Annotated in this window: 52 protein-coding genes (2 of these 52 running past the window's edge); 36 read left to right on the top strand and 16 right to left on the bottom strand. The window is 67.1% G+C overall.

Annotated elements, in window-relative coordinates:
* Positions 1-195, bottom strand: partial view of a LysR family transcriptional regulator gene (locus tag ACXAGF_RS16460; RefSeq protein WP_475018455.1) — the start only. It extends 690 nt beyond the left edge of the window; 195 of the gene's 885 nt are visible here — the first part of the coding sequence; its start codon is at positions 193-195; the stop codon falls past the left edge of the window.
* Between the two features lie 134 nt (positions 196-329).
* Here ACXAGF_RS16460 and ACXAGF_RS16455 point away from each other — a divergent pair, with 134 nt between their 5' ends.
* The 5 genes from ACXAGF_RS16455 to arsK all read left to right on the top strand — a co-directional run bounded on the left by ACXAGF_RS16455 (position 330) and on the right by arsK (position 5,036).
* Positions 330-947: a nitroreductase family protein gene (locus ACXAGF_RS16455; protein WP_475018454.1), complete on the top strand. Its 618-nt coding sequence runs from the start codon at positions 330-332 to the stop codon at positions 945-947.
* 125 nt (positions 948-1,072) lie between these two features.
* Positions 1,073-1,981 (top strand): DMT family transporter, encoded by a 909-nt coding sequence (locus ACXAGF_RS16450; protein ID WP_475018453.1) that lies wholly within the window; start codon positions 1,073-1,075, stop codon positions 1,979-1,981.
* Between the two features lie 51 nt (positions 1,982-2,032).
* The gene (locus tag ACXAGF_RS16445) at positions 2,033-2,359 is read left to right on the top strand and encodes an ArsR/SmtB family transcription factor (protein WP_475018452.1); all 327 of its coding nucleotides are present in this window, start codon (positions 2,033-2,035) and stop codon (positions 2,357-2,359) included.
* A 53-nt stretch (positions 2,360-2,412) separates the two neighbouring features.
* Positions 2,413-3,807 carry an NAD(P)-binding domain-containing protein gene (locus tag ACXAGF_RS16440; RefSeq protein WP_475018451.1) on the top strand — a complete coding sequence of 465 codons (1,395 nt, stop codon included), beginning with the start codon at positions 2,413-2,415 and terminating at the stop codon, positions 3,805-3,807.
* The gene (gene arsK / locus ACXAGF_RS16435) at positions 3,804-5,036 is read left to right on the top strand and encodes an arsenite efflux MFS transporter ArsK (RefSeq protein WP_475018450.1); all 1,233 of its coding nucleotides are present in this window, start codon (positions 3,804-3,806) and stop codon (positions 5,034-5,036) included. Before ACXAGF_RS16440 ends, arsK begins: the two co-directional genes overlap by 4 nt.
* A 20-nt stretch (positions 5,037-5,056) precedes the next feature.
* On the opposite strand, the gene ACXAGF_RS16430 is transcribed toward arsK, so the two are convergent.
* From ACXAGF_RS16430 to ACXAGF_RS16385, 10 genes are all read right to left on the bottom strand, one after another.
* Positions 5,057-6,244, bottom strand: coding sequence for an FAD-dependent oxidoreductase (locus tag ACXAGF_RS16430; RefSeq protein ID WP_475018449.1), 1,188 nt, complete (start codon positions 6,242-6,244; stop codon positions 5,057-5,059).
* Complete coding sequence (locus ACXAGF_RS16425) at positions 6,241-6,912, bottom strand: ATP-binding cassette domain-containing protein (protein WP_475018448.1); 672 nt, start codon at positions 6,910-6,912, stop codon at positions 6,241-6,243. Before ACXAGF_RS16425 ends, ACXAGF_RS16430 begins: the two co-directional genes overlap by 4 nt.
* Before the next feature lie 3 nt (positions 6,913-6,915).
* Entirely contained in the window at positions 6,916-8,553 is a 1,638-nt protein-coding gene (locus ACXAGF_RS16420; protein ID WP_475019327.1) for an ABC transporter permease, read from the bottom strand.
* Positions 8,554-8,642: 89 nt separating this feature from the next.
* Positions 8,643-9,869 carry an ABC transporter substrate-binding protein gene (locus ACXAGF_RS16415; protein WP_475018447.1) on the bottom strand — a complete coding sequence of 409 codons (1,227 nt, stop codon included), beginning with the start codon at positions 9,867-9,869 and terminating at the stop codon, positions 8,643-8,645.
* A 41-nt stretch (positions 9,870-9,910) separates the two neighbouring features.
* Positions 9,911-10,678 carry a TVP38/TMEM64 family protein gene (locus tag ACXAGF_RS16410; protein ID WP_475018446.1) on the bottom strand — a complete coding sequence of 256 codons (768 nt, stop codon included), beginning with the start codon at positions 10,676-10,678 and terminating at the stop codon, positions 9,911-9,913.
* On the bottom strand, positions 10,671-11,495 hold the full coding sequence (locus ACXAGF_RS16405) for a DUF547 domain-containing protein (protein ID WP_475018445.1): 825 nt from the start codon (positions 11,493-11,495) through the stop codon (positions 10,671-10,673). Before ACXAGF_RS16405 ends, ACXAGF_RS16410 begins: the two co-directional genes overlap by 8 nt.
* A gap of 73 nt (positions 11,496-11,568) precedes the next feature.
* Entirely contained in the window at positions 11,569-12,189 is a 621-nt protein-coding gene (locus tag ACXAGF_RS16400; protein WP_475018444.1) for a CDP-alcohol phosphatidyltransferase family protein, read from the bottom strand.
* Positions 12,186-13,697, bottom strand: coding sequence for a dihydrolipoyl dehydrogenase family protein (locus tag ACXAGF_RS16395; protein WP_475018443.1), 1,512 nt, complete (start codon positions 13,695-13,697; stop codon positions 12,186-12,188). Before ACXAGF_RS16395 ends, ACXAGF_RS16400 begins: the two co-directional genes overlap by 4 nt.
* 360 nt (positions 13,698-14,057) lie before the next feature.
* Positions 14,058-14,411: a Rieske (2Fe-2S) protein gene (locus ACXAGF_RS16390; RefSeq protein WP_475018442.1), complete on the bottom strand. Its 354-nt coding sequence runs from the start codon at positions 14,409-14,411 to the stop codon at positions 14,058-14,060.
* An 11-nt stretch (positions 14,412-14,422) separates the two neighbouring features.
* Entirely contained in the window at positions 14,423-15,505 is a 1,083-nt protein-coding gene (locus ACXAGF_RS16385; RefSeq protein ID WP_475018441.1) for an amidohydrolase family protein, read from the bottom strand.
* A 118-nt stretch (positions 15,506-15,623) separates the two neighbouring features.
* Between ACXAGF_RS16385 and ACXAGF_RS16380 the strand changes: the two genes are divergently transcribed.
* The 3 genes from ACXAGF_RS16380 to ACXAGF_RS16370 all read left to right on the top strand — a co-directional run bounded on the left by ACXAGF_RS16380 (position 15,624) and on the right by ACXAGF_RS16370 (position 18,868).
* Entirely contained in the window at positions 15,624-16,478 is an 855-nt protein-coding gene (locus ACXAGF_RS16380; protein ID WP_475018440.1) for a LysR family transcriptional regulator, read from the top strand.
* Positions 16,479-16,566: 88 nt separating this feature from the next.
* A complete protein-coding gene (locus ACXAGF_RS16375) occupies positions 16,567-17,631 on the top strand; it encodes an FAD-binding oxidoreductase (RefSeq protein ID WP_475018439.1) in 1,065 nt (354 codons plus the stop codon).
* Between the two features lie 238 nt (positions 17,632-17,869).
* Positions 17,870-18,868, top strand: a complete 999-nt coding sequence (locus ACXAGF_RS16370; RefSeq protein ID WP_475018438.1) for a glycine betaine ABC transporter substrate-binding protein — start codon at positions 17,870-17,872, stop codon at positions 18,866-18,868.
* A 265-nt stretch (positions 18,869-19,133) separates the two neighbouring features.
* Here ACXAGF_RS16370 and ACXAGF_RS16365 read toward each other — a convergent pair whose 3' ends face one another.
* Positions 19,134-19,385, bottom strand: coding sequence for a hypothetical protein (locus tag ACXAGF_RS16365; protein WP_475018437.1), 252 nt, complete (start codon positions 19,383-19,385; stop codon positions 19,134-19,136).
* Positions 19,382-20,923: a S8 family peptidase gene (locus ACXAGF_RS16360; protein ID WP_475018436.1), complete on the bottom strand. Its 1,542-nt coding sequence runs from the start codon at positions 20,921-20,923 to the stop codon at positions 19,382-19,384. The genes ACXAGF_RS16365 and ACXAGF_RS16360 overlap by 4 nt, the downstream gene beginning before the upstream one ends.
* 373 nt (positions 20,924-21,296) lie before the next feature.
* Between ACXAGF_RS16360 and ACXAGF_RS16355 the strand changes: the two genes are divergently transcribed.
* Complete coding sequence (locus ACXAGF_RS16355) at positions 21,297-22,913, top strand: GMC family oxidoreductase (RefSeq protein ID WP_475018435.1); 1,617 nt, start codon at positions 21,297-21,299, stop codon at positions 22,911-22,913.
* Positions 22,914-22,918: 5 nt separating this feature from the next.
* On the opposite strand, the gene pdxR is transcribed toward ACXAGF_RS16355, so the two are convergent.
* A complete protein-coding gene (pdxR, locus tag ACXAGF_RS16350) occupies positions 22,919-24,448 on the bottom strand; it encodes a MocR-like pyridoxine biosynthesis transcription factor PdxR (protein ID WP_475018434.1) in 1,530 nt (509 codons plus the stop codon).
* A gap of 157 nt (positions 24,449-24,605) precedes the next feature.
* Between pdxR and ACXAGF_RS16345 the strand changes: the two genes are divergently transcribed.
* The 25 genes from ACXAGF_RS16345 (at position 24,606) to ACXAGF_RS16225 (ending at position 52,271) form a co-directional block, all read left to right on the top strand.
* Complete coding sequence (locus ACXAGF_RS16345) at positions 24,606-25,712, top strand: mandelate racemase/muconate lactonizing enzyme family protein (protein ID WP_475018433.1); 1,107 nt, start codon at positions 24,606-24,608, stop codon at positions 25,710-25,712.
* 2 nt (positions 25,713-25,714) lie between these two features.
* Positions 25,715-27,205: an aldehyde dehydrogenase family protein gene (locus ACXAGF_RS16340; protein WP_475018432.1), complete on the top strand. Its 1,491-nt coding sequence runs from the start codon at positions 25,715-25,717 to the stop codon at positions 27,203-27,205.
* 184 nt (positions 27,206-27,389) lie between these two features.
* Complete coding sequence (locus tag ACXAGF_RS16335; RefSeq protein ID WP_475018431.1) at positions 27,390-28,463, top strand: extracellular solute-binding protein; 1,074 nt, start codon at positions 27,390-27,392, stop codon at positions 28,461-28,463.
* Between the two features lie 185 nt (positions 28,464-28,648).
* The gene (locus ACXAGF_RS16330) at positions 28,649-29,731 is read left to right on the top strand and encodes an extracellular solute-binding protein (RefSeq protein WP_475018430.1); all 1,083 of its coding nucleotides are present in this window, start codon (positions 28,649-28,651) and stop codon (positions 29,729-29,731) included.
* Positions 29,732-29,809: 78 nt separating this feature from the next.
* Entirely contained in the window at positions 29,810-30,889 is a 1,080-nt protein-coding gene (locus ACXAGF_RS16325) for an ABC transporter ATP-binding protein (protein WP_475018429.1), read from the top strand.
* A gap of 2 nt (positions 30,890-30,891) precedes the next feature.
* Positions 30,892-31,761 (top strand): ABC transporter permease, encoded by an 870-nt coding sequence (locus ACXAGF_RS16320; protein ID WP_475018428.1) that lies wholly within the window; start codon positions 30,892-30,894, stop codon positions 31,759-31,761.
* 2 nt (positions 31,762-31,763) lie between these two features.
* Positions 31,764-32,627: an ABC transporter permease gene (locus tag ACXAGF_RS16315; protein WP_475018427.1), complete on the top strand. Its 864-nt coding sequence runs from the start codon at positions 31,764-31,766 to the stop codon at positions 32,625-32,627.
* 112 nt (positions 32,628-32,739) lie between these two features.
* A complete protein-coding gene (locus tag ACXAGF_RS16310) occupies positions 32,740-34,125 on the top strand; it encodes an NAD(P)/FAD-dependent oxidoreductase (protein WP_475018426.1) in 1,386 nt (461 codons plus the stop codon).
* 335 nt (positions 34,126-34,460) lie between these two features.
* Entirely contained in the window at positions 34,461-35,729 is a 1,269-nt protein-coding gene (gene otnK, locus ACXAGF_RS16305; RefSeq protein ID WP_475018425.1) for a 3-oxo-tetronate kinase, read from the top strand.
* Complete coding sequence (otnC, locus tag ACXAGF_RS16300) at positions 35,726-36,373, top strand: 3-oxo-tetronate 4-phosphate decarboxylase (protein WP_475018424.1); 648 nt, start codon at positions 35,726-35,728, stop codon at positions 36,371-36,373. Before otnK ends, otnC begins: the two co-directional genes overlap by 4 nt.
* A 165-nt stretch (positions 36,374-36,538) precedes the next feature.
* The gene (ltnD, locus tag ACXAGF_RS16295) at positions 36,539-37,453 is read left to right on the top strand and encodes an L-threonate dehydrogenase (RefSeq protein WP_475018423.1); all 915 of its coding nucleotides are present in this window, start codon (positions 36,539-36,541) and stop codon (positions 37,451-37,453) included.
* A gap of 1 nt (position 37,454) precedes the next feature.
* Complete coding sequence (otnI, locus tag ACXAGF_RS16290) at positions 37,455-38,258, top strand: 2-oxo-tetronate isomerase (RefSeq protein ID WP_475018422.1); 804 nt, start codon at positions 37,455-37,457, stop codon at positions 38,256-38,258.
* A gap of 100 nt (positions 38,259-38,358) precedes the next feature.
* A complete protein-coding gene (locus tag ACXAGF_RS16285; RefSeq protein WP_475018421.1) occupies positions 38,359-39,114 on the top strand; it encodes a FadR/GntR family transcriptional regulator in 756 nt (251 codons plus the stop codon).
* A gap of 57 nt (positions 39,115-39,171) precedes the next feature.
* Positions 39,172-40,155 carry a D-erythronate dehydrogenase gene (gene denD, locus ACXAGF_RS16280; protein ID WP_475018420.1) on the top strand — a complete coding sequence of 328 codons (984 nt, stop codon included), beginning with the start codon at positions 39,172-39,174 and terminating at the stop codon, positions 40,153-40,155.
* Positions 40,155-40,931 (top strand): SDR family oxidoreductase, encoded by a 777-nt coding sequence (locus tag ACXAGF_RS16275; RefSeq protein WP_475018419.1) that lies wholly within the window; start codon positions 40,155-40,157, stop codon positions 40,929-40,931. Before denD ends, ACXAGF_RS16275 begins: the two co-directional genes overlap by 1 nt.
* 91 nt (positions 40,932-41,022) lie before the next feature.
* On the top strand, positions 41,023-42,090 hold the full coding sequence (locus tag ACXAGF_RS16270) for an ABC transporter ATP-binding protein (RefSeq protein ID WP_475018418.1): 1,068 nt from the start codon (positions 41,023-41,025) through the stop codon (positions 42,088-42,090).
* Between the two features lie 162 nt (positions 42,091-42,252).
* Positions 42,253-43,560, top strand: coding sequence for an ABC transporter substrate-binding protein (locus tag ACXAGF_RS16265; RefSeq protein ID WP_475018417.1), 1,308 nt, complete (start codon positions 42,253-42,255; stop codon positions 43,558-43,560).
* Positions 43,561-43,657: 97 nt separating this feature from the next.
* Positions 43,658-44,593, top strand: a complete 936-nt coding sequence (locus ACXAGF_RS16260) for a carbohydrate ABC transporter permease (protein WP_475018416.1) — start codon at positions 43,658-43,660, stop codon at positions 44,591-44,593.
* Positions 44,594-44,606: 13 nt separating this feature from the next.
* Positions 44,607-45,509, top strand: coding sequence for a carbohydrate ABC transporter permease (locus ACXAGF_RS16255; protein WP_475018415.1), 903 nt, complete (start codon positions 44,607-44,609; stop codon positions 45,507-45,509).
* 34 nt (positions 45,510-45,543) lie between these two features.
* Positions 45,544-46,290 carry an SDR family NAD(P)-dependent oxidoreductase gene (locus ACXAGF_RS16250; RefSeq protein WP_475018414.1) on the top strand — a complete coding sequence of 249 codons (747 nt, stop codon included), beginning with the start codon at positions 45,544-45,546 and terminating at the stop codon, positions 46,288-46,290.
* Positions 46,291-46,581: 291 nt separating this feature from the next.
* Positions 46,582-47,265: a CerR family C-terminal domain-containing protein gene (locus tag ACXAGF_RS16245; RefSeq protein ID WP_475018413.1), complete on the top strand. Its 684-nt coding sequence runs from the start codon at positions 46,582-46,584 to the stop codon at positions 47,263-47,265.
* Entirely contained in the window at positions 47,265-48,278 is a 1,014-nt protein-coding gene (gene hlyD / locus ACXAGF_RS16240; RefSeq protein ID WP_475018412.1) for a secretion protein HlyD, read from the top strand. The genes ACXAGF_RS16245 and hlyD overlap by 1 nt, the downstream gene beginning before the upstream one ends.
* Complete coding sequence (locus ACXAGF_RS16235) at positions 48,275-50,032, top strand: ATP-binding cassette domain-containing protein (RefSeq protein ID WP_475018411.1); 1,758 nt, start codon at positions 48,275-48,277, stop codon at positions 50,030-50,032. The genes hlyD and ACXAGF_RS16235 overlap by 4 nt, the downstream gene beginning before the upstream one ends.
* Positions 50,029-51,165 carry an ABC transporter permease gene (locus tag ACXAGF_RS16230; protein ID WP_475018410.1) on the top strand — a complete coding sequence of 379 codons (1,137 nt, stop codon included), beginning with the start codon at positions 50,029-50,031 and terminating at the stop codon, positions 51,163-51,165. Before ACXAGF_RS16235 ends, ACXAGF_RS16230 begins: the two co-directional genes overlap by 4 nt.
* A complete protein-coding gene (locus tag ACXAGF_RS16225) occupies positions 51,165-52,271 on the top strand; it encodes an ABC transporter permease (protein WP_475018409.1) in 1,107 nt (368 codons plus the stop codon). The genes ACXAGF_RS16230 and ACXAGF_RS16225 overlap by 1 nt, the downstream gene beginning before the upstream one ends.
* A 27-nt stretch (positions 52,272-52,298) precedes the next feature.
* On the opposite strand, the gene ACXAGF_RS16220 is transcribed toward ACXAGF_RS16225, so the two are convergent.
* A complete protein-coding gene (locus ACXAGF_RS16220; RefSeq protein ID WP_475018408.1) occupies positions 52,299-52,556 on the bottom strand; it encodes a hypothetical protein in 258 nt (85 codons plus the stop codon).
* 464 nt (positions 52,557-53,020) lie between these two features.
* On the opposite strand from ACXAGF_RS16220, the gene ACXAGF_RS16215 reads away from it, so the two are divergent.
* Positions 53,021-53,422 (top strand): MarR family winged helix-turn-helix transcriptional regulator, encoded by a 402-nt coding sequence (locus ACXAGF_RS16215; protein ID WP_475019326.1) that lies wholly within the window; start codon positions 53,021-53,023, stop codon positions 53,420-53,422.
* Positions 53,423-53,492: 70 nt separating this feature from the next.
* A complete protein-coding gene (locus tag ACXAGF_RS16210; protein WP_475018407.1) occupies positions 53,493-54,788 on the top strand; it encodes an MFS transporter in 1,296 nt (431 codons plus the stop codon).
* A 52-nt stretch (positions 54,789-54,840) separates the two neighbouring features.
* Here ACXAGF_RS16210 and ACXAGF_RS16205 read toward each other — a convergent pair whose 3' ends face one another.
* Positions 54,841-56,195: the 3' portion of an FAD-containing oxidoreductase gene (locus tag ACXAGF_RS16205; protein ID WP_475018406.1), read on the bottom strand. It continues 1 nt past the right edge of the window; 1,355 of the gene's 1,356 nt are visible here — the last part of the coding sequence; only part of the start codon is in view: it crosses the right edge, with 2 bases visible at positions 56,194-56,195; it ends in the stop codon at positions 54,841-54,843.

Here is a 56,195-nt window from a genome sequence, read left to right as displayed (position 1 = left end):
GTAGCGCTCTCCGGCCTCGGTCAGGCTCAGACGCCGCGTCGTGCGGTTGAGCAGCCGAACCCGCAGGTGCGCCTCCAGTTCCCGGATGTTCTTGCTGACGGCCGCAGGCGAGAGATCCAGCCGGCGGGCGGCCTCGGCGAAAGATCCTCCCTCCACGATCTGACGAAAGACCCGGATGGCCTGCAACTGGTCCATGATTGTTCACCAGCAGTTACGAGTGTTGTCACCAGATAGGCGATTATCGCATCGCATGGAAGGAATAATCTCTGCCTCATCAGCGGCACGCCCGCTGAGCGTCGTTTTACACGAACCGTCAGAGGTCGAGGCAAATGCACAACTCCATCATCACCGCCATCGAAGGTCGAGTCTCCGTGAGCCGGTTCGACGCCGGAAAGACGCTCGGCGATGAACAGATCGCCGAGCTTGCGCGGCTCGCAACGCGCGCACCCACGGCTTACAATCTGCAGAACTGGCGGTTCATCGCCGTCAGGACGCCGGAGGCGAAGGCGCGGCTCCAGGCCGCAGCCTACGGGCAGGCCAAGGTCGCCGAGGCCGCGGTCACCTATATCGTCTGCGGGCAACTGCCCTCGCACACGGTTGTCGAAGAGAGGCTTCAGCCGTCGGTCGAGGCAGGCTTCATGCCGAGCGCGACGGTAGGCGATTGGGCGCGGGCGGTGCTGGCCACCTATGGCGACAACCCGCAGATGCAGCGCGACGAGGCGGTCCGGACGGCAACCCTCGGCGCGGCCTTTCTGATGTTCGCGGCGGAGGCCTACGGCCTTTCCACCGGCGCCATGGTCGGCTTCGATCCGGCGGTGGTCGCGGCGGAGTTCGGCCTTGCCGCCAACGAGATTCCGGTGGTGCTGGTTGCCGTCGGCTACGCGCGCACCGGCAACTGGCCGCAGAAGCCGAGGCTGCCGCTGTCCCGCGTGCTGGAAACCGTCTGAGCGAACCGAAGCCCTTGCGTGCGTGGCGCGACCGGCCGGCCAAGGAGCCGCGGCGATGCCAAAGGCGCGCCCGCGCAACGCCCCTGAAAGGATCACAAGTGAACAGTTCGGTGAGAAATGCCCACATGGGAATGGTGCTCTGGGCCGTGATCGTCGGCACCTCGTTTCCGGCGGTCGGCCTCCTGGGCGAGGGGATGCCGCCGCTGCTGCTGACGGCCGTCCGCTTCGCGATCGCGGCCGCAGCGATGGCGCCGCTGGCATGGCGGGCGGGCGTGACGCTGCCCGGCGCGCGCGCAGCGGCGCTCTACGCGGTCCTTGGGATCTGCCTCGCCGCGTTCTTCGCCACCATGTTCTGGGCGGCGCATCGCGTGACGGCCCTTACCATGTCGGCGCTTTCGGTCTGCGTTCCACTGCTCGCCTACGGGCTTGGCAGGGCTCTGGGCGTGGAAACGCGAAGCCGGCGCCTGCCGGTCATACTCGCGACCGGAACCGCCGGGGCGCTCGCCCTGACCTTGGCGGAGGGCGGGGGCGCCGCCGGACGGTTGCGGTTCGGCTGGAGCGAGAGCATGTTTTTCTCCGGCTGCGTTGCCCTGTCATTGTATCCGGTCCTTTCCAAATGGGGCCTGGTTCGCGGCATCCTCGCGGCCGATGCGGCGGTGCGCACGTTCTGGAGCCTGGCCATGGGCGCGGTGGTGATCGCGATTGCCGGGGGTGTTACCGAGCCGATGGCGGCAATGTCCCGATTGGGGGTCGGCGACGTGCTACTGGTCGCCTATCTCGGTGTGTTCTCGAGCGGTGTCACGTTCTGGCTGATGCAGCGCGGCACGGGGGCGCTGACGCCGGGTGCGGTCACCGCGTACAACTATCTGGTCCCGTTCGTTTCGATGCTGGTGCTGTTCGGCTTGCGGCCGGAGGTGATCGGCTGGCACTGGCTGCCGGGCAGCCTGCTCGTTCTCTTGGCGGTCACGCTGCTGACGCGCAGCACGGCGCGCCAGGCTTCCTCGCCAACCGGCCCGGTCGGGTTATTTCGATGATAATCGAATTATCTGCTTGACGCCCCGACGCTGTTCCGCCATCGTATTTCCATGAAACTCGAAACAGCGGCCGCCCAGTTGGAATCCCTCGGCAACTCGACGCGCCTGCGCCTCTACCGGGCGCTGGTGCGCGCCGGAATCGACGGCCTTGCGGTCGGTGCCCTGCAGCAGAGGCTCGACATTCCGGCGTCGACCCTGTCGCACCACTGCCGTAAGCTGGTGGAGGCCGGACTGGTGACGCAGGAACGGCAGGGTACGACGCTGATCTGCCGCGCAAACTACAAGGGCATGAATGCGCTGATCGGCTATCTGGCGGATGAATGCTGCGCCGACGGGCGCTGCGAGGACACCCCGGTCCGGTCCGAAGCCGGGGTCTAGATTTTTTTTGCCCTATTAATTCGAAAAAACTAGAAATATAGAAGGAGTGATCAATGCCCGCACAGCAGAAGCACCCGGTCCTTGTCATCGGCGGCGGCCCGGTCGGCCTTGCCGCCGCCGCAAACTGCGTCGCGCTCGGACTGCCGACGATCGTCCTCGAGCGGGGGCCGTCCGTGGGCACGTCGCTGCGCGGATGGGGCCATGTCCGCGTGTTCTCGCCCTGGCGGTACACGATCGATGCCGCGTCACGGCGGCTGCTGCTGGACGCCGGCTGGGAAGAACCCGATCCCGATGTGCTTCCGACCGGCGGCGAGATCGTCGCGCGCTATCTCGAGCCTCTGGCCCGCGTTGCCGGGCTCGCCGGACAGATCCGCTTCAAGGCGACCGTCACCGGCATCAGCCGGCTCGGGCTCGACAAGCTTTCCAACGCCGATCGCGCCGGCACACCGTTCGTCGTGCGCTACCGCGACGGGGACGGTGCGGACCGCGAGGTTGTCGCCGGCGCCGTGCTCGACGCCTCCGGCACCTGGGGCAGCCCCAATCCGATCGGCATCGACGGCCTGCCGGTGCCGGGCGAACGGGCGCTGTCGGACCGGATCGCCTACGGCATTCCCGATGTGACGGGCCGGGATCTGGCGCACTATCGCGGTCGCCATGTTCTGGTCATCGGCAGCGGACACTCGGCGATCAACACCGTTCTGGCCCTGCTCGAGCTGCAGAAGATCGCCCCGGATACGACGGTGTCCTGGGGGCTGCGGCGCAACCGGATCGAAAAGCTCCTCGGCGGCGGCCTGAACGACCAGCTTCCGGCCCGCGGCGCGCTCGGGCTGGCGGCAAGGGCGGCGATCAACGAGCGCCGCCTGCGGCTGCTGGCGCCGTTCTCGGTGCTGTCGATTGCGGGCTTGGACGGGACGCTGGAGCTGAAGGTCCGTCACGACGGGCGGGAGGAGGCGATGCAGGCGGACCGGATCGTCGTTGCGACCGGATTCCGTCCCTCGCTCGGCATGTTGGGCGAGCTGAGGCTCGATCTCGATCCGGCGGTGGACGCCCCGCGGCAGCTTGCACCGATGATCGACCCGAATTTTCACTCCTGCGGCACCGTACCGCCGCACGGCGTGGAGGAATTGAGCCAGCCGGAGCCGGGCTTCTACATCATCGGCTCCAAGTCCTATGGCCGGGCCCCCACCTTCCTGATGGCGACGGGCTATGAACAGGCCCGTTCGGTCGTGGCCGAGATCGCCGGCGACCCAGTGGCCGCGCGCGAGGTCCATCTGGTCCTGCCCGAGACGGGCGTATGCAGTTCCGACCACATCGATGGCGGCTGCTGCGGCGGTCCGGCGCCGGCCGCGGCCGATGCCTGCTGCGTCGCCGACGCGGCGGCCAAGGCCGAGGGCCAGCCGGGCTGCGGCTGTGCAGCGCCGCAACATGTGCCGGTCCCCGCGCAGTGACCGGGCGGCAAGCATCGGCCGGCCTTGTCTGGGCTCTCGGGGCCACGCAGATCATCGGCTACGGCACCCTCTACTATTCCTTTGCCATTCTCGCGCCGGACATGGCGCGGGACTTGTCGCTGCCACTCGATTGGCTGTTCGGCCTTCTGTCGGTCGCGCTAGTCTGCGGCGGGCTGATCGCGCCCACGGCCGGGCGTTGGGCGGACCGGTTTGGCGCTGGACGGCTGATGGCGGCGGGTTCGGGCGCCGCCGGGCTTGCGCTGCTTGCCGCCGCCTTCGCGCCCACTGCGCCCGCGCTTGCGGCGGCCCTGGTGGCGATGGAGGTCGCGTCCGCCTTCGTGCTCTACGGCACGGCGTTTGCCGCAATCGTACAGGCCGGCAGCGGGGATGCGCAGCGGCGCATCACGCATCTCACCCTCGTCGGCGGATTTGCCTCGACCTTGTTCTGGCCGCTGGCCGCGACCTTGCTCGAGCACATGTCGTGGCGCCTGGTGTATGCCATTTTTGCGCTGCTCCACATCGCCGTCTGCCTGCCGATCCACGCCTGGATCGCGCGTCTTGGCAGAGAGCCGGAGGCGAATGGCGCGAGCGACCTGGCGATGTCGCCGCCGGCGCCGGCGGCCGCCCCCGCCGCGCGCCGGACCAGTGGGCTCTTCCTGCTGATGCTGGCCGCCTTTGCGGCGGAAGGACTCGTGCTTGCCGCCATCCTCGTGCACATGGTGCCGATGATGAACGCGATGGGGCTGGCGGCGGCGGGGCTGGCGGTGTCGATGCTGTTCGGACCGTCGCAGGTCGCCAGCCGCTTGGTCAACATGGTGGCCGGCGGCAGGCTCGCGCAGACGACCCTCGCCGTCATTGCCGCCGTCCTGCTTCCGATCGCGTTGCTGGTGCTCTTCGGGACCAGTCCCTGGCTCCCGGGTGTGGTCGTCTTTGCCGTGCTGTTCGGCTTCGGCTCCGGCCTTGCCAGCATCGTCGGCGGTACCCTGCCGCTCGAGCTCTTCGGCCGCGCCGGCTATGGCGCGCGGCTCGGCTGGGTGACCGCGGCGCGCCAGTTCTCCTCCGCCTTCGCTCCCTTCGCCTTCGCCTTCGCGCTGGAGCGCTGGGGCGTGCAGGCGGCGCTTTCGACCGGCATCGCGCTCGGTGCGATCGGCGCGGGGCTGTTCATCGTGATCGCGGTGCTTCGCTCCGGGCGGCTCGCACGCCAGACGGGTCATGCGATCGGCGCGTAGACGGTAACCGGCTGCGCATGTCAGTCGCGCGAATAACGCCGGACGAAGCGGCTGTCGGTCCAGTGCTTCCACGAGGCGACCCACCGGCCCCCGACCGCAAGCCCCCACTTGTCGGCAACCGCCCGGCCGTCGGCGAGCGCGATCAGCGCCAACCATTCGCGCTGCGGGCGGAACGGTTGCAGCGCCTCGCCGGCAAGGCTGCGGCGCAGGTTTTCGGCCAGAACCGGACCCGCCCGCACGGCGAACACGCCGGCCTTGGGGCGGGGGCAGGCGAGGGCGGCGACGTCGCCGGCGGCAAAGACATCCGGGTGGGAGAGCGAGCGCAAGCCGGCATCGACCCTGACGAAACCGGCGGGATCCAGCGCCAGCCCGGTCTGCCGCAGCCAGGAGGGCGCGCCGCTCGACGTCGTCCAGACGACCTCGTCCGTTGCCAGTCTTCTGCCGTCGCGGGCGACCAGCGCCCCTGATTCCACCGCGCAGACGTCGAACTGCGCAAGATATTCGATTCCCTTTTGCGTCAGCGTCTTCGCCACCAGGGTGCGGGCGAGCCCGCCACGCTCCGGGAGCAACACGTCGCCACGTCCGACGAGCGTTATCTGGACGCCGCGGACGGCTCCCGCCGTCCGTGACTGGATGTCATCCAGCCGCCGCTGCAATGCAAGGGCGACTTCGACGCCGGCAACTCCCTCGCCGACGACGGCAAGGCGCAGTTGCCCGCGACTGTTGCGGGCTGCCTGGTCGAGATGGTGGAGGCGCTCAGTAAAGCTGGCGATCGGTTTCACCGAGACGCCGCCCGATACGCCGGGCGGAAGGCTTGGTGTCGAGCCGATGTCCAGCGACAGCAGGTCGTAGTCGAGCAAGGACCCGTCCGCGAGCCGCACCCGCCGCGCTTGCGGGTCGATGCCGACGGCCATGCCCGCATGAAAATTGACGCCGAAGCGCCCGCACAGAGCCGAGAGATCGATGTGAAAGTCTTCAAAGGCATAGTGGCCGGCGATATGGCCGGGCAGCATGCCGGAATAGGGCGTATGGCGCGACGGCGAGACGAGGGTGATCCGCGCCGGCAGCGCGAGGCTTCCCAGCCGCCGGACGACCTCGACATGGGCGTGGCCGCCGCCAAGAAGGACGACGCGCGGGCATGCATCGGTCGCGTCACCTGGTGATCCGTCCCGGGCTCCGAGGCGAGAGACGCCATGCCCGGCCGTCATGGGGCTGGTCCCCCAGTCGCACCGATCCGATGGATCTCGCCGCCGGCCGCCTCGGCATCGGCCTCGTCATGGGTCACCAGGATGACCGGCAGCCCGGCGCTGCAGGCCCTTGCGAAAACGAGCTGGCGCATCTGCTGGCGCAGCGCCATGTCGAGCTTGGAGAAGGGTTCGTCCAACAGGAGAAGCCGCGGCCGCGAGACGAGCACCCGGGCCAGCGCCACGCGGGCCTTCTGACCGCCCGACAGCGTCGCCGGATCGCGCTCGGCAAATCCGCCCAGTTCGACTTCGGCGAGCGCGGCGGCCGCAATGCGCCGCCGCTCGCTCTGGCCGGTGATCGAGGCCGGAACGCCGAAGGCGACATTGGCACCGACCGACATGTGGGGAAACAGCAGCGGGTCCTGGAAAAGGATGCCGGCATGCCGCGTTTCCGGTGGCAGCGCGATCAGGCTCTCGCTTCCCACAACAACCTGTCCGCTTGCCGTGAACGCCGGATCGAGGAAGCCGCCGACATAGGCGAGCAGGCTCGATTTTCCCGACCCTGACGGGCCCATGACCGTCAGCACATGGCCGGCCGGCACGTGCGCGGAGAGGTCGATCAACCGATGGCCGTCGAGTCGGATGTCGATGCCGGCAAGGGTCAACCCGGGCAGGGTGTCGGTGTTCATCATCGGTCAGATCTGCATGGCGCGGCGGTTTCGGTAGAGCACGGCCGGCACGAGGGCGGCGATCGCAAAGGCCAGGAACGGCAGCAGCGTCTGCAACAGCGCATACACGCCGACAACCCTCCGGTTGCCGCCCGAAGCCAGCGCCACGGCTTCGGTGGTAATCGTTCGCAGCCGCCCCTCGCCGATGAGAACGGTCGGCAGGTACTGGCCGACGGAAACGGCGAACCCCACGGCAAGCGCGGTCAGGATCGCCCGCGTCAGCATCGGCAGCCGGATGGTCACAAGCGCCGACAGGCGCGAGCGGCCAAGCGCCGCGGCCAGCACGTCGTAGCGATGATCGAAGTGGCGCCAGGCATCGGAGAGCGACAGGAACACATAGGGCAGCACGAAGACGAGATGGACCAGCACCAGCGCGGCCAGTCGATGGGCCGCGCCGCTGCCGATGAACAGCAATTGCAGGCCGAAGACGAAGGTAATCTGCGGCACGATTAGCGGCAGGTAGAGCAGCAGCAGGGCCCTTTGCCCGCCGCTGCGTCCGGTCTGCGTCTCCCGCTCAAGGCAACCGATCGTCAGGACGATGGCGATCAGCGTCGACAGGGCGCCGACGATCAGGGTGGTGGCAAGCGGCTCGGCCATTCGCGGCAAGGCGTTCTGCCAGGTGCGGAAGGTCAGCTGTTGCGGCATCAGGTCGGGAAACTGCCAAAGGCCGGCCACCGACCACAGCGCGAGGAGCGCCATGCCGCCGAACACCGTCGCGCCGATCACGACGATCGAGCCGGCGGCGGCGATCCTGACGCCGCGATCCTGCGCAAGGCGGCGGCCGCGATCGCGCAGGCCCGAAAGCGTGGCGCTGCCGATCCGTTCCAGCAAATGCCAGATGAGCAGGGCCGCCGCCGTCACCCCGAGTTGCACGATCGCGCCGGCGGAGGCGAGAAAGCGGGCGGTCAGATCAGGGTCGTTCATCCATTGTAACAGGCGGACTGCGAGCGTGCCCGGCAGGTTCGGCCCAAGGATCAGGGCGACGTCGACCACCGAGGTCGAATAGGCGACGACGGCATAGACGGCGAGGCGGATCTGCCGGTAGATGCCCGGCCACAGCAGGAAGAGAAAGCCGGCGACCCGTCCGTAGCCGAGCGCGGCGGCGAGCCGGCGCGCCGCCAGGAGTTCGACCTGCGGAAGGGCGGCGAGCGAGACCAGGAAGAGAAACGGGATCTCCTTCAGCACAAGGCCCGCGACCATCGAAAGGCCGAGCGGGTCATGCGGCAGCAGCATGTCGGGCGGGCGATCGATGCCGGCCAGCGGGGCCGCGAGCCGGATCAGGTAGCCGGAAGGCGCTATCAGGAAGGCGAGGCCGAAGGCCGCCGCCGCATGGGGAACGGCCAGCAATGGCGACAGCAGGTGTTGCAGGCGCTCGAGCACGCGCGTGCCGGCAAAGCCCGCGAGGAAAACCGCCGTCACGGCGACCGAGATGGCGGTGACGGCGAGGCCGCACGCCAAGCTGAGCAGCACCGACCGCCCGAGTCCCGGCACCGCCAGGAGCGCGCTGAGCGGCGCGACGCTGAACTCCTGACCGCCCAACGCCGGCAGGTAGCCAAAGGCAGGCAGGATCGTTCCCAGCAGCCCGCAGGACAGCGGCAGGATCATCAGTGCCAACGTCGACAACGTCGCCGCCCTTGCAAAGAATGCGACGGCCCGGCTGCTGGCCCGCGGTGTCGGTGGAGGGCGTTTCACGATCAGTTGCCGCTCGCATAGCGCCGTCGCCATTCGGTCTCGATGCGTTCCATCCAGCTCGCATGCGGTTCGGGAATGACGGGGCCGAGTTCGTCGGGCCCAAGAGTGGCGACGCCGAGATCCAGCGCCTCGAAGGCCGCCCGATCCGCCTCCGGAAGTTTCCCAATGGCCAGCACCGTCGGGTCTCCCCAGAATTGCGGGTCCTGCTTGCGTAGTTGCGCCTCCGGCGAGATCAGGAAATTGGCAAGGACAAGGGCGCCGGCCTTGGCGCTGGCGTTGTACGGCACGGCAACGAAATGGGTGTTGCCGAGCGTGCCGCCGGAGAAGGCGAAGGAGCGGACGGTGTCCGGCAGTTCGCCCGCGGCGACGGCGACGGAGGCCTCGGCGGGATTGAAGGCGAAGATGATGTCCAGCTCCCGATCGGCCAGCTTCTGCTTCATGTCCGGATAGTTCCGCGGGAAGGACTGGCCCGCGCGCCAGGCGACCGCGTGCAGCGCGTCGAGATAGGCAAACAGCGGCTCGACGTCGCGTTCGAAGCGCTCTTCGTCGACGGGCTTCAGGAGCCTGGCCGGGTCGTCGATCACCTCGCTCAGGACCTGCTTGAGAAAGGACGAGCCCATGAAATCGGGCGGGGCGGGATAGGAAAATCGTCCCGGGTTCTGCCTTGCCCATTCCAGCAGCTGTGCGGCGTTGTCCGGCAAGGCGCCGGCGTCGGTGCGTGCGCCGTCATAGAAGAACACCAGCTTGGCGCCGCCCCAGGGGCTCTCGAGACCGTCGGTCGGCTCGGTGAAGTCGGTCAGGATGGTCGGCTGCTCTTCGAGGGCGACATATTGCCAGTTCGGCAGCTGGGTCGCCCAGCCCGGCGTCATCAGCAGGCCCTGCTTCTTCATCGAGACGAAGTTCTCGCCGTTGATCCAGATGAGGTCGACGGAGCCGCCCTCGTTCCGGCCCGCCGCCTTCTCCGCCACGACCTTGCTGACGGCGCTGGCGGTATCGTCGAGCTTCACCTGCACGACCCTGAGGCCGTAGCGTGTCAGCATCGCCTCGCCGACCCATTCCAGATAGGCGTTGATGTTTTCCGATCCGCCCCAGGCGTTGAAGTAGACCGTCTGCCCGGCCGCGGCCTGCTCGACCCTGGGCCAGTCGGAGGGGTCGGGACCGGACGCCTGCGCCGTGGTCGTCAAGCCGGCGATGAGGGTTGCCGCGAAGAGCCGGGTGATCGATTGCATGGGCTGTCCTTCTCCTGTTCTTTCTGGCGACGGGCCTAAGGTCACGTCCGGTGCTTGCGCCGCCACAATTGCTTGACGACCGTCGGCAGGGCGGCCACCGCCGCCAGTGCCAGGAAGGCATAGGTGATGTCCGGCGTCACCAGATCGGCGAGGCTCGCCTCCCGGCCGGCGACCTGCGCGGCGACGAGGACACTGTCGACGCCCTGGCCGAGATAGGCGTAGGCAAACGTTCCCGGCAAAATTCCGAGAAAGGTCGCGGCGACGAAGCGGCCGAGACTGATGTCGAACAAGGCGGCGGCGATGTTGACGACGAAGAACGGGAACACCGGCGCCAGCCTGATTACGAACAGGTAGCCGAAGGCGTTCTCCCGGAAGCCGTCCGCGAGCTTCCTGGTCACGCCGTCGACGCGGTGGCGGAGGAAGCCGCCGAAGGCCGAGCGGGTCGCCAGAAAGAGGAGGGAGGCGCCCACCGTGGCGGCAACCGCGACCAGCGCGCCGCCGATCAGCCAACCAAACAGGAAGCCGCCGAAGATGGTCAGGATCGAGGCGGCGGGAAAGGAGAAGGCTACCGCCAGAATGTAGACGGTCAGGAAGATCGCCGCCGAGAGGACGTAGCGGGCCTCGACAAACGCCTTCAATGCCTCACGCTGCTCGGCGAGGTAGCCAAGGGTGAGATAGTGCTGAAGTCCGAGTGCGTAGCCGACAAGAAGCCCGAGCACGACGAGCGCGACCGGGCCGAAGCGCCAGAGCGGGTTGCGGGAACGTTGGCCGGGTCGTTCGCCCTGGATGTGACGGCGGGAGTCAGACATCGTTCAACGACCAGTCATAGGCATAGGACCGGATCGACGCGCCCTGCAGGCGCCGCGCGAGGTCCGGGGTAGCGAACGCCCTCCAGTGCGCCTTCAGTTGTCCTTCGCCGCCGAAATCGTCGGCGTACCAGGAATAGATATTGGAGGCGGTTATGGCGTCTTCCGCCACGTCGACGCCGCGGCGGTGGTTGACGTAGTCGTGGGCGCCCTGCGCCAGCACCGCCTCGATGTTCGCCCCGGTGTAGGCCTCGGTCGCCAGGTTGGGGCAGGAATATGAGGCGCAGTTGAGGCCGTAGTGGCTCATCGGGTCGCCGAACAGCGGCCTGACGATCCCGTGCTCGATGTCGTCCAGCGACAGCGCGGTGCCACCGACCGTCAGAACCCTGGCGGACCACGGACCCGACTTGAACAGTCCGCCACCGCCCAGATCGATCTTCCTGATCGAGGCGACCGGATAGCGCTCGACGACGATCTCGATCGTCTTGGCGTTGTAGAGATTGATCCAGAAGGCATGGGCTTCGGCCGGCGAAAGCCGGGTCGGGTCGACGGCCGACAGCGCCGTCACGTACTGCCGCAAGGAATCGGCGCCGCCGCTCTTCAGGGCGCGGTAATCCACGCGGTTGTAGCGGCTCGCATCCGGCTTCACATGGCGCTTCAGCAGCCGGTCGAAAGCCGTGTGGTCGAACCGGGCCCCTCCGGTCGGCCGGAACTGCGTCAGGGCTGCTGCGTGCGCCGCTGGGGCAAGGCTTGACGCTGCCAGCGCGCAGGACGCGACCAGCAGGGTCCGGCGCGAGAGCCCCGTTCCGTTCATCGCCATGCGGCCCTCCCTTCGGCCACGCCCCGGTGCCGGCGTGAAACGCCATCGAACGTCATCTGCACGGCAATTGCGGTCATGGCGTCGAATCCTGTGAAAAAGCAATCCAGCCCTGGCGCCAGCGGACCAGGGTGGTGATCGCGCACAGCGCTGCAAAGCCGTAGGCGATGGCGGCGAAGTGGCCGGGGAACAGGCACATGGCAACGAACACGGCGATGGTCTCGAAACCTTCGGCCAGGCCGCCGACATAGTAGATGCCCTTTGTCGGAAACGCCTTCGCCTGCCTTCCCTGCCTGGCGGCGATGAGCGAATAGGCGAGGAACGACGAACCGGTGCCGACGAAGGAGACGATCAGGACCGCGGCCGGCAGCGCATGGGCCTCCGGGGCCTGTACCGCAAAGCCGAGCGGCACCAGCGCGTAGAAGACGAAGTCCAGCGTGATGTCGAGATAGGCGCCGCGGTCCGTCGCGCCGTTGATGCGGGCGACCGCCCCGTCCAGCCCATCGAAGAGCCGGTTGGCCAGAACCAGCGCCAGCGCCGCAGTCCAGTGGCCGGTGGCAAGCGCGGCGAACGCCGAAAGCCCGACCAGAAAGCCGGCGAGCGTGATGGCGTCGGCCGATACGCCCCGCCGCGCGAGGAAAAGCGCCGGCGGCTGGAGTGCGGCCCTTTGCCAGGGAAGAATGCGGGCGTCGATCATCCGCGCCTCCAGGCATGGAACCGCTCAAGCAGCCGCAGCACGCGCGCATCGAGGTGGTTGCGCCGCCACAGGCCCGCCGCCTGCTTGTTGGCCTCGGACAGGGTCGGGTAGATGTGGATGGTGCCGAGGATCTTGTTCAGCCCGAGCCCATGCTTCATGGCGAGCACGAACTCGGCGATCAGATCGCCGGCGTGCTCGCCGACGATGGTCACGCCGAGGATCTTGTCCTTGCCTGGAACCGTCAGCACCTTGACGAAGCCATGGGCGGATCCGTCGGCGATCGCACGGTCGAGATCATCGATACCGAAGCGCGTCACCTCGTGCGCGATGCCCTTCTCCGTCGCTTCGGCCTCGGACAGACCGACGCGCGCCACTTCGGGGTCGGTGAACGTCGCCCAGGGGATGACCGAATAATCCGCCTTGAAGCGCTTGATGTCGCCAAACAGCGCGTTCACCGCCGCGAACCAGGCCTGATGGCCGGCGACATGGGTGAACTGGTAGGGGCCGGCGACGTCGCCAGCGGCCAAAATGTTCGGGTGTAGCGTCTGGAGATAGGCGTTCGTCTCGACCACACGGTCGACCTTTATGCCCAGTTCCTCGAGCCCGAAACCGGTCAGCCGCGGCATGCGTCCGACGGCCACAATGAGTTCGTCGAACTCGATGCGCCGCCGCCCGCCGGCATGCTCCACCTCGATCCACCTGGCACCGTCGGACACGCCACAGGACAGGGCCTTGTGGTTCGTCAGGACGTTGATGCCGTCGGCTTCGAGCGAGACCTGCACCAGTTCCGAAACCTCTTCATCCTCGCGCAGCATGATGCGCGGCGCCATCTCGATCAGGCTGACGTCGGATCCCAGCCGCGCGAAGCTTTGCGCCAGCTCGCACCCGATCGGCCCGCCACCGAGCACGGCGAGCCGCCGCGGCGCCTGCGGGCGGTTCTTCAGGCGGTCCCACATCGTGTCCGAAGTGAGGTAGCCGACGTCCTCGATGCCGGGCAGGGGCGGGACGAAGGGCCCTGCGCCGGTGGCAAGGATGACGGCGCGCGTCGTCAGCCTCCGGAACGTGCCGTCATTGAACGCGATCTCCACGGTCCACGGGTCGACCAGCCGGGCGTGGCCCTCAAGGACCTCGACGCCAAGCGCGGTGTAGCGCGCGACGCTGTCATGCGGCTCGACCTCGGCGATGACCCGATGCACCCTGTCGATCACGTCCTTGAACGGCACCTGCGGCGCATGTGCCGCCAGTCCGTAATGATCGGCATGGCGCATCTGGTGGGCGAGCTTGGAGCTCCGGATCAGCGCCTTCGACGGAACGCAGCCGTAATTGAGGCAGTCCCCGCCCATCTTGTGCGCCTCGACCAGCGTGACGCTGGCCTTGGTGGCGGCGGCGATGTAGGCCGAAACGAGGCCGGCCGAACCGGCCCCGATCACCACCAGATTGCGGTCGAATTTGCGCGGGCGTTTCCAGCGGGGTCTGAAAGAGGGCGGCTTTTCGGCATTCCAAAGCATAAGACAATTCCGTATGGACCGGCCGCAAGTCAGGCTTGAGCGAGGAAACCGGCGAATTCCTTATCCGTTACGCTCGATGGGGACCATATGTTACACCCCTTGACTTCAATCCTGCGTTACCGGCCGACGTAGCCAGGCCGGACTCGGTCGCCTCTGATGGTCGGACTTTCCACCTGTTGCTTGTCGGGCAGGATTTCGGAGCGATAGGAGAGATGCCGTCGATGGCCGCGCGTGCCGCCGCGCGGCTGGAAGAACCCTGCGCTAAAATGCAAAGCCTGACGCGGGCGATCTGAGGGATCGCCCGCGTCAGGCCGAGATCGATGGGACCTGTCGGTCAGCTGGCCGGGGCGCCTGCCCCGCCTATACCGTCACATAGATGTCATCGCCTTCCACGGTCACCGGGAAGCTCTTGGTGCGGATGCTGCTGTCGACGAGGAACTCGCCGGTGCGGATGTCGAACTCCCAGCCGTGCCAGGCGCAGCGAACGAGCTCGCCGGCGCGGTCGTAGACGAACGCGCGCTCGTCGGTCTGCTTGGTGGTTCCGCACACCGGGCCCTCGCACAGCGCCGCGCCCTTGTGGGGACAGACGTTCAGAAGGGCGTGGAAGCCGTCGCTCAGCTTGAACAGGCCGACCGACAGCCGGCCGATGGTGACGATCTTGGCGGCGTCCGCCGGCACGTCCGATGCCTTGCAGGCAAATTGCTTGGTTGCCATTGCGCGCTCCCTCACTCTGCCGCCACGGCCATCGGACGCGGAATGCGCTTGTAGACATCAAGCGCGTTCAGGCCGAGAACCTTTTCCCGCCACGCCGGCGGAATGTGCAGCTTGGTGACGTCGTCATAGTCCCAGTGCGGATAGTCGGAGGCGAACAACAGGGTGTTCTCGCCGTCCATCGCCTCCAGCGTCGCCCACAGGTGCTGGATGTTGGCGGGCTGCTCCAGCGGCTGGGTGGACATGCGGATGTTGCTCTTGAAGTACTCCGACGGCAGCCGCTTGAGCCACGGCGTCTCCTTGCGCAGGGCGCGATAGTTGGCGTCCATGCGCCAGAGAACCGAAGGCACCCAGGCGACGCCGCATTCGATGATCACGACCTTCAGGTCCGGCCACTTCTCGAACACGCCCTGGGCGATCAGCGAGGCCATGTGGGTCATGGCCGACTGCGGCAGGATCGCGTGCGTCTCCCAGAAGAAGGTCGAGGGGCCGGCGCCGATCGGAGTCGAGTTGATGCCGCCCTGGCCGCCGAGATGCATGGCGAACGGCAGGCCCATCTCGGCGCAGGCCTCGAAGATCGGATGGTAGAAGGGGTCGCCATAGGGGCGCTGGGCGCCGTGGCTGACCAAGACCTGGACGATGCGCGGGTGCGAACCGAGACGGCGGATCTCCTCCGCCGCCAGCTTCGGATCCTGCGGCGCGACCACGAGCGAGCCCCAGAAGCGCTCGTCCTTCGGCAGCCAGTAGTCGATCATGTAGTCGTTGTAGGCCTTGCAGAGCGCGTTGGCGTAGTAGGGATTGGCGAGCGTGGAGGCCTCGATCGGCTCGTCGCCCGTCAGGATCGCCACGTCGATGTTGTACTTGTCGAGGTGCTTCTCCTTCATGATCAGGTAGTTGTCGTCTTCCTCGACGGGGTTGATGTCGTGGCGCGCGAAACCCTCCGGATGGAACCAGGGGCGGTGGCCGTGCGGAAAGGCGCCGCGCGGCCCGGTCTTCTCGCCGCGGACGAACATGTCCCTGAACAGGCCCTCCATGTAGGGCTCGAGAACGGTGGCGCTGCACCAGTAATTGTGACAGTCGGTGTCGAGAATGAACATCGAGGGGCTCCGTGGTTCGGCGGACCGTCGGGCGGTCGCGACTGTCTTCACCGTATTGACTCGCTTTCGATCGGAAAATATCACTCGATGCGAGTTATTGATCGGTATTTTTGATCGAATGAACGTACCGCTGATCGTCACCTTTCTCGACGTGCTCGAGACCGGGAACTTCAAGCGCACCGCCGAGCGCATGAACATCATGCAGTCGACGGTGAGCGCCCGCATTCGACAGCTGGAGGAACTGGTTGGCGCACGCCTGTTCGAGCGCGGGCGCGGCGGCGCCGAGCCGACCCCGGCCGGGCGGCGCTTCGAGGGGCATTGCCGCGCCTTTCTCGCGCTCTGGGGGCACGCGCGGCGGGATGTCATCAGCGGCGGCACGGCCAGCAACCTGAGGCTCCACGTCTCCTGCCAGTACAGCCTCGTGCGGGCCTACCTGCTCGACTGGATCGACCGGCTGCGCAGCCGCGACGGGCTGAACCTGCACGTCGAGATCAATTTCTCCTCGCAGATCCAGCGCGACGTGCTGTCCGGAGAGACAGATATCGGCGTCATGTTCGCGCCGCAGCTGACGCCGGATATCCGGATCAGCGAACTGGGGGCGGCGGAGTTCGTGATGGTGTCGACCGACCACAGCGCGCTCGAGGACGTCGACATCAAGCGCTACATCAGGGTCGTCTATACCAGCGCGTTCGAGCGCGCGCACGACGACGCTCTTCCGAAGTTCGCCTTTCCCAGTCTGGTGATCGGCAGCGACGATCTCGCCATCGAGCTTTTGGCGCGGCACGGCGGCACGCTGTACCTGCCCTGGTTCGCCTTCCAGAGCGCCCTTGCCAAGGTGCCCAGCCTGCAGCTCGTGCAGGACGCTCCCGTCATCCCGCAGCCGGTGTTCTCCGCCGTCCACATGCGCCGGCGCTCCGATCCCCTCGTCGTGTCGGCGCTCAAGCTGCTGAAGGAAGTCATCGAGCAGCAATGATCGGAATTTCCGATCGATGATGGTGTTTCTTGCCGGGTCAAACAGATCGAAGGCTTTGCTATAAGCGTCGCACCGAAGGGAGATCGCGATGCTTATGGAGTCACCTTTCCGCTACTCGCTGCCGACAGCCAATGGGCAGCCCTGTTACCGCGGCGGTCCGGCGACGCTCATCTGCAAGGCCGTGATCGAGGAGACCCACGACGCGAAGACCTTCGTGTTCGAGGACAGCGAGAACCGCAGCTTCGACTTCAAGCCCGGCCAGTATGTCACGTTCAAGCTCCGCATCGGCGACAGGCTTTGCCCGCGCGCCTATTCGATCTGTTCCACCCCGACAAGGCCGCACAACCTCCAGGTGACCGTCAAGCGCGTCCCCGGCGGCCTGGCCTCGAACTGGCTGAACGACACCCTGCGGCCCGGGATGAAGCTGGAGATCGCCGACATCGGCGGCCGGTTCAACTACCTCGACATTCCGGCGCACAAGCCACTCTTTCTCAGCGGCGGGTCGGGCGTCACGCCGGTGATCTCGATGCTGCAATACATCAACGACGTCGTCGACCCGACGGACGTGGTGTTCGTCCACTTCGCCCGCACGCCGAAGGACATCATTTTTCGCGACCAGCTGGAGTTCATCGGCAAGCGCTTCAAGAACGTCACGATCCACCTGGTCGTCGACAGCGCCGACGGTGAGCCCGGCTTTGGCGGTACCGTCGGCCGCATCAGCGCGGACCTGATGCGGACGCTCGTGCCGGACCATGCCGAGCGGGAGATCTTCATGTGCGGTCCGGAGGGCTTCATGAAGGCGGCGCGTGTGGTGGCGGACGAGGTGGCGGTCGCCGCCGTGCACGAGGAGAGCTTCGGCGAGAAGATCGTGGTCGACGATGACGCCTGGCCGGGCGGCGACGTCTATTTCTCGCTGTCGGGCAAGCGGGGGACCTGCGCGCCCGGCGAGACATTGCTCGAGGCAGCGCTGAACGCGGGCATCTGGATCGAGAGCTCGTGCCAGCAGGGCGTCTGCGGCAGCTGCAAGGTCAAGCTGACGCAGGGCACCGTCGAGATGGACGACCTCGGCGGCCTTGCCGATGACGAGAAAAGCGAGGGCTACGTGCTGGCCTGCTGCAGCCGGCCCAGGGGCGCCACCTCCGTGGACGCCTGATCGCGTCCGCCGCCGCCAGTCCGGCGCCGACCCGGCTGCAAGGCACGATGACATCCGGCCAACCGTTCACACCGCAGCCCCACGGCAGCTTCGCTGTCGCCCGGCTGCCGCTGTCCGGCAGGTCATCAGCAATGGGCCGGTGCCAGGGGAAGGGCCTGGTTTCCGTCCACGGCCTCAGCGGACGCGGTCGCGCCGGGGTCGGGTCGATGTGCGGCCGCGTCGAAGGGGAACCGAAACGATGAGAAAACTGCTTGCAACCACCTGTCTTGCCGCTGGCCTTGCCAGTCTCGCACCGGCCGCGTCAGCGGCAGAATGCGGGGACGTCGTCATCGCCAACATGAACTGGCAGTCGATCGACGTCCTCGCCAACGTCGACAAGATCATCCTCGAGATCGCCTACGAATGCTCGGTCGACATCACCATCGGCGACACCGTCTCGATCATGACGTCGATGGTGGAGAAGGGCCAGCCCGACATCGCGCCCGAGGCATGGCTCAATGCCCTGCCCGAGGTGGTGTCGCGCGGCGTCGCCGAAGGGCAGCTGGTGTCGGCCGGCAATGCCCTGAGCGATGGCGGCATCCAGGGCTGGTACATGCCGAAGTTCATTGCCGACGCCCATCCGGAGATCAAGACGGTTGCCGACGCGCTGAAGCGTCCGGACCTGTTCCCGGCGCCGGAGGACAGCTCCAAGGGCGCGGTCGTCAACGGTCCGCCCGGTTGGGGCGCGTCGGTGGCCACCAGCCAGATGTACAGGGCCTATGACGCCGAGGCGAAGGGCTTCGTGCTGGTCGACCCGGGTTCGGCCGCCGGCCTGGACGGTTCGATCGCCAAGAACTACGAACGCGGGATCGGCTGGCTCGGCTACTATTGGTCCCCCACCTCGCTGCTCGGCAAATACGCGATGGTCAAGCTCGACTTCGACGCACCGCACGATGCCGCCGAATGGCAACGCTGCAACACGGTGGTCGATTGCGACGACCCGAAGGTCAACGACTGGCCGGTCGACAAGGTCGAGACGCTCGTCACCGACGAGTTTGCCGCCCGCGCCGGCCCGGCGATGGATTATCTGAAGACGCGACGCTGGGACAATGCCACGCTGAACCGGCTGCTGGCCTGGATGACCGACAACCAGGCGACCGGCGAAGACGCGGCAAAGTATTTCCTGAAGAACAATCCCGACCTATGGATGAAGTGGCTTTCGGCCGAGGCGGTGGAAAAGGTGAAAGCGTCCCTCTGACCGGACGGGCCCGGCGCGGCCGCCCGCTCGCGCCGGTCGTGCCATTCGCCTGCCCGGACCATCGTCTCGACCGCGGGTCTGCCCCGGTCTCCCTGCGGGGAGACCGGGTCCAGGTCTGGCTTCCCGACGCCATCGGCCCGGGGTCGCTGTCGCCGTCATTGCTTGCCGCGGCGGCAGGGCGTTGCCCACCTGCCGCCGCGGGCGAGATACCGGCGTTCGGCGCCGATGGGCAATCGCGTTCCGTGCGCGGCGTGTGATGGGAGGGTCACATTCCCCGTCGGGCGGGGAGGCTGGCATTCTCCACTTCGGGCAGGTCCCGGATCGCGGAGAGGCAGCCGGCCACCTCCGAGTGCTCCCTCAGGCGTGCAAAGTGAATTCGCTGCAGGGGCTCGCTGCTGCAGTCGGCCTTGACCGGGGCCGCCCGCTCGACCTCCGGCATGGCCTCGATCTTTTGCAGGACGCGTGACCGCTGCTCCAGGCTCACGCCGGCCCTGATGGTGAACATGATGTCCGTCATTGTCTCGCCGTCGCGATCAGCTGTTCCAGGTTCAGGCGACCATACCCGAAATCCGGCGTGAAGTCTTGGCCGCCCATCGCCGGCACCTTGTCGGCACTGGACGCCAGAGCGTTGCGGACTGCGACCGGGTCCCGCTCGCCGCCGTTGGCAAGGTAGAGGGCGGCAGCGGCCGCCACGTGCGGGCTCGCCATCGAAGTGCCGGGCCAGGCGTCGTAGTCCGTCTCGCGCCGGTCGGGCTTGCCCTGCCGCCATTGCCCGTCCGCTCCGCGCTCGGCGCGCCAGCCAAACTGGCCCGGATAGGTCGGCAGCGTCGACCAGATCGCCTCGCCTGGCGCGGCAATGGTGATGTGATTGCCGCGGTTGGAGAATATGGTGTAGCGATCCTGCAGATTGGTGGCGCCGACGGCGATCACCCCTGGGATCGCGGCAGGATAGGACGTCGGGCTGCCTTCGGTCCGATCATTGCCCATGGCGGCGACGATCGTGATTCCGCGCGCCAGCAATTCCTCGAACGCGGCGCTTTCGGTCGGGTCCGGCGGGGCATTCCCTCCGATGGAAAGATTGACAATGTCGATGCCCGCATCCGCGCAATCGAGCAGCGCGCGCAGGTACATCAGCGGATCGACGAAGTAGGCGAATTCTGCCGTGCCATTCCAGTAAGTCAGCAGGTCGGGGCGGTCGTCGAAGATCTTCCAGGCGTGAATCCGGGCGCGCGATATGCCATTGATGCCGAGATTGTTGCCGATGGTGGCCGCGATGGTGCCCGCGACGTGGGTGCCGTGTCCGACCAGATCCTGGGAGGAACTTGCACCGGGCAGGTCGGGGTGCTCGAACGTGTACCGGGCGATCTGGTCCTTCAGGTCGGGATGCTCTGGATCGATCCCCGTGTCGAGCACGGCCACGTTGATCCTGCTGGCATCGTTGTAGCCGCTCAGGGCGCGCGCCTCGTCCCACCTGATCTTGCGCAAGTTCCACATGGTGTGTGCGGGCGGCGGCGCTGCCGCAACTTGTCCGCCGCTGGCCGCCGGCTTGGCCCTGGCGGAGGCCCGCGGCCTTGTCGGTGAAGCCGACGCCAGATACCGCTGCGGAACTCTCGCGACCGAGGCGACGGAGGGATCGCCGGCGAGCGCCAGTTGCAGCTGCCTGACGTCTGTTTCTCCGGCGAGTTCCACCAGGCTGGTCGCTCCGCCTGGCGTCCGGTCGTCCATGGCGGCGTTCATGGCCAGCACCGGCGCGGACCACCCAACCGAATCGTCGGCGGCCAGTGGGAGCAACTCCGGCTTGGCGTGTGGATCGCGCGCCGGCCTTACCAGCATGCGGCTGGAATATTGCGGCGACAAGCGCGACACCGGCGTGACGCGCTTGACCAGCCCGGCCCTCTCAAAAAAGGCCAGCGCCTGGAGCCCACTGGTGAGCGGTGTACGGGCGGCAGCAAGTGCTGCCTCGAAAGTCGGGTGTTGTTGCCGGGGCTTCATGCGCACGAACAGCATCGCGTCATGATAGGCCGGAAGGCCCGCACTTCTGAACAGCCGTCCCATCTTCAAACCCTCCCGCAGATCAGCAACTGGTGCAGCATAGGCTGCGCAGGGCGCCAGACCCTGGACAGGCAACCAGGCTTCGTGGCGGCATCCGCACGTCGAAACAGAGTTAAACATAAAACCAAAACGAGAACAAACAAAATTTACACGGTAAAGTAGATGATGCCCATGATCCGCCACGCTGCCCACCTCCCGTTGCGTCCAGCAGCGGGATTGCGGCGGAAGTGCGCGCGGCAGATAAAACACAACGGCGACCTTTGCAGACTGGTATGCTGCTCAGATCTAAATGGACGCTGACGCCAGGACCACTCGGCGCTACCACTGCATGTCGGCGCAGGCATGAACTGACGGTCTTGGGGAGTATCATACCGGAATGGACGAATTTGATTATGTGGTCGTTGGCGCCGGTTCGGCCGGCTGCGTGCTTGCCAACCGGCTGACGGCGGACGGCAAGTATCGGGTGGCCCTGCTCGAAGCCGGCGGCAGCGACCTGAACTTCTGGGTGCGGATGCCGATCGGCTACGGCAAGGCCTTCTATCACGACGACCTCAACTGGAAGTACCTGACCGAACCCGATCCGGGCACCGGCAACCGGCCGAGCTACTGGCCGCGCGGCAAGGTCATCGGCGGTTCCAGTTCGATCAACGCCATGGTGTTCATCCGCGGCCAGGCCGAGGACTTCGACGGCTGGCGCGACCTCGGCAATCCCGGTTGGGGCTACGACGACGTCCTGCCGGCGTTCAAGCGCATGGAAGACAACCTCGCCGGCGCCGATGCCTGGCGTGGCCGTGGTGGACCGTTGACGGTCAGCAGCATCGATGACGTCGTCCATCCGCTCTGCGCCAACTACCTCGCCGCCGGCGTCGAGGCGGGCCTGGCGCGCAATGCCGACTTCAACGGGGCCACCCAGGAGGGCATCGGCATCTACCAGATCACCACGCGCAACGGATTCCGCTGCTCCACCGCGACCGCCTATCTCAATCCGGTCCGCAGGCGACACAACCTTTCGATCATCAAACGCGCCCATGTGACCCGCATCCTGTTCGAGGGGCGGCGTGCGGTCGGCGTCGAATATCGCCGGGGCAGCGAGACGTATCGCCTCAAGGCGCGCCGCGAGGTCATCCTGTCGGCTGGTGCGGTCAACTCGCCGCAGATCCTGCAACTGTCCGGGGTGGGCGATCCGAAGCAGCTGCGCCGTCTCGGCATCGAGGTCGTGCACGCGGCGCCCGAGGTCGGGCGCAACCTGCAGGACCATATCGGCTTCGACCATCTCTATGAATCGACGCGCCCCACGCTCAACAACGTCCTGCGCCCGTGGTGGGGGCGGATGGCCGTGGGCCTGCGCTACGTGCTGACGCGCAGCGGCCCGCTGTCGCTGAGCGTCAATCAGGGCGGCGGCTTCTTCCGCACCTCACCCGAGCGCGACCGGCCCAACATGCAGCTCTATTTTTCGCCGGTCAGCTACACGCGCGCGGTGCCGGGCAGACGGGCGCTGATGAGCCCGGACACGTTCCCCGGCTTCCTGGTCGGCGTATCGAACTGCCACCCGACCAGCCGCGGCCACCTCGGCATTCGCTCCGCCGATCCGTTCGCAGCGCCGGAGATCCATCCGAACTATCTCTCGACCGAGACGGATGTCGCCGAACTCGTGCAGGCCGCGCGCTTTCTGCGGCGGTTGGCGACAACCGCGCCGATGCAGGAAATCATCAAACGCGAGATCCGGCCGGGCGTGGAGATCGAAAGCGACGAGGCGATGATCGCCGACATCCGGGCGCGCAGCGGCTCGGTGTTTCATCCCTGCGGCACCTGCGCGATGGGGCCGGATGCGCAGACATCGGTGGTCGACGCCCGGCTCCGGGTCCACGGCCTCGACGGCTTGCGCGTCATCGACGCCTCGATCTTCCCGCGGATCACCTCCGGTAATCTCAACGCGCCGACGATCATGGTCGGCGAGAAGGGGGCGGAACTGGTACTCGCCGACGCGGCCTGACGCCGTCAGCGGCCGGCCATCCTGTTCCCTGGGCCGGCCCTTTCCGCGCGCATGTCGCGCAGAAGGCTGCCCAGTGCCTGGGCGCCGTTGGCAAGCACGCGCGGCGCAACCGAGCTGAAGCCGAGGATCAGACCCTTCTGCGTCACCGGCGTGATGGCGAAGCGGTTGATCGGCGCGACGATGATGCTGCGCTCCGCCGCGCGGCGCGCGACCTCGACCTCATCGAAACCCTCGGCCAGCCGCCCGACGGTGTGGAAGCCGGTCTCGGTCGGCGCCACCTCCAGCAGGCCGGCGGCGTGTTCCGCCGCAGCGTCGATCAGCGCCTGCTGCCGCTCGGCGTAGATCTTGCGCATGCGGCGGATGTGGCTGGCGAAATGCCCGTGCTCGACGAAGCTCGCCACGACCGCCTGCAGGCTGGTCGGCGCCCCCTGCAACGTCGCCCCGGCGATTCGGTGGAACACGTCGACCAGCTCGGGAGGCGCGACGACATAACCGAGCCGCAGGGCCGCAAACAGGGTCTTCGAGAAGCTGCCGACATAGATGACGCGCCCGGAGGTGTCGACGCTCTTCAGCGTCGGCGGCGGGTGGCCGGCATAGTGGAACTCGCCGACATAGTCGTCCTCGATGATCCAGGCGCCCGCCCGTTCGGCTGCGCGCAGGAGCTCGAACCGGCGCTTCAGGCTCATCGTCACGCCAAGCGGATGCTGGTGGGCGGGGGTGACGAAGGCGAGCCGGAAATCGGGCGCCACGCTCAGCCCTTCGGCCACGTCCATGCCTTCCTCGTCGATGCTCAAGGGGACAAGCCTGGCGCCCGAGGAAATCAGGCTGTTGCGGGCGCCGATCGCGCCCGGGTTCTCGATCCAGACGGTGTCGCCCGGGTCCAGCAGCGTGTTGCCGATGCGGTTGAAGGCGTCCTGCGCGCCGTTGAAGATGAAGACCTGGTCGGGTTCGCACACCACGCCGCGGTTGGAGCGCAGGTGGGTGGCGACGGCCCTGCGCAGTTCCGGCAGGCCGCTGGCATCCGGATAGCCGAGGACCAGGTTGCGCGGCTGCCGCCAGTAGCGCGCCGCAAGACTGGACCACAATGCCATCGGGAATTCGTCGAAGGCCGGGATGCCGGTGATGAAGGGGCGCGGGTTTTCCGGGTGGTTGAGGCGCGGAAAGAAATGTTCGGACGCCTCCGAGGCGAGCTGGGCGAGGCGTGTCGGCCGGCGGGGTTCATCGTTCACGCTGTCGCCCGGGATCGGCGCGGGCTGTCCCTCCTGCAGGGTATCGGCGACATAGGCGCCGGCGCCGACGTTCGAGCGGATCAGACCCTCCGCCGTAAGCTGCTCGTAGATGCTGATGGCGGTGGTGCGGGAAATGGCCTGGTCTCGGGCCAGCGTGCGGCTGGAGGGAAGGCGCTGGCCGGGACGGAGTTCGCCCGAGAGGATCATGTCGCGCAGGGCGCAGCTGAGCTGGACGCTGATCGGCGTCTTCGAATTGCGATCGAAAGTCAGCGTCGGCAACAGCGCACCGCCTGCATACTTGACCATGCTTTGCTCCCGGCAACTGGTTCTCGCTGAAAGTGGTCGCCTACTTTATCCAAAGTGGACCTGTTGCAAAGGCGATATTGCGAAGATGGTCGTACCAATTCACGACATCAAGCGCGACGAGCAAGAGCGTTGCGTGCATCAACCTGATTGGACTGCCATGAAGATCAAGCGCCTCGAAACCTTCTGCAACGAGTATGTCGGGTTCGTCCGGGTTACCGACGAAGCGGGGGCAACAGGCTGGGGGCAGGTGTCGACCTATCATGCCGACATCACCGCACAGGTCCTGCATCGACAGGTGGCGCCGTGGACCCTCGGTGTCGACATCGACGATCTCGACGACCACCTCGACCGCATCGCCGAACGCGAGCACAAGTTTCCGGGCTCCTATATCTGCCGGGCCATGTGCGGCCTCGATACGGCGATCTGGGACCTGCGCGGCAAGCTTGCCGGCAAGCCGGTCGCCGCGCTGCTCGGGGGCTCGGCGGGGTCGCTGCGCGCCTATGCCTCGTCGATGAAGCGCGACATCACACCGGAACAGGAGGCCGAGCGCTTCAAGCGGCTGCGCGACACCTTTGGCTTCGATGCCTTCAAGTTTCGCGTCGGCGCCGAGTGCGGCCGCGACCAGGACGAGTGGCCGGGCCGCACCGAGGAGATCATTCCGACGATCGCCAGGGCGGTCGGCGGACCGGGCGTGGACCTGCTCGCCGATGCCAATTCCTGCTACTCGCCGGCCCGCGCCATCGAGGTCGGCCGCCTGATGGAGGACAACGGGCTCGTACATTTCGAGGAGCCGTGCCCCTACTGGGAGCTCGAGCAGACGAAGCAGGTGGCGGACGCGCTCGCCATCGACGTCACCGGCGGCGAACAGGATTGCGACCTGCAGACCTGGCGGCGCATGATCGACATGCGCGCCGTCGATATCGTGCAGCCGGACATCTGCTATCTCGGCGGCATCAACCGCACGATGCGGGTGGTGCGCATGGCCGAGGGCGCCGGCCTCCCGGTCACGCCGCACGCCGCCAACTGGTCGATGGTGACGCTGTTCACCATGCACCTGCTCCGGGCCATCCCCAACGGCGGCAAGTACCTCGAGTTCTCGATCGAGGAGGCGGACTACTATCCGTGGCAGTACGGGCTGTTCCGCAAGTCGCCCTATGATATCGTCGACGGCAAGGCGATGGTGACCGACGAACCCGGTTGGGGCGTCGAGATCGATCCGGAGTGGCTTGCCAAGTCCAGCTATCGCGTGAGCGAGGTGAACTGAACATGACGACCGAAACTCTTGTCGCCGAGTACTTTTCGTCCGGGACCCTTTCCGGTCTTCCGAGCCGGCATTTCATCGACGGCGCGTTCGTGGCGGCGTCGGGCGGACGCGCAATGGACACCTTCGATCCCGGTTCGGCGCGCGCCTATCACGGCTTTGCCGCGGGCGATGCCAGCGACATCGATCGCGCCGTCGAGGCGGCCAAGCGCGCCCAGCGCGACTGGGGCCGGATGAAGGCGAGCGCGCGCGGCGCCATTCTTTCCAGGGCGGCGGAAATGATCCGCTCCGAGGCGGCGCGGCTTGCCGTGGTCGAAAGCCTCGACAGCGGCAAGGCGCTGCAGGAGGCCGAAGGCGACGTCGCCGGTGCCGCGCGCTGCTTCGACTACTACGCCGGGGCGGCCGACAAGATGCAGGGCGACACGTTCCCGCTCGGGGCCGACTACATCGGCTACTCGCTCCAGGAGCCGGTTGGCGTGACCGCCCACGTCATTCCCTGGAACTACCCGCTGTCGACGGCGGCGCGAAGCTTCGCGCCGGCGCTGGCCGCCGGCTGCACCGTGGTGGCCAAGCCGGCCGAGCAGACACCGCTGACCGCGCTGATGCTCGCCGACATCCTGCACCGGGCCGGCGTGTCCGCCGGGGTCTGCAACGTCGTCACCGGCACCGGCGCGGAAGCCGGCGCGCCGCTGGTGTCGCATCCCGACGTCCGTCACGTGACCTTCACCGGCTCGACCGCGACCGGCATCCGCATCATGCAGGCGGCGGCGCCGAACGTGGCGAGCGTGGTGCTCGAGCTCGGCGGCAAGTCGCCGGTGGTGGTAATGGCGGATGCCGACCTGGATGCTGCGGCCGAGGGCGTCCTCGGCGCGATCTACGAGAATGCCGGGCAGATCTGCTCGGCCGGATCGCGGCTCGTGGTCGAGCGCAAGGTCCATGCCGAGCTGGTCGAGCGGCTGGCAGCCAAGGCAAGGACGCTGAAGCTCGGCCACGGCCTCCGGCGCCCGCAGGTCGGCGCGCTCAATTCCGCCGCCCACCTCGAAAAGGTGGCCGGCTATGTCGAGGGTGCGAAAAGCCGCGGCATCGCCGTCGCCGCCGGCGGCAATCGCGCGACCGATCCGCAGACCGGCAAGGGCTGGTTCTTCGAGCCGACGATCCTCGACAAGGTGGCGGCGACCGACACGGTGATCCAGGAGGAAATCTTCGGCCCGGTCCTTTCGGTCCAGCTGGTCGAGGGCGAAGACGAGGCGGTGGCAATCGCCAACGCCACGCCGTTCGGCCTGGTCGCGGGCATCTACACGCGCGACTTCGCCCGCGCTCACCGCATGGCGCGCGACATCGATGCGGGGCAGGTCTACATCAACGAGTATTTCGCCGGCGGGATCGAGGTGCCCTTCGGCGGCAACAAGATGTCCGGCTTCGGCCGCGAGAAGGGTCTCGAGGCCCTGCGCAGCTACACGCGGATCAAGAGCCTTGCGGCGAAGATCGCGAACTAGAAGGGGATAATGGACTGCCCATCGACGGAGAATGGACCTTTGAGGCGGTCCAATTCGCTTCTTAGATGCTAGCGGCTACCGGAGGGACCGGAGGAGCCGCAAGGGGAATGCGGCTCCGGGTCATGCGTGGCACGGAACTGAACGAAAGGCTGGATGAACCGGCCCGCAAACTGAGGAGAACATCATGAATTTCAGGATCGCTCTCGCTGCCGGCACCGCGCTGGCGCTGGCTTTCGGAGGCTCGGCGCAGGCCGAGACGCTGCGCCTTCTGACCTGGGGCGGCTACGCCCCGGACAACGTCATCCAGCTGTTCGAAAAGGAATACCCGGACATCGACGTCGAGGTGACGCTGTCGAACAACGAGGAAATGATCGCCAAGCTCCGCGCCACCGGCGGGGCGGGATATGACCTCGCCCAGCCGAGCCATGACCGCATCTTCGCCGCCCAGCAGGAGTACGACATCTACAAGCCGCTCGACATCTCCAAGATCGAGACCGCGTCGATGGCACCGGGCCTGCTCGAAGGCGTCAAGGCCAATGCGACCATCGACGGCGAGCTCTACGCCGTTCCGCACCAGTGGGGCACCTCGGGCGTGGTCGCCGACATCTCCAAGGCGCCGGACGTGAAGGGCTGGGCGGACCTGTGCGACCCGCAGTACAAGGGCCGCACCTCGATGCGGCTGAAGCGCACCATCCTGCTCGGCACGGCATTCTCGCTCGGCAAGGATCCGTTTGCGCTGTACAACGACAAGGATGGCTACCAGCAGATGCTGGACGAGGTCACCGAGAAGCTGATCGGCTGCAAGGACATCGTCAAGACCTACTGGCAGGGCGGCGACGATCTCGCCACGCTGCTGCTGTCCGGCGAAGTCGTCGTGTCGGAGGCCTGGGATTCCACCGCCTTCAAGCTCTACGGCGAGAACAAGAACTTCGTCTACGTCCCGCCGGAGACCGGCGCGCTGGCCTGGATCGACACCTTCGTGATCCCGCGCAAGGGCGAAGCCGACGACGCGGCCTACAAATGGATCAACTTCGTCATGCGCCCGGACATCGTCACGCTGATGTCCGACTCGACCGGCGCGATCGCCGCCGTCAAAAACGGCATCGACCTGCTGCCGGAGGACAAGAAGGCGGCAGTCCAGGCGGCCTTCGACGACGACGACCTCGCCAACCTGAAGTACTTCGCCAACATCCCCGCCGGGATCGAAGACATGGAAGGCAAGGCGCTCGAACGCATCAAGGCCGCCACTTCCAACTGACAATCCGAATGCCCGGCGGAGGGAGCGGCCACGGCTGCTCCCTCCGGCAGACCGGGGAATGCTGAAGACGCGCCCTGGCGCGCCAGACACCACGCGCCGGATCCGGCCGATGGCAGCGCCCCTGCGCGCGCCGATGGGATCATTTTCAACGCGCCGGCAGGGGGCCGGCCGCAAACGGAGGAAGCATGTCGAAATTTCCAATGTCCCTTCTCACGGCAACGGCGCTGGTCCTGGCGCTCGGTGCCACAACGGTAAAGGCCGAGACGCTGCGGATCCTGACATGGGGCGGTTACGCGCCGGACAACGTGATCAAGCTGTTCGAGGCGGAAAACCCCGACATCGACGTCGAGGTGACCCTGTCCAACAACGAGGAGATGATCGCCAAGCTGCGGGCGACCGGCGGCGCCGGCTACGACCTCGTCCAGCCGGGCTTCAACCGCGTCGCCGCCGCCCAGCAGGAATTCAACATCTACAAGCCGATCGACCTGTCCAAGATCAATACGGACACGCTCCGCCCCGACTTCCTCGAAAAGGTCAAGGCGGTCGCTGCCGTCGACGGTACCGCCTACTCGATTCCCCATACCTGGGGCACCTCCGGCCTGATCGTCGACAAGACCAAGGCACCCGAGGTCAAGGACTGGCTCGACATCTGCGACGCGAAATACACCGGCCAGACATCGATGCGGCTGAAGCGCACGATCCTCGTCGGCACCGCCTTCGCCCTCGGCCACGATCCTTATGCGGCCTATGCCGACCTCGACGCCTACAAGGCGATCCTGGATGACGTCGCCGAGAAACTGATCGCCTGCAAGAGCGTCGTGAAGACCTACTGGCAGGGCGGGGACGACCTGTCGGCGCTGATGCTGTCCGGCGAGGTCGTCGCGTCCGAAACCTGGGACTCGACCGCGTTCAAGCTGCACGGCCAGAACCCCAACCTCGTCTACGTCCCGCCGGTATCCGGTACCGTCGGCTGGATCGACACCTTCACCCTGCCGCGCAAGGGGCAGGCGGACGAGGCGGCCTACAAGTGGATCAATTTCGTGCTGCGTCCCGACATCGTCCCCTTGATCTCCGAGAGCACCGGCTCCATCGTCGCTGTCAAGGAGGGCATCAACCTGCTTCCGGCCGCAATGCGGACGGTCATCGAGAACGCCTTCACGGAGGAGGACCTGGGCAAGATCCGGTTCGCAGCCCGCATCATGCCGGGCGTCGAGGACCTGGAGGGCAAGGCCCTCGAACGGATTAAAGCGGCATCCGTAGCAAACTGATCGCCGCCGTCGCGGGGCAGGGGCTTCGCCTCCCTCCCCTGCGGCGGTGAACGCACCACAGCCAACAAAGAGCATGCCATGTACGATCTTCAATGCGAAAGCCTGACCAAGCGGTTCGGCGCTTATACTGCCGTCCACGGCGTCTCCTTCGAGGTTCCGCGCGGATCCTTCTTCTCCATTCTTGGTCCGTCGGGCTGTGGCAAGACGACGCTGATGCGCATGATTGCCGGCTTCGAGAACCCGACCAGCGGCGACATCCGCCTCAAGGGGCAGTCGGTGGTTTCGACCCCGCCGAACAAGCGCAACGTCAAGATGGTCTTCCAGCATCTCGCATTGTTCCCGATGATGAACGTCGGCGAGAACATCGCCTACGGGCTGCGCTGCCGCGGCGAGAACAAGGCCGACATCGGCCGAAAGGTCGCCGCCGTGCTGGAGCGCGTCGGGCTCCCCGGCTCGGCGGAGAAGCAGGTCTCGCAGCTGTCGGGCGGACAGAAGCAGCGCATCGCGATTGCGCGTTGCATGGTGCTCGAGCCGGACGTCCTGCTGCTCGACGAGCCGCTTGGCGCGCTCGACCTGAAGCTGCGCGAGCGCATGAAGATCGAGCTGAAACAGCTCCAGCACCAGTTCGAGACGACATTCCTCTACATCACCCACGACCAGTCCGAGGCGCTGCTGATGTCGGACAACGTGGCGGTGATGAGCGCCGGCCGGTTCGAGCAGATCGGTGCGCCGCAGGAGCTCTACAACAACCCGAAGACCGGTTTCGTCGCGGGCTTTGTCGGCGACAGCAACCGGTGGATGGGGCGGGTCCTGTCCGTGGCGGACGGCAAGGCCCGCGTCGAGATCGACGGTGCGGGTGAAGCCGTCGTGCCGGCAGGCGAAGACAGCGTCAAGGCAGGGTCGAAGGTCGAGCTGTTCGTGCGGCCGGAAGTGATCTCGCTCGGTGCCGGCAACGGCCAGAACACGCTCAAGGGGACCGTCGACAGTCTGCTGTTCAACGGCGCCAACAGCCGCGTTCTCGTTCGCATCCAGGGCGGCGAACTGGTGGAAGTCAGCCACGCCGTGATGGACGGCTCGACGCGGATCGCCCCTGGCGAGGCGGTCGAGATCGGCTGGAACCAGGGCCACGGCGTCTGCTTCAGCGTGGCGAGGCAATAGCGATGGCGCGCACCGACGTTGGCAAACTGTCGCTGATCCTGCTTTTCGCGCCGTTCGCGCTGTGGATCGCGCTTCTGATCGTGCTGCCGCAAGTCGGCATCGGCTACATCTCCCTGCGGGAAAAGATCGGGCCCCGCGAGTACACCTTCGGCCTCGCAAACTACATCGAGTTCATTCGCGAACCGATCTACTGGAACACGTTGCTGCGCACAGCGTGGATGTCGGTGCTGGTCACCGTCATGGCCCTGTGCGTCGGCTTCCCGGTCGCCTACTACATTGCCAAGATCGCACGAAAGCGGTCCCGCGCCGCGCTGTTCCTGATGTGCCTGATCCCGCTCTGGGTCAGCGACCTCGTGCGCGCTTTCGGCTGGATCGTGCTGCTGCGCGAGACGGGGCTCATCTCTGGTTTCCTGCAGAGTGCCGGCATCATCAGCGGGCCGATCGAGCTGCTCTACAACGACATCACGGTGGTGATCGGCCTCGTCTATACCGTCGTGCTGTTCATGATCGTGCCGCTGGTGTCGACGCTCGACGGCATGGACAACTCGCTTCTGGAGGCCGGGTACAATCTCGGCGGCAGCCGTTTCACGGTGTTCCGGCGCATCGTCGTGCCCTATGCCATGCCCGGCATCGTCGCCGGCTGCATCATCGTCTTCATGCTGACCGCCGGCAGCTACCTCACGCCGATCCTGCTCGGCGGCAAGAACAGCATGTGGTTCACCGAGCAGATCTACGAGCAGTTCGTGACCCGCTACAACTGGGAATCCGGTGCGACCTTCGGCGTGCTGCTGCTCGGCTTCACCTCGCTGGTCGTCTGGTTGGGCCTGCGCCTGACCGGTCAGAATCTCGCCTCTACCGTTGCAAAGGACTGACGATGAACGTCGCGGCCCCTCAATCTCCCCTCCTGCGCTGGATCTATGGCGGCTACATGCTGTCATTCTTCCTCTATCTTGCGGCGCCGCTGGCCGCCGCGGCGGTCTTCGCGTTCAACGACTCGCTGTTCCCGGCGCTGCCCTGGAACGGCTTCACGCTCGACTGGTTCTTCGGCAGCACCGAGCCCAAGCTTGGCATGTTCCATGACCGGCGGCTGATGCAGGGCCTGGGGAACTCGCTGTTCATCGGCGTGATCGTGTCGGCGATGGCGGTGGTTGCCGGGACCTGCAACGCCTTCCTGTTCGAGCGCAAGGAGTTTCCCGGAAAGAGCTTCTTTTACATCCTGATGATCGTGCCGCTCGTCATTCCGGGCGTCATCCTCGGCATCTCGATCCTGGTGTTCGCCAGCATGATCGCCAACGGTCTGGAGGAAACGCTCGGCATTGAATGGGACTTCCTGCGGCCCGGGACCTTCCTGGTGATCCTCGGCCAGTTCTCGTTCCTGACGACGATCACCTCGCTGGTCATCGCCGCGCGCCTGCGCAAGTTCGACATCGCCCTGGAGGAGGCGGCGCTGAACCTCGGCGCAACGCGGGTCAGGGTGCTCGCCACGGTCACGCTGCCCTTTCTCGGCCCGGCGCTGTTTTCCGCCTTCGTCGTGGCGTTCCTGGTGTCGTTCGAGAACTTCAACACCACCTTGATGCTGGTCGGGTCCGATGCGCCGCTGACGATCACCATGTACGACCGCATGGTGAAGGTGGGATCGACCCCGGTGCTGAACGCCGTGTCGTTCTTCCTGATGGTGGGTTCCGGCCTGCTGGCAGTGCTGAGCGTCGTCGTCCAGCGCAACAAGGAAGCGGCGTGACCCCCGGGCCGGGAAGGCTCGGATGAAGTTCGCCGCCGCGGCACCGACACCGCGGCGGCCCTGTCCCGCAGCGACCGGACGCACGGTTCCGTGAAAAAGGGCGGCGAACGCCATGCATGCGAAGGTGAATGGAGAAATTTCGTTCTGGTATGCGGACATCGGCGGGGTGCCGGACTGCCGCCCGCCCCTGGCGGGCGATGCCGACGCCGACGTGTGCATCGTCGGTGGCGGATTTACCGGGTTGTGGACGGCCTACTATCTGCTGGCGGCAAACCCGGCTCTCAGGGTGGTGATCCTGGAGAAGGAATTCGCCGGATTCGGTGCGTCGGGGCGCAACGGCGGCTGGCTCAGCGGCGGCTTCAGCTGGTCCCGTGACAAGTACCTGAAAGACGCGACGCGGGGCAGGGTCATCGATATGGCCCGCGCGATGCGGGGAACCGTCGACGAGGTCATAGCGGTTGCCGAGCGCGAGGGCATCGACGCGGATGTCCGCCGTACGGACTGCGTCATCGCGGCCTGCACCAAGGGCCAGTTCGACCGCCTGCGGGACGCCCATGACGATCAGATCCGCTGGGAGACGCCGACGGAGCGTATCAGCCTCGTCGGGGCAGCGGAGACCCGGTCCCGCATCCGCGTGGACAAGGCGGTCGGTGCCCTCATTACCCATGGCGTCGCGCGCATCCAGCCGGCAAAGCTCGTTCGCGGGCTGGCGACGGCGGTGGAGCGGGCAGGCTGCAGCCTGTACGAGAAGACCAATGTGCTGCGGATCGACAAGGGGCGTGTGACGACCGATCGCGGCACCGTGCGGGCTCCGGTCATCGTGCGCGCGACCGAGGGCTTTACCGCCGGACTGCCCGGGTTCGAGCGGCTGTGGCTGCCGCTGAACAGCGCCGTGATGGTGACCGAACCGCTGCCCGACGCGCTGTGGAAGACGATCGGCTGGGACGGTCATGAACTGCTCGGAGACGCGTCCCACGGGTATAGCTACGCCCAGCGCACGCGCGAGGGGCGCATCGCCATCGGCGGTCGTGGCGTGCCCTACCGGTTCGGCTCCAGGACCGACACGCGCGGCCGGACGCAGGGCGAAACCATGCGGCAACTCCGTGAAATCCTGACGCGGCTGCTGCCGCAGACGACCGGCGTCAGGTTCGACCACGCCTGGTGCGGCGTGCTCGGCGTACCGCGCGACTGGTGCGCCACGGTCGGCTTCGACCGGGCCTCCGGGATCGCCTGGGGCGGCGGCTATGTCGGACAGGGCCTGTCCTCCTCCAATCTGTCCGGCCAGACCATTGCCGACCTGATCCTTGACCGCGACACCGAACTGGTGCGCCTGCCCTGGGTCAACAGAACGGTCAGGCGCTGGGAGCCGGAACCGCTGCGGTGGCTGGGCGTCCACGGCATGTACCAACTCTACCGGATGGCCGACCGGTCGGAACGAAAGCATGGCGAGCGCACTTCGCGGCTGGCGATCCTGGCCAACCGGCTGACCGGACGGTGACGTCGGTCGGCGTCCGGCGACGAGTCGGCTTCGAGCCTACCCGCCACCGAAACGCCAGGTCACGTGCTGCTCCGGACGGGGCAGGATCCGACTCAGGTCTCGTCATTCCGGCGGCTCGGGACCGATGATCGTCCACGGTTCACAGCCGAGCCCCGATGCGGGTCGATCTCATGTTGGTCTTCGGAACGGACTTGACCACCGGTGCCTCCGGCGACCGGCCGGTGCGGTGTCCGGACGAAAGGCGGTTGTGGTCCGGCGCTGGCTGGGTGCATAAACGGCTGGCGGATGCGGAATGCCTGTCGCATCGTGCACGACCGGAGCAAAAGGGGGAAGCGATGCTGTTGGGCGCAGTTGCAGACGATCTGACGGGGGCGACCGACCTGGCGCTGATGCTGGCGCGGGAGGGCATGCGGACGGTCCAGGTCGTCGGCGTGCCGGCCGCCGATTTCGACTACGGCGACGCGCAAGCGGTCGTCATCGCCCTGAAGTCGCGCACGATTCCGGCGGCAGAAGCGGTCGCGCTGTCGCGCCGGGCGGCGGAGACGCTGCTCGCCGGCGGCGCGGAACAGATCCTGTTCAAATACTGCTCGACCTTCGATTCGACGCCGCAGGGCAATATCGGGCCGGTGGCCGAGGCGTTGCTCGATCTTGTCGGCGAACCGCTGGCGATCGCCTGCCCGGCCTTCCCGGCGAACGGCCGCACGGTCTATCAGGGCCATCTCTTCGTCGGCGACCTACTGCTCTCCGACAGCCCGATGCGCGACCATCCGCTGACGCCGATGACCGATGCCAGCCTGGTGCGGGTGCTGCAGCGCCAGAGCCGGGTCTCGGTCGGTCTGGTGCGCCACGCCGCCGTGCGAGAGGGGGCAGGGGCGATCTCGGAAGCGTTGCGAACGGCGGCTGCCAGCGGCGACGGCCTGGTGATCGTCGACGCGACGACGGACGAGGACCTGCGCCAAATCGGCCGGGCTGTCGCCGGCATGAGGCTGGTGACCGGCGGATCCGGCATCGCGATCGGCCTTCCTGACAACTTCCGCCGCGCCGGCAAGCTCGGGCCGAAAGACGCGGCGGAGCGGTTCAACGCGCCGGACGGACCTGCGGTCATCCTGGCCGGTTCGTGCTCGACGGCGACGCGGCGGCAGGTGCAGGTGGCGTTCGCGGCCGGCGCGCCGGCGCTGAAGATCGATCCGCTGGCGATTGCGGAGGGGTCGACGCGGGCGGAAGACGTGGTCGCCTGGGTCGGCGACAGCGGCGCGGGGATAGCCCCTCTGGTCTATTCGAGCACCGATCCCGACGAGGTGCGCCGGTCGCAGCAGGCGCTCGGAACCGAACGTGCCGGCGCGCTGGTCGAGCAACTGCTGGCCGAGGTGGCGGGGCAACTGCGCCGGAAGGGCTACCGCCGTTTCCTCGTCGCCGGCGGCGAGACCTCGGGCGCGGTCGTCGCCGGGCTCGGTGTCACCGCGTTGCGGATCGGTCCCGAAATCGACCCCGGCGTGCCGTGGACGGTCAGCCTCGGCGACGACGCGCCGGTGGCGCTGGCGCTGAAGTCCGGCAATTTCGGCAGCGACGACTTCTTCCTCAAGGCCTGGGACATGCTGCGATGACCGCGATCCTATCCGAAGCGACGAAGCTGCGCGAGGAGATCGCGCAGGTGGGCAAATCGCTGTTCGACCGCTGCTTCACCTTCGGTTCGACCGGCAACATCAGCGCCCGCCTTTCCAACGGCGAGTTGCTGATGACCCCGACCAATGCCTCGCTCGGTAGTCTCGACCCGGCCCGGCTGTCGCGCTTTTCGGCCGACGGCGTGCACCTCGACGGGGACAAGCCGACGAAGGAGGCGTTCCTGCACCGCTGCATGTATTGCGCGCGCAAGGGAAGTGCCGCGGTCGTCCATCTCCACTCCACCCATGCCGTCGCCGTCAGCGCCCTCGCCGACATCGACCCGCAGGACGTGCTGCCGCCGTTGACGGCCTACTACGTCATGCGGGTGGGAACGCTGCCGCTGGTGCCCTATCATCCGCCAGGCGATGCGGCCCTAGCGGAAGCCGTGGCGGAAAGGGCCAGGCGCAGCCACGCCGTGCTGCTTGCCAATCACGGCCCCGTCGTCGCGGGCAAGACCCTGCGTGACGCCCAGTACGCGACAGAGGAACTGGAGGAGACGGCAAAGCTCTTCCTGCTGCTGCACGGGCGCAACATCCGGCCGCTGACCGAAGAGCAGCGGCGCGCGCTTGCCGCGCCCGAAGGCTGAGGCGGTCGACAGCAGTCCACACTGCCGCCCGCGCGGAACCGGCAGCGCCGGACGCAGCGACCGCTGCGTATGGTAGCGCTACCAAAAATGCCTTGCGCCGGCGCGGCGGCTGTGCTCCAGTCGGCGCCGACGTGGGGCAAGCAAACCTGCAATGGGAGGGCGGGAATGTCTGAACCGAGATCTGTCGCGGTGATCGGCCTTGGGGCGATGGGGCTCGGGATGGCCCGCGCGCTGCTGCGCGCCGGACACCGCGTCACCGGCTGCGACCTCGGCGAGGCTGCCCGTGCGGCGCTGCAGGACGACGGCGGCCCGGCCTTTCCCACCCCGGCAGAGGCGGCCCGCGACGCCGACATCGTCGTTGTCGTCGTCGTCAACGCCGCCCAGACCGAGAGCGTGCTGTTCGGCGAGGCGGGCGCGCTCGCCGCCATGAAACCGGGCGGGGTGGTCATCGCCTCGCCGACAATGATGCCAGCCGAGGCGCAGGAGTTCGCGCGACGGGTCGAGACCGGCGGCCGGCTCTACCTCGACGCGCCGATCAGCGGCGGAGCGGCCAAGGCGGCGGCCGGGGAACTGACGGTCATGGCTTCCGGGCCGCCGGAGGCCTTCGCAGCGGCAGAGACCGCGCTGGCGGCCATGGCGGCCACGGTCTACCGGCTCGGCGAGGCGGCGGGCATCGGCTCCTCGTTCAAGATCGTCAACCAGCTGCTGGCCGGCGTGCACATCGCGGCCGCCTGCGAGGCGATCGCCTTTGCCAAGAGCCTCGGGCTCGACATCGGAAAGGTGTTCGAGGTGATCTCGAAATCGGCCGGCAACAGCTGGATGTTCGAGAACCGCATTCCGCACGTGCTTGCGGGCGACTACAGGCCGCTGAGCGCCGTGTCGATCTTCACCAAGGATCTCGGCATCGTGTCCGACCTCGGCCGGAAGCAGAGGTTTCCGCTGCCGGTAACCAGCGCCGCGCTGCAGCTCTTCGTCATGACGGAGGCCGCGGGCATGGGCCGCGACGACGATTCCTCTGTCGCCCGGCTGCTCGCCGGCATCGCCGGGCTGGAGCTTCCCGGCATGGGCGGGGACGACTGACATGCCCCGCTTCGCCGCCAACCTGACGATGATGTTCAACGAGGTCGCCTTCCTCGACCGCTTCGCCGCAGCCGCCGCGGCCGGCTTCGAGGCGGTGGAGTTCCTGTTTCCCTACGACCATGCCGTTTCCGAGATCGTCGACCGTCTGTCTCGGCACGGCCTGAAGCAGGCGCTGTTCAACCTGCCGCCGGGTGACTGGGGTGCGGGTGAACGCGGCCTGGCGGCGCTGCCCGGGCGCAGCGACGAGTTTCGCCGGTCGGTGGAGACGGCGCTGTCCTATGCGGTTGCGACCGGTGTCCCCAACCTGCACATGATGGCCGGCATCGCCGACCCCGGCGATGGCGCGGCGTCCCGTGCCTACCGCGACGCGCTCGCCCATGCCGCCGACGCCGCCGCCGCGCACGGCATCGGCATCGTCATCGAGCCGATCAACAAGCGCGACATGCCCGGCTATTTCCTCAACGACTTCGATCGCGCCGCGGGCCTGATCGCCGATTGCGGACGGCCGAACGTGCGCCTGCAGTTCGACATCTATCACCGCCAGATCCTGCACGGCGACGTGCTGACCGGGCTGGAGGCGATGATGCCGATCATCGGCCACGTGCAGGTGGCTTCGGTCCCCGGCCGACACGAGCCGGGAACGGGCGAACTCGACGACTTCCGCATCTTCGACGCGCTGGATGCGCTCGGCTATGCCGGCTATGTCGGCTGCGAGTATCGCCCTGCCGGAGCCACGCTGGACGGGCTCGGCTGGCGTGAGCGGCAGGCGGGCGCTGCATCGCACAATACTCAGGGAAATTATTGATGCGCTGCCGCGACGAAGTGCCATTGACTAGTCATACTTTTGCCCGTTGAATTCAAACTGATCTGGTGGACCAACCAGTGGGCAGTTGGCGGGAATGGCAATGGGTGGACGTCCGATCCTCACGCAGATGCCGAAAGTGGGGCACAGCATCGACCGCCGCACCGCGCGCGAGGTGATCGCGGAGAAGCTGATGGTTCTGATCGCCACCAACATGCTGCGCCCCGGCGACGAACTGCCCGGCGAGCGGGAGCTCGCCCAGGTGCTCAACGTCAGCCGGGAGACGGTGCGCGGCGCCATCCAGTCGCTGTCCGCGCGCGGTATCGTCGAGGTGGCCCAGGGAACGCGCACAAGGGTGGCCGACGTCGACCTCAGCGACGTGACCGTGACGATCGCCACCCCCAACGCGATCGACAGCTATGATCTGGAGGCGGTGCATGCGGCGCGCCTGCACATCGAACTCAAGGTCGTCGGCGACGCGGCCGAACGGATCGACGAGGAGACACTGCAGAAACTCGACGGGCTGCTGGAGGCGCAGCGGCAGAGCGGCGCAGACCCGATGCGCTTTCTGATCTGCGACCGCGAGTTTCACCTGGCGATCTATCGCGCCTGCGGGAACGCATTGCTGTCGGACTTCGTCACCGATCTCTACACCTATATGATGAACCACCGGCGCGTGGCGATGTCGCGGCCGGGGGCGATCGATGCCAGCAATCGGGACCACGCGGAGATCGTCGCGGCACTCCGCCGCGGCGACCGCGAGGCGGTCGTCGAGGCGTTCCGGCTGCACCTGATGCGCATCTACGAGACGACCCGGGATCTGCTGGGAGAGGACCTGCGGGTCCCGGGAAAGGCGTAAACGAAGGCGGCACGGCGGTCCGATGGGATCGGCGCAACTTGGGAGGGTTGGCCGAACATGCATGTGATGGTGATAGGCGCGGCCGGCATGATCGGGCGCAAGCTGGTGGAGGCCCTCGCCGCGCGCAGCGACGCGACCGGCGCTGCGATCGAGAAGTTGACGCTTGTCGACGTGATCGGTCCGCCGGTGCCGAAAGCGCTGGAACCGATCGCCGCCGCCCGGGCCGCCGACCTGTCGCAACCCGGCGAGGCCGAGCGGCTCGCTGCCGCGCGCCCCGACCTGATCTTCCATCTGGCGGCGATCGTCTCGGGCGAGGCGGAGGCCGATTTCGACAAGGGTTATCGCGTCAATCTCGATGGCACCCGTGCGCTGTTCGAGGCGATCCGCCATGAAGGCCTGCGCGCTCCCTACGCCCCGAAGCTGATCTTCGCCTCCTCGATCGCCGTCTTCGGCGAGCCGTTCCCGGAGAAGATCGGCGACGAGTTCTTTACCACGCCGCTGACGAGTTACGGGACGCAGAAGGCAATCTGCGAACTGCTGCTGTCGGACTACACCCGGCGCGGCATCTTCGACGGTGTCGGCATCCGCCTGCCGACGATCTGCATCCGCCCGGGGACCCCGAACAAGGCGGCGTCCGGCTTCTTCTCCAACATCCTGCGCGAACCGCTCTCCGGCCAGGAGGCCGTGCTACCGGTCGACGACAGCGTCCGTCACTGGTTCGCCAGCCCGCGCTCCGCCGTCGGCTTCTTCCTGCACGCCGCCCGGATGGACACGTCGGCGATCGGTCCGCGGCGCAACCTGACGATGCCGGGCCTTTCCGCGCTGGTCGGCGAGGAGATCGAGGCGCTGCGACGGATTGCGGGGGAAAGGGCGGTCAGGCTGATCCGCCGCGAGCCGGACGCGACGATCCGCCGGATCGTCGCCGGCTGGGCGACGGACTTCGACGCACGGCGCGCGACCGGGCTCGGGTTCACGGCGGAGAAGAGCTTCGACGAGATCATCAGGATCCATATCGAAGACGAACTCGGAGGTACGATCTGATGGCGCGCAAGGAGCAGACCGGCAAGGGCAAGATCGCGCTCGTCACCGGCGGCGGCACCGGGGTGGGCCGGGGCATCGCCGAGGCGCTCGCCGGCGAGGGTTATGCCGTCGTCATCACCGGCCGCCGAGCGGACGTGCTGGCGGCGGCCGCGCGCGAGTTGGGGCAAGCGACCGGCAGTGCCGTAACGGCGGTCCCTTGCGACATCGGCGACCCCGCGGCGGTGGCGAGCCTGTTCGACCGGGTGCGCACGCAGTTCGGCCGGCTCGATCTCCTGGTCAACAACGCCGGCGCCGGGGCGCCGGCCATTCCGATGGAGGACCTGAGCTTCGAGCAATGGAGCACGGTCGTCGCCGCCAACCTGACCGGCGCATTCCTGTGCACCCAGCAGGCGCTCAAGATCATGAAGGCGCAGCAGCCGCGCGGCGGGCGCATCATCAACAACGGCTCGATCTCGGCCACCACGCCGCGGCCGCATTCGGCGCCCTATACCGCAACCAAGCACGCGATCACGGGCCTGACGAAATCGACGGCGCTCGACGGACGGCCGTTCGACATCGCCTGCGGCCAGATCGACATCGGCAACGCGGCGACGAACATGACGGCGAAGATGAGCACCGGCGTGCTGCAGGCCAATGGCGAGACTGCGGCCGAACCGACGATCGCGGTGGAGCACGTCGCCGACGCGGTCGTCTACATGGCCAGCCTGCCGCTCGCGGCCAATGTGCTGACGATGACGGTGATGGCGACGAAGATGCCTCTGGTCGGCCGTGGATAGGGCCGGCACAGAATGCGCGATCCGGCGGGTTGGCGGGGTGCCCCGTCGATCGGCCGGAAAGTAGAGAACCAACGTTCTGGGAGGAACGCAAATGGCCGGTGTCGACTTCGTCGATGTCAGAAAATCCTTCGGCGCCTTGCCTGTCATCAAGGGCGTCGACATCAACATCGAAGATGGCGAGTTCGTCATCCTGGTCGGGCCTTCGGGCTGCGGGAAATCGACGCTGCTGCGCATGCTCGCCGGGTTGGAAAACATCACGGCAGGCGAGATCCGCATCGGAGGGCGCACCGTCAATCGGCTGCCGCCGAAGGAGCGGGACATCGCCATGGTGTTCCAGAACTACGCCCTCTATCCACACATGACGGTGGCGGACAACATGGCGTTCTCGCTGATGCTGGCCGGATCGCCGAAGGCGGAGATCGACAAGCGCGTCAATGCGGCCGCCGAAATCCTCGGCCTGTCCAAGCTGCTCGAACGCTATCCGCGCCAGCTCTCCGGCGGCCAGCGCCAGCGCGTCGCCATGGGGCGGGCGATCGTGCGCGATCCGCAGGTCTTCCTGTTCGACGAACCACTCTCCAACCTCGACGCAAAGCTGCGCGTGGCCATGCGCGCCGAGATCAAGGAGTTGCACCAGCGGCTGAAGACCACGACGGTGTATGTCACGCATGACCAGATCGAGGCGATGACGATGGCCGACAAGATCGTCGTCATGCACGACGGCATCGTCGAACAGATCGGCGCGCCGCTCGAACTCTACGACAAGCCCGCCAATCTCTTCGTTGCCGGCTTCATCGGCTCGCCGGCGATGAACATGATCCACGGCCGCCTCGACCCGCAGGCCGAGGACCGCTTCATCACCGCCGACGGCACGGCGCTGCCGGTGGCGCAGCACCCGCAATCGGCGCTCGGCCGCGAGCTCGTCTACGGGCTGCGGCCCGAATACATCACGCTTTCCGATGACGGCCTGCCGGCCGAGGTGATCGTGATCGAGCCGACCGGCTCCGAGACGCAGATGATCGTCCGCCTCGGCGGCAGCGAGGTCACCTGCGTCTTTCGCGAGCGTGTCGGCACCCGGCCGGGCGACACCGTCCGGCTTCGGATCGACGCCAGCCACGTGCACCTGTTCGACGTTGAGACCGGGCGCAGGCTGCAGGATTGAACGCCGATCCCGGGCGGGTGCGCGCAGTGGAAGAGGAGACCGCGCGCATCCCTCCCGGACTGGTCGCTTCCGGCGCTGCCGGAGGTTGCTGCCGCAGCATTCGCCAAGCGGGACGACGAATGCCGCAACGCCTTGTTCCCGCGCTTTCGAGGAGGAACTTTCATGACGATCAAGAGACGTGATTTCCTGGCCGCCTCCGCGGCGGCCGCCGGGCTGGCCGGTTTCGGCATCCGGCCGGCTTTTGCCCAGGCGGCGGAGCCGACCTATACGCCGGAAGCGGGCGCGAGCCTGAGGCTGCTGCGCTGGTCACCGTTCGTCCAAGGCGACGAGGACGCCTGGCTTGCCAACACCAAGAAGTTCACCGAGGCGACCGGCGTCGAGGTGCGCATCGACAAGGAAAGCTGGGAAGACATCCGCCCCAAGGCGGCCGTGGCCGCCAATGTCGGATCGGGGCCGGACATGGTGATGTGCTGGTTCGACGACGCCCACCAGTATCCGGACAAGCTGGTCGACCTGACCGAGCTTGCCAACTATCTCGGCGACAAGTACGGCGGCTGGTATGACGGCGTGCGCGGCTACGCCACCCGTGGCGACAACTTCATCGCCATGCCGCTGACGGCAATCGGCAACGCGGTCTGCTACCGCGACAGCCACATGAAGGCCGCCGGCTTCAGCGAGTTCCCGAAGGATACCGAGGGTTTTCTCGAACTCTGCAAGGCGATGAAGGCGAAGGGCACGCCGGCTGGCTTCCCGCACGGCAAGGCCGTCGGTGACGGCAACAACTACGCCCACTGGCTGCTGTGGAGCCATGGCGGCAAGATGGTCGACGAGGGCGGCAAGGTTGCCATCAACAGCCCCGAGACCATCCAGGCGATCAACTACGCCAAGGCGCTGTACGAGACCTTCATCCCGGGCACGGAGAGCTGGCTCGACATCAACAACAACCGCGCCTTCCTCGCCGGCCAGGTTTCGCTGACGGCGAACGGCGTGTCGCTCTACTATGCCGCCCGGAAGGACCCGGCCCTGGCCGAGCTGACCGCGGACCTGCGCACGACCAACTTCCCGATCGGCCCGGTCGGTCAGAGCGTGGAACTGCACCAGACCAGCTCGATCCTGTTGTTCAGCCACTCCAAGTTCCCGGAAGCGGCCAAGGCCTACATCAAGTTCATGATGGAGGCCGACCAGATGAACGCCTGGATCGAGGGCTCCAGCGCCTATTGCTGCCAGCCGCTGAAGGCCTTTGCCAGCAATCCGGTCTGGACGGCGGACCCGATCCACGCACCCTATGCCAAGGCGTCGGAGACGTTGCGCCCGAACGGCTATGCCGGCCCGCTCGGCTACGCCTCGGCCGGCGTGATGGCCGACTACGTGCTGGTCGACATGTTCGCCGCCGCCGTCACCGGCCAGCTGACGCCGGAGGAAGCGGCCGCCGAAGCCGAAAAGCGCGCCAACCGCTACTACCGCATCTAGCGCTGCCGGGCGGCCTTGTCAGGCCGCTCCTAGCCTTAGCCCCGGCGGGCGAGCCGCCGGGGCCGACCGCCAACCGCCGATCCAGCCGGAGAAGCCGATGTCTACGGTATCCCTGTCCGACCAGCCGCGTTCCGCGATGTCCTCGCTGATGCAGAACCACAACCTGCTCGGGTTTCTGTTCATGCTCCCGGCGGCGGTCTTCCTGCTCTGCTTCCTGACCTATCCGCTCGGCCTTGGCGTCTGGCTCGGCTTCACCGATACCCGGATCGGGCGCGACGGCGTGTTCATCGGACTGGAGAACTACTATTTCCTCGCCGACGATTCGGTGTTCTGGCTGTCCGTCTTCAACACGCTGCTCTACACCACGGTGGCATCGGTGTTGAAGTTCGGGCTCGGGCTGTGGCTGGCGCTGCTGCTGAACGAGAAGATGCCGTTCAAGACCTTCTTCCGCGCCATCGTGCTCCTGCCCTGGGTGGTGCCGACGGTGCTGTCGGCGCTGGCCTTCTGGTGGATCTACGACAGCCAGTTCTCGATCGTGTCGTGGTCTCTGATGGAACTGGGGCTGATCGACACGCCGATCAACTTTCTCGGCGATCCGACCAATGCCCGCCTGTCGGTGATCGCGGCCAACGTCTGGCGCGGCATCCCCTTCGTGGCGATCTCGCTGCTCGCCGGCCTGCAGACCATCCCGGCCTCGCTGCAGGAGGCGGCCTCGCTCGACGGCGCCACGTCCTGGCAGCGCTTCCGCTATGTGACGCTGCCGATGCTCACCCCGATCATCGCCGTGGTGATGACCTTCTCGGTGCTGTTCACCTTCACCGATTTCCAGCTGATCTACGTGTTGACCAAGGGCGGGCCGGTCAACGCCACTCACCTGATGGCGACCCTGTCCTTCCAGCGCGGCATCCCCGGAGGCCAGCTCGGCGAGGGGGCCGCGATCGCGGTCGCGATGATTCCCTTCCTGCTCGGCGCCATCATGTTCAGTTTCTTCGGCCTGCAGCGACGCAAGTGGCAGCAGGGCGGCCAGGACTGATCGGAGAACGACCATGACCACCACGTCCACCAAGATCCAGCCCGACGCGCTCACCGACGAAGCCGAGGGCATGAGCTACCTCAACCGCCTGCCGCGCCGGATCGTCGTGCTCTACCTGCCGATGGCGCTGTTCGTCTTCGTGCTGCTGTTTCCGTTCTACTGGATGGCGATCACGGCGGTCAAACCGAACTCGCAGCTGACCGACTACAGCAACTACAGCCCGTTCTGGGTGGTCGGCCCGACGCTCGACCACATCAAGTACCTGCTGTTCGAGACCTCCTATCCGGGCTGGCTGTGGAACACCATGCTGGTCGCCGTGTGCTCGACCTTCCTGTCGCTCGCCGCCTCGGTGTTCGGCGCCTACGCGATCGAGCGGGTCCGCTTCTCCGGCGCGCGGCCGGTGGGGCTGATGATCTTCCTCGCCTATCTGGTGCCGCCGTCGATCCTCTTCATCCCGCTCGCCTTCATCGTCTTCAAGCTCGGCATCTACGACAGCCGGCTGGCGCTGATCTTCACCTACCCGACGTTCCTGATCCCGTTCTGCACCTGGCTGCTGATGGGCTATTTCCGCTCGATCCCGTTCGAGCTGGAGGAGAGCGCGCTCGTCGACGGCGCCAGCCGCTGGCAGATCCTGGTCAGGATCATCCTTCCGCTGGCCGTGCCCGGGCTGATCTCCGCCGGCATCTTCGCCTTCACGCTGTCGTGGAACGAGTTCATCTACGCGCTCACCTTCATCCAGTCGTCGGAGAACAAGACGGTGCCGGTCGGCGTGCTGACGGAGCTGGTGCGCGGCGACGTGTTCGAATGGGGCTCGCTGATGGCCGGGGCCCTGTTCGGCTCGCTGCCGGTGGTGATCCTCTACTCGTTCTTCGTCGACTACTACGTCTCGTCGATGACGGGCGCGGTGAAGGAATGACCGTGCCGACAAGCAAACCAAGGATGGATAGCCGATGAACAAGATCGACCTGTCGGGCCAGCACGCCGTCATCACCGGCGGCGCCCAGGGGCTCGGCTTCGCCATGGCCCGGCGCATGATCGCCTCGGGGGCGACGGTGACGCTCTGGGACATGGATGGGCCGCTGCTCGAAACCGCCCGTGCCGAACTCGGGCCCAGTGCCGGCAGCGCCATCGTTGACGTGGCCGACTGGGACGCGGTCGAAGCGGCGACGCGGCAAACCGAAGCCGAGGGCGGGGCGATCGCCATCGTCGTCAACTCGGCCGGCATTGCCGGCCCGGCCGCGCCGCTGGACGGCTACGACATCGCGATGTGGAAAAAAATCATCGACATCAACCTGCATGGCACCTTTCACGTCTGCCGCGCGATCGTCCCCGGGATGAAGGCGCGCGGCTATGGCCGTATCGTCAACATCGCCTCGATCGCCGGCAAGGAAGGCAATCCGAACGCCTCGGCCTACTCGGCCTCCAAGGCCGGCGTGATCGGCATGACCAAGTCGCTCGGCAAGGAACTTGCCAGCTACGACATCGCCGTCAACTGCATCACGCCCGCCACCGCCGAGACCCGCATCCTCGAACAGCTGACGCCGGAGTTCATCGACTACATGCGTTCGCGCATTCCCCGCGGCCGCTTCCTCGAGGTGGAGGAGGCCGCAGCCATGGTCGCCTGGCTGGTGTCGCGGGAAAACAGCTTCACCACCGCGGCGGTGTTCGACCTTTCCGGCGGGCGCGCCACCTACTGAGGCCTTGGCGTCCGGCGGACAAACGCTGCGTAGTTGCGCTTCGACATGACGGCATGGCCGCCCGGCCGCGCCGTTGTGCGAAGGCCCGCCGTCCGGCCCTGTCAGCCAACCTCAGCGCATCTGTTCTTTTCTCATAGGCTTCGGCTGAAGCCCCGCTGACCGATAGGTCTTGCGTTGCCGGTGTGGCGGCAATGGGCAGGCCGTTGCCCTGCCGTTGGCTGTCGCACGTCGTTTGAGGCGTACATAAATCAATCGATTGACTGAATATCAGATCCGATGTATGTTGATCTCATGAAAGAAACGATCCCGAACACCCCGCGCAGCGATGCGACCCGAGAGAAGCTCCTGAACGCCTCCATCGACGTCTTCGGCCGCTATGGCTATGACGGCGCCTCGACGCGACAGCTGGCAGAAGCTGCCGGTGTCAACTTGCAGGCCATTCCCTACTACTTCGGCGGCAAGGAGGGCCTTTATCTCGCCTCCGCCGAATTCCTCGCGGCCCAGATCGGCCGCTACACCGGTGACATGCGCGAGAAGGTGCGCCTGCGCCTGGCCGCGCGCGACGAGGCGGGCGAGACACTCGGCGCGGCCGAGGCGCGAGAAATCCTGACGCTGATGGCGCAAACCATGGTCACGCTCTTCATGAGCAAGACCTCCGAACCATGGGCGCGCTTCATCATCCGCGAGCAGATGGAGCCGACCGAGGCGTTCGCACGCATCTACCAGGCCATCATGGGGCCGATGATCGGTACGGCGCGGCGGCTGATCGGCGCGATCCTCGGCGAGCCGCCCGACAGCGCGCATGTGCGCCTGCGGACGCTGTCCTTCGTCGGCAGCGTCCTGATCTTCCGCATGGCCCACGCGGCGGTGCTGACGCAGATGGAGTGGGAGAGCGCGGGGCCGACGGAAATTGAGACTGTCCGGGGGCTGGCGGCAGAACTGGTCGCCGCCCTTGGTCGCGATGGAGACGCATGATGAACAGGATCGTTCCCGCCGTCCTGCTGGCCGCCGTCGCGGCAGGGGCCGCGGCCTGGTGGTATGACGTGCCGCAGAGGCTGGGCTGGATGCCGGCCGATACCGGCGCGCTCAATCTCTATGGCAATGTCGACATCCGCCAGGTGTCGCTCGGCTTCCGTGTCGGCGGCCGCATTGCCGCGCTTGCCGTCGACGAGGGCGACAGCGTCCCCGAAGGCGCCGTGATCGCGCGCCTCGATGCCGCCCCGCAGGAGGCGGCGGCGCGGGCCGCGCAAGCGGCCGTCGGCGCGCGGCGCGCCACCCTCGACAAGCTGAAGGCCGGGCCGCGCCAAACGGAAATCGCCCAGGCCAGGGCGCAATACAACGAGCGGCTCGCCGACCTGACCAATGCCCGGCTCGACCTGGAGCGGGCCGAGCGGCTGGCGCCCTCCGGAACGGTGTCGCAACTGGTGCTCGATCGCGCCGTTGCCGGCGAGGCGACGGCGGCCGCGCGCGCGGAGTCGGCGAAGGAAGCGCTGAAGCTGCTGGAGGAAGGCAGCCGGATCGAAGACATCGCCGCGGCCGAGGCGGAACTGCGCGCCGCCGAGGCATCGCTGGCCTCTGCCCGGATCGCGCTGGAGGACACACGCTTGAAGGCGCCAAGCGACGGGGTGATCCTGTCCCGCGTCCGCGAGGCCGGCGCGATCGTGGCTCCGTCCGACACCGTGTTCACGCTTTCGCTCACCGAGCCGGTCTGGGTGCGCGCCTATGTCGGCGAGACCAACCTCGGCCTGATCCATCCCGGCATGACGGTCGAGCTTGTCTCCGACACAAAGGCCGGCAAGCGCTACACCGGCACCGTCGGCTATATCTCTCCGGTGGCCGAATTCACGCCGAAGGCGGTCGAGACGCCGGAGCTGCGTACCGATCTCGTCTACCGCCTGCGCATCGTCGTGTCCGATGCCGACACCGGCCTGCGGCAGGGCATGCCGGTGACGATCTCGCTGCCGAAGACGGAGGTCGCCCAGAAATGAGTGCGGCGATCGCGGGCACGGCCGGGGATGGCATCGTCCGGATCGCCGACGTGACGAAGCGCTTCGATGCCGAAGGTGCGCCCGCGCTCGACGCCATTTCCGGTACGATCCGGAGCGGCGAGATCACCGGCCTGGTGGGCCCGGACGGAGCCGGCAAGACGACGCTGATCCGGCTGATGACCGGGCTGATGCTGCCGGATCAAGGCAGCGTCAGCGTGCTCGGCTCCGACACCCGTCGCGATCCGGCTGCGATCCAGGCGGCGATCGGCTACATGCCGCAGCGCTTCGGCCTCTACGAGGACCTGTCGATCAGGGAGAATCTCGATCTCTATGCCGACCTGCGCGGCCTGCCGCGGGCAGAGCGGCGGGCGATCTACGATGAACTCCTGAGCTTCACCGACCTCGCCCGATTCACGACGCGGCTCGCCGGCAAGCTGTCCGGCGGAATGAAGCAGAAACTGGGCCTGGCCTGTGCGCTGCTGAAGAAGCCGCGCCTGCTGCTGCTGGACGAGCCGGGCGTCGGCGTCGACCCGATCTCGCGGCGCGAACTGTGGCGGATGGTGGAGGATCTGACCGAGGAGGGGATCGGCGTCGTCTGGTCCACCGCTTATCTCGACGAGGCCGCCGCCTGCGACCGGGTGCTGCTCCTGAACGAGGGGCGTCTGCTGTTTTCCGGCCCGCCGGCCGAACTGACCGGGCGCGTCGCCGGCCGGGTCTATCACGTCAACGGCGTCGCCGGGCGCCGGCGGCAGACGCTGGCGCGGCTGCTGGAAGGCCAGGACGTGGTGGACGGCGTCATCCAAGGGGCGGCGATCCGACTGGTGATGAAGGAGGGCGCGGTGCCGGAGGACATCGCCGCGGGCGGGACCGGCACAGCGCCGCGCATGGCGCCGGCCGAGCCGCGCTTCGAGGACGCCTTCGTCGACATGCTGGGCGGCGGACCGGGCGGAAGATCCGCGCTCGCCGAGGCGCAGCGGACCTATGCCGTCGGTGACGGCAGCCCCGTCATCGTCGCACGCGGCCTGACCAAGCGGTTCGGCGATTTCACCGCCGCCGACGCCATCAGCTTCGACATTCCCCGCGGCCAGATCTTCGGCCTGCTCGGGCCGAACGGGGCGGGCAAGTCGACCACCTTCAAGATGCTGTGCGGGCTGCTGAAGCCGACCGAAGGGGAGGGGCGCGTCGCCGGCTTCGACCTCAGGCGCAATGCGGCGCAGGCCCGCAACCGCCTCGGCTATATGGCGCAGAAGTTCTCGCTCTACGGCGACCTCAGCGTCGCGCAGAACCTCGCCTTCTTCGCCGGCGCCTACGGGCTCGGCGGCGCCGCAAAGCGCGGGCGCATTGCGTTGATGACGGAGATCTTCGACCTCGGCCGAAGGCTGGACATGTCCGCCAAGGACCTACCGCTCGGGCTGAAGCAACGCCTCGCGCTCGCCTGCGCGGTGATGCACGAGCCGGAGGCGCTGTTCCTCGACGAGCCGACATCCGGCGTCGATCCGATCACCCGGCGCGAGTTCTGGACGCATATCAACGCGCTCGTCGAAAAGGGTGTCACGGTGCTGGTCACGACCCACTTCATGGACGAGGCGGAGTATTGCGATCGCATTTCGCTGATCTATCGCGGCCGGTCGATCGCGCTCGGTTCTCCGGACGAGCTGAAGCGCAGCGTGGCCACGCCGGCGCTGCCGGATCCGACGATGGAGGACGCCTTCATCGCCCTTGTTCAGGGCTCGGAAGAAAGGCGGGCGGCATGAGCGGGCTCAACCCTGCCGCCGCCCGCGCCCGCCGCTTCGCCGCGCTGGTGCGCAAGGAGAGCTACCAGGTGCTGCGCGATCCGAGCAGCATCCTGATCGCCTTCGTGCTGCCGTTCGTGCTGCTGTTCCTGTTCGGCTACGGCGTCTCGCTCGACACGACCAACACCCGCATCGGTCTCGTCAACGAGTTGTCCTCGCCGCTGACGGATGACCTGGCCGCGAGCTTCACCGCGTCGCGCTACTTCACCGTCAGCCTCGGCCGCGACCGGCGTGCCTTCGCGTCCGACCTCGTCGATGGCCGTCTCCGCGGCATCGTCGTCATCCCCGCGGGCTTCGCCGCGGATTTTGCCGCCGGCCGCGATCCGGCGATCCAGGTGATCGTCGACGGGTCCGACCCCAACACCGCCAATTTCGTGCAGAACTACGCCCGCGGCGCGGTCTCCACCTGGGAACGTCAACGGGCGAGCGAGTCTCGCGCGCAGCCGCCGGCAATCTCGGTCGAGCAGCGCTTCTGGTTCAATCCCGAGCTGGCCAGCCGCAACTTCCTCGTTCCCGGCTCGATCGCCATCGTCATGACGCTGGTCGGCACGCTCTTGACCTCGCTGGTCGTGGCGCGCGAATGGGAGCGCGGCACGATGGAGGCGATGATGGCGACGCCGGTCACGGCCGCCGAACTGCTGGCAGGAAAGATCCTGCCCTATTTCCTGCTCGGCCTGGCGGCGATGACGCTGTGCGTGATCCTGGCCGTGTTCCTGTTCGGCGTGCCCTTCCGCGGCTCGATGCTGGCGCTCTATGCCCTGTCGGCCAGCTTCCTCGTGCCGGCGCTCGGCCAGGGCCTGCTGATCTCGGCGGCGACGAAGAACCAGTTCCTGGCCTCGCAGCTGGCGCTGCTGTCCGCCTTCCTGCCGGCCTTCCTGCTCTCGGGCTTCCTGTTCGAGATCAACTCCATGCCACCGGTCATCCAGTGGCTGACCTTTATCGTGCCCGCGCGCTACCTCATCCCCAGCCTGCAGACGGTGTTTCTCGCCGGCGACATCTGGCCGATGTTCCTGCGGGCGATTGCCGTCATGTTGCTGATGGGCGGGGTACTGTTTGCACTTGCGGCCCGCAGCACGCGCAAGAGGATCGGCTGATGTGGTGGTTGCGACTGAAGGCGCTGATCGTCAAGGAGTTGCTCGCGGTCCTGCGCGACCCGAAGAGCCGGCTGATCCTGGTCGGCCCGCCGATCGTACAGTTGCTCGTTTTTTCCTATGCGGCGACGCTGGATGTCCGCAATGTCGATATCGCCGTACTCAACCATGACAGCGGCCGCTGGGGTGGCGAGCTGGTGCAGCGGATCGAGGCCTCGCCAACCTTTCGCAGCGTCGCGCGGGCCGGCAACCAGCAGGCACTGCAAGAGGCGATCGACCGGCAGGAGGTGACTGCCGCGATCCGGATCGATCCCACCTTCTCCCGCGACATCGAGGCCGGCCGACCGGCCGACCTGCAGGTAATCCTCGACGGCCGCCGCTCGAACGCATCGCAGATCGTCTCCGGCTATCTCACCCAGATCGTCGGGACGATGGCCGCCGAGACGCCGGCGGGCAAGCGCGCCGAGACGGTCGCGACCGTGCCGCGCAACTGGTTCAATCCCAACCTGATCTTCCAGTGGTTCATGGTGCCGAACCTGGTGGCAAGCATCGCGCTGTTGATCGGGCTGGTGGTGACGGCGCTGTCGATTGCGCGCGAGCGCGAACTCGGCACCTTCGATCAGCTGATGGTCTCGCCGCTTCGCACCCACGAGATCCTGATCGGCAAGCTGATCCCGCCGATGCTGATCGGCCTGTTCCACATCTCGGTCTATATCCTGGCGGCGGTGCTGGTCTTTGCCGTGCCGTTGCGCGGCTCGCTGCTGCTGCTCTACGGCAGCGCCTTCTTCTACCTTGCCGCGGTCGTGGGGCTCGGACTGTTCATTTCTGCCCTGTCGAAGACGCAGCAGCAGGCGATCCTCGGCGCCTTCCTGTTCCTCGTGCCGGCCATGCTGCTGTCCGGCTTCGCCACGCCGATCGAGAACATGCCGGGCTGGCTGCAGCCGGTCACCCTGGTCAACCCGTTGCGTTACTTCCTCGTCATCGTCAAGGGCGTGTTTCTGAAAGACATCCCGCTCGAGGAGGTGGTGCGCCAGACCGTGCCGCTCGGCCTGATCGCGGTCACGACCCTGTCCGCCGCCGCGTGGCTGTTCCGCCGGCGAATGGAATGACGTCCGGGTCGGGAGGGCCCGGTGCGGCTAGTGCAGCCGGCTGCCGCGCAGATAGGTGCTGCTGGGGTCGTCCTCTGCCTTCCTCCTCGTGTGAACAAGCGCGAGGAACACGGCGCGGTCTCGAACACCTTCCCGGTAGAGCCGCACCACCCGCTTTGCGAGCTCGTCGGCGGCCGCGGAGTGGCGGGCGATGCGCTCTGCTTCGCACAAGGCGTCAAACACATCCTGCAACGACTCCAGTTCTCCGGGTCTGCAGAACTCGCGGCTCTTGTCGAAATAGGGCATGGCACCATCTCCCACCAAACGGCGGAGTGTGCGCCTCATAGGGCGTAGCTGCAACCAACCATGGCGCAAGCCGCCCAGACTTTTGGTTGATTTCGGGCGAGCCTGCGCCTTCATCCGAAGGATGAGCCGTCTGCCGTTCTGGCCGGTGACCGCCAGAATCTTGGACACGCCAGCGGACCTGCGCGCCATGGAGGACGACGCCCTGACCGGCAGCGAATGCCGCCGCAGGGCGGGAAGAACGCCAACAAGGCCCCGACGGCGGCTGGCTCGGCCGAACGCATCTGGCGGCACGGCGCAGAAGTGCTGCCGGTTCGGGGCGCACGCCGGTGGGCGATCGATGCAAACGGGGCCCCAAGCAGGGCGTAGCCGCGCCGGCTTGAGACGGCCGGCTCGACCACGCAGCAGGCAAGCGCTGCGCTGGTGAGGACTTGCACGACAAGCTGTGTGGGTATATACCCGCTCCTATGTCCGCTCCATCCTGCCACTGCATCCTGCTGCGAAACGCCGCGCGCAAGGTTTCTGCCGCTTATGACGAGGCGCTCGCGCCGTTCGGCATCAACATTGCGCAGTTCAGCCTGCTGCGGAACATTGGCCGACTCCAGCCGGTGTCGCTGACCGAACTTGCCGGCCGGGTCGAGCTCGACCGTTCGACGGTCGGCCGCAACGTCAAGGTACTGGAGCGGATGGGGCTGGCGAAGATCGGTCATGGCGACGACCAGCGCGAGGCTCTGCTGTCGCTCGCCGATCGGGGGCGGGCGCTGCTGGAGCAAGCGGAACCGGCCTGGCGTGACGTTCAGCAACGGCTCGAGCAAAGGCTAGGCGCCGACGACACGAAGAAGCTGCGCGAGTTGCTTGCTGCACTCTGAACAGATTTTTGACCTTAAACGGGTATGTACCCGCAAAGTGAACGGCATCGACCTCGGAAAGGGCAGAACCATGATCTCCACCGGCCTCGCGCGATCGCTCGCACGTCGGAACATCCACTACGGCTGGGTCGTTGCCGCCACGACCTTCCTGACCATGCTGGCGACGGCCGGCGCCATGGGTTCGGCCGGCGTCATGATCCAGCCGCTGCACCGCGAATTTGGCTGGGAGATCGACGACATCTCGTCGGCCATGGCGATCCGCCTGGCCCTGTTCGGCCTGTTCGGCCCGTTTGCCGCCGCCTTCATGAACCACTTCGGCGTCCGCCCTGTCGTTACCACCGCGCTGGGCCTGATCATTGCCGGCGTCCTGGCCTCGATGCTGATGACCGAATTGTGGCAACTCGTGCTGCTATGGGGCGTCGTGATCGGCATCGGCACGGGCATGACGGCGCTGGTGCTGGGGGCGACGGTCGCGACCCGCTGGTTCTCCCAGCGCCGCGGCTTCGTCGTCGGCCTGATGACGGCGAGCAACGCAACCGGCCAACTGATCTTCCTGCCGCTGCTCGCCAGCCTGAGCGAGGCCTATGGCTGGCGCGTCGCGCTCGCCTGCGTGGTGGCGATCATCGCCGCGGCCATGCTGCTGGTGCTCGCCCTGATGCGCGACTATCCCGCCGACCTCGGCCTGCCGGCCTATGGCGACAGTGCGATGGCGCCGGCCCCGAAACCGGCCGGAAGCCTCGGCACGATGCTGCTGTCGCCGCTTGTGGCCCTGCGCGAGGCCGCCGGCAGCGGCGCCTTCTGGGTGCTGTTCGGCACCTTCTTCGTCTGCGGGCTGTCGACCAACGGCCTGATCCAGACCCACTGGATCTCGATCTGCGGCGACTTCGGAATGACCGCCGTGACCGCCGCCGGGACGCTCGCCGTCGTCGGCGTCTTCGACTTCTTCGGCACCATCCTCGCCGGCTGGCTGTCCGACCGCTACGACAACCGCTGGCTGCTGTTCTGGTTCTACGGCCTGCGCGGCCTGTCGCTGGTCTACCTGTCGGTTTCCGGCTTCGGCGTGTTCGAACTTTCCCTGTTTGCCGTCTTCTACGGGCTCGACTGGGTGGCTACGGTGCCGCCGACCGTCAAGATCGCAGCGGAAAAGTTCGGGCGTGAACGGGCAGGAATGGTGTTCGGCTGGGTCTTTGCCGGCCACCAGCTCGGTGCCGCCACCGCCGCCTACGGGGCCGGCGCGCTCCGGACCGGCCTCGACACCTACATGCCGGCGCTGCAGATCGCCGGTGTCGCCTGCCTGATCGCGGCGCTCTCCGTCCTGCTGCTGCGACGACCGGGCGAAGCGGCGGCGGTGCCGCAGGCGGCCTGAACCGCCGGGACAAAGCGATAGCAGAGAGCTGGACCTTGCGGGGAGGGTCCGTTCAGGCGAGACCCCGCAACAGAGTCGGGATCAGTTCCGACACTGTCGGGTGGACCGGAACCGCCCATTGCAGGTCGGTGTAGCGGGTCCCGGCGGCCATGGCGTCGATGACGCCGTGGATCGCCTCATCCCCCTCGATGCCGAGAAACGCCGCCCCGAGAATGGCCCTTGTGTCGGCATCGGCGACAACCTTCATGAAGCCGCGCGTCTCGTCGCGCTCCTTCGCCCGCCCGACCCGGACCATCGAACGCTTGGAGACGAGCACCTTGCGGCCCGAGACGGCCGCGTCCCTCTCGGTCAAGCCGACGCGACCGAGCGGCGGATCGATGTAGAGGGCGTAGGCCGGAATCCGGCTCGACACCTTGCGGTCCTCGCCGTCGAGGAGATTGGCGGCGACGATCTCGAAATCGTTGTAGGAGGTATGGGTGAAGGCGCCGCGGCCGTTGCAGTCGCCGAGCGCCCAGATACCTGGAACGTTCGTCGCGAGCCGGTCGTCGACGACGACGAAACCCCGCGGATCCCGCATTACGCCGGCGGCCTCCAGGCCGAGGTCGTCGGTGTTCGGTGTGCGACCGGTGGCAATCAGGACGTGGCTGGCATCGACAACGGTGCCGTCGAGGGCGACCTGGATGCCGTTGCGGGCCGGCGAGAAGGCGATGCGGTCGACGCCGGTGCGGACGTCCACGCCTTCGGCCTCGAGAATGTCCCGGATGGCGTCGGAGACGTCCTCGTCCTCCCGCGACGCCACATGGGATCCGCGTTCGACGACGGTGACGGCCGCGCCGAAACGCCGGTACATCTGCGCGAACTCGAGGCCGATATAGCTGCCACCGATGACGACGAGGTGGCGGGGTAGGGTGTCGAGCGCCAGCACGGTCGTGCTGGTGAGGTAACCGATGGCGTCGATCCCCTGAAGGTCGGGGATGGTGGGGCGGGCGCCGACATTGAGGAAGATCCGGGGGGCGGCGAAGGTCTCGCCGCCGACGGCAATCCGGTCGGCGGCCGTAAACCGGGCGTGGCCGAAGTGGAGCGACAGGTTCTCGATGCCGCCGAGCCAGTCCGCCAGCCCTTGGCGGGCGTCGCTGGTGACCTGTTGCGCCCGGCGCCGGACCACGCCCATGTCGACTGCCACGTCGCCGGCAAGGCGGACACCGAAGTCGGCGGCGCGGCGGCTGACATGGGCGGCCCGGGCGCTCGCCACCAGCGTCTTCGTCGGCATGCAGCCGGCATTGACGCAGGTGCCGCCAAGATACTTACGCTCGACGAGGGCGACCTTCATGCCACTCTCGGCCATGCGGGCGGCCAGAAAAGGGCCGGCCTGGCCGGCGCCGACGAAGATGGCATCGAACTGTCGCA

The sequence above is a fragment of the Mycoplana sp. ABR4_002 genome, assembly GCF_056159645.1.
The sequence above is the reverse complement of the archived record's forward strand: the minus strand, read 5'-3'. Positions and strand labels throughout refer to the sequence as shown.

What these genes read in the sequence shown, in the direction of transcription:
- ACXAGF_RS16455 (WP_475018454.1), top strand. Translation starts at nt 330, where the DNA reads ATGCACAACTCCATCATCACCGCCATCGAAGGTCGAGTCTCCGTGAGC.
- ACXAGF_RS16450 (WP_475018453.1), top strand. Translation starts at nt 1,073, where the DNA reads ATGGGAATGGTGCTCTGGGCCGTGATCGTCGGCACCTCGTTTCCGGCG.
- ACXAGF_RS16445 (WP_475018452.1), top strand. Translation starts at nt 2,033, where the DNA reads ATGAAACTCGAAACAGCGGCCGCCCAGTTGGAATCCCTCGGCAACTCG.
- ACXAGF_RS16440 (WP_475018451.1), top strand. Translation starts at nt 2,413, where the DNA reads ATGCCCGCACAGCAGAAGCACCCGGTCCTTGTCATCGGCGGCGGCCCG.
- ACXAGF_RS16430 (WP_475018449.1), bottom strand. Translation starts at nt 6,244, where the DNA reads ATGACGGCCGGGCATGGCGTCTCTCGCCTCGGAGCCCGGGACGGATCA.
- ACXAGF_RS16425 (WP_475018448.1), bottom strand. Translation starts at nt 6,912, where the DNA reads ATGATGAACACCGACACCCTGCCCGGGTTGACCCTTGCCGGCATCGAC.
- ACXAGF_RS16420 (WP_475019327.1), bottom strand. Translation starts at nt 8,553, where the DNA reads ATGATCCTGCCGCTGTCCTGCGGGCTGCTGGGAACGATCCTGCCTGCC.
- ACXAGF_RS16415 (WP_475018447.1), bottom strand. Translation starts at nt 9,869, where the DNA reads ATGCAATCGATCACCCGGCTCTTCGCGGCAACCCTCATCGCCGGCTTG.
- ACXAGF_RS16410 (WP_475018446.1), bottom strand. Translation starts at nt 10,678, where the DNA reads ATGTCTGACTCCCGCCGTCACATCCAGGGCGAACGACCCGGCCAACGT.
- ACXAGF_RS16405 (WP_475018445.1), bottom strand. Translation starts at nt 11,495, where the DNA reads ATGGCGATGAACGGAACGGGGCTCTCGCGCCGGACCCTGCTGGTCGCG.
- ACXAGF_RS16400 (WP_475018444.1), bottom strand. Translation starts at nt 12,189, where the DNA reads ATGATCGACGCCCGCATTCTTCCCTGGCAAAGGGCCGCACTCCAGCCG.
- ACXAGF_RS16395 (WP_475018443.1), bottom strand. Translation starts at nt 13,697, where the DNA reads ATGCTTTGGAATGCCGAAAAGCCGCCCTCTTTCAGACCCCGCTGGAAA.
- ACXAGF_RS16390 (WP_475018442.1), bottom strand. Translation starts at nt 14,411, where the DNA reads ATGGCAACCAAGCAATTTGCCTGCAAGGCATCGGACGTGCCGGCGGAC.
- ACXAGF_RS16385 (WP_475018441.1), bottom strand. Translation starts at nt 15,505, where the DNA reads ATGTTCATTCTCGACACCGACTGTCACAATTACTGGTGCAGCGCCACC.
- ACXAGF_RS16380 (WP_475018440.1), top strand. Translation starts at nt 15,624, where the DNA reads ATGAACGTACCGCTGATCGTCACCTTTCTCGACGTGCTCGAGACCGGG.
- ACXAGF_RS16375 (WP_475018439.1), top strand. Translation starts at nt 16,567, where the DNA reads ATGCTTATGGAGTCACCTTTCCGCTACTCGCTGCCGACAGCCAATGGG.
- ACXAGF_RS16370 (WP_475018438.1), top strand. Translation starts at nt 17,870, where the DNA reads ATGAGAAAACTGCTTGCAACCACCTGTCTTGCCGCTGGCCTTGCCAGT.
- ACXAGF_RS16365 (WP_475018437.1), bottom strand. Translation starts at nt 19,385, where the DNA reads ATGACGGACATCATGTTCACCATCAGGGCCGGCGTGAGCCTGGAGCAG.
- ACXAGF_RS16360 (WP_475018436.1), bottom strand. Translation starts at nt 20,923, where the DNA reads ATGGGACGGCTGTTCAGAAGTGCGGGCCTTCCGGCCTATCATGACGCG.
- ACXAGF_RS16355 (WP_475018435.1), top strand. Translation starts at nt 21,297, where the DNA reads ATGGACGAATTTGATTATGTGGTCGTTGGCGCCGGTTCGGCCGGCTGC.
- pdxR (WP_475018434.1), bottom strand. Translation starts at nt 24,448, where the DNA reads ATGGTCAAGTATGCAGGCGGTGCGCTGTTGCCGACGCTGACTTTCGAT.
- ACXAGF_RS16345 (WP_475018433.1), top strand. Translation starts at nt 24,606, where the DNA reads ATGAAGATCAAGCGCCTCGAAACCTTCTGCAACGAGTATGTCGGGTTC.
- ACXAGF_RS16340 (WP_475018432.1), top strand. Translation starts at nt 25,715, where the DNA reads ATGACGACCGAAACTCTTGTCGCCGAGTACTTTTCGTCCGGGACCCTT.
- ACXAGF_RS16335 (WP_475018431.1), top strand. Translation starts at nt 27,390, where the DNA reads ATGAATTTCAGGATCGCTCTCGCTGCCGGCACCGCGCTGGCGCTGGCT.
- ACXAGF_RS16330 (WP_475018430.1), top strand. Translation starts at nt 28,649, where the DNA reads ATGTCGAAATTTCCAATGTCCCTTCTCACGGCAACGGCGCTGGTCCTG.
- ACXAGF_RS16325 (WP_475018429.1), top strand. Translation starts at nt 29,810, where the DNA reads ATGTACGATCTTCAATGCGAAAGCCTGACCAAGCGGTTCGGCGCTTAT.
- ACXAGF_RS16320 (WP_475018428.1), top strand. Translation starts at nt 30,892, where the DNA reads ATGGCGCGCACCGACGTTGGCAAACTGTCGCTGATCCTGCTTTTCGCG.
- ACXAGF_RS16315 (WP_475018427.1), top strand. Translation starts at nt 31,764, where the DNA reads ATGAACGTCGCGGCCCCTCAATCTCCCCTCCTGCGCTGGATCTATGGC.
- ACXAGF_RS16310 (WP_475018426.1), top strand. Translation starts at nt 32,740, where the DNA reads ATGCATGCGAAGGTGAATGGAGAAATTTCGTTCTGGTATGCGGACATC.
- otnK (WP_475018425.1), top strand. Translation starts at nt 34,461, where the DNA reads ATGCTGTTGGGCGCAGTTGCAGACGATCTGACGGGGGCGACCGACCTG.
- otnC (WP_475018424.1), top strand. Translation starts at nt 35,726, where the DNA reads ATGACCGCGATCCTATCCGAAGCGACGAAGCTGCGCGAGGAGATCGCG.
- ltnD (WP_475018423.1), top strand. Translation starts at nt 36,539, where the DNA reads ATGTCTGAACCGAGATCTGTCGCGGTGATCGGCCTTGGGGCGATGGGG.
- otnI (WP_475018422.1), top strand. Translation starts at nt 37,455, where the DNA reads ATGCCCCGCTTCGCCGCCAACCTGACGATGATGTTCAACGAGGTCGCC.
- ACXAGF_RS16285 (WP_475018421.1), top strand. Translation starts at nt 38,359, where the DNA reads ATGGGTGGACGTCCGATCCTCACGCAGATGCCGAAAGTGGGGCACAGC.
- denD (WP_475018420.1), top strand. Translation starts at nt 39,172, where the DNA reads ATGCATGTGATGGTGATAGGCGCGGCCGGCATGATCGGGCGCAAGCTG.
- ACXAGF_RS16275 (WP_475018419.1), top strand. Translation starts at nt 40,155, where the DNA reads ATGGCGCGCAAGGAGCAGACCGGCAAGGGCAAGATCGCGCTCGTCACC.
- ACXAGF_RS16270 (WP_475018418.1), top strand. Translation starts at nt 41,023, where the DNA reads ATGGCCGGTGTCGACTTCGTCGATGTCAGAAAATCCTTCGGCGCCTTG.
- ACXAGF_RS16265 (WP_475018417.1), top strand. Translation starts at nt 42,253, where the DNA reads ATGACGATCAAGAGACGTGATTTCCTGGCCGCCTCCGCGGCGGCCGCC.
- ACXAGF_RS16260 (WP_475018416.1), top strand. Translation starts at nt 43,658, where the DNA reads ATGTCTACGGTATCCCTGTCCGACCAGCCGCGTTCCGCGATGTCCTCG.
- ACXAGF_RS16255 (WP_475018415.1), top strand. Translation starts at nt 44,607, where the DNA reads ATGACCACCACGTCCACCAAGATCCAGCCCGACGCGCTCACCGACGAA.
- ACXAGF_RS16250 (WP_475018414.1), top strand. Translation starts at nt 45,544, where the DNA reads ATGAACAAGATCGACCTGTCGGGCCAGCACGCCGTCATCACCGGCGGC.
- ACXAGF_RS16245 (WP_475018413.1), top strand. Translation starts at nt 46,582, where the DNA reads ATGAAAGAAACGATCCCGAACACCCCGCGCAGCGATGCGACCCGAGAG.
- hlyD (WP_475018412.1), top strand. Translation starts at nt 47,265, where the DNA reads ATGAACAGGATCGTTCCCGCCGTCCTGCTGGCCGCCGTCGCGGCAGGG.
- ACXAGF_RS16235 (WP_475018411.1), top strand. Translation starts at nt 48,275, where the DNA reads ATGAGTGCGGCGATCGCGGGCACGGCCGGGGATGGCATCGTCCGGATC.
- ACXAGF_RS16230 (WP_475018410.1), top strand. Translation starts at nt 50,029, where the DNA reads ATGAGCGGGCTCAACCCTGCCGCCGCCCGCGCCCGCCGCTTCGCCGCG.
- ACXAGF_RS16225 (WP_475018409.1), top strand. Translation starts at nt 51,165, where the DNA reads ATGTGGTGGTTGCGACTGAAGGCGCTGATCGTCAAGGAGTTGCTCGCG.
- ACXAGF_RS16220 (WP_475018408.1), bottom strand. Translation starts at nt 52,556, where the DNA reads ATGCCCTATTTCGACAAGAGCCGCGAGTTCTGCAGACCCGGAGAACTG.
- ACXAGF_RS16215 (WP_475019326.1), top strand. Translation starts at nt 53,021, where the DNA reads ATGTCCGCTCCATCCTGCCACTGCATCCTGCTGCGAAACGCCGCGCGC.
- ACXAGF_RS16210 (WP_475018407.1), top strand. Translation starts at nt 53,493, where the DNA reads ATGATCTCCACCGGCCTCGCGCGATCGCTCGCACGTCGGAACATCCAC.